This is a genomic window from Nocardia sp. CC213A (assembly GCF_030766805.1).
Classification (GTDB): Bacteria; Actinomycetota; Actinomycetes; order Mycobacteriales; family Mycobacteriaceae; genus Nocardia; species Nocardia otitidiscaviarum.
In genome coordinates, this window is the sequence record NZ_JASFXA010000011.1 from 1 (window position 1) to 55,784 (window position 55,784).

Annotated in this window: 57 protein-coding genes (1 of these 57 running past the window's edge); 34 read left to right on the forward strand and 23 right to left on the reverse strand. The window is 70.2% G+C overall.

Going from position 1 to position 55,784, the window contains the following annotated elements; genetic code table 11:
- On the forward strand, window positions 1–1,491 hold a 1,491-nt coding region (locus QJS31_RS20630), incomplete at its 5' end, for an HNH endonuclease signature motif containing protein (RefSeq protein ID WP_306357455.1).
- 310 nt (window positions 1,492–1,801) lie between these two features.
- Here the strand turns inward: QJS31_RS20630 and QJS31_RS20635 are convergent.
- Window positions 1,802–2,020, reverse strand: coding sequence for a hypothetical protein (locus QJS31_RS20635; protein ID WP_029928002.1), 219 nt, complete (start codon window positions 2,018–2,020; stop codon window positions 1,802–1,804).
- 505 nt (window positions 2,021–2,525) lie between these two features.
- Between QJS31_RS20635 and QJS31_RS20640 the strand changes: the two genes are divergently transcribed.
- Both QJS31_RS20640 and QJS31_RS20645 read left to right on the forward strand, forming a co-directional pair.
- Window positions 2,526–4,970: a hypothetical protein gene (locus QJS31_RS20640; protein ID WP_306357456.1), complete on the forward strand. Its 2,445-nt coding sequence runs from the start codon at window positions 2,526–2,528 to the stop codon at window positions 4,968–4,970.
- A 22-nt stretch (window positions 4,971–4,992) separates the two neighbouring features.
- A complete protein-coding gene (locus tag QJS31_RS20645; RefSeq protein WP_282778852.1) occupies window positions 4,993–5,361 on the forward strand; it encodes an arsenate reductase family protein in 369 nt (122 codons plus the stop codon).
- Between the two features lie 163 nt (window positions 5,362–5,524).
- Here QJS31_RS20645 and QJS31_RS20650 read toward each other — a convergent pair whose 3' ends face one another.
- The 4 genes from QJS31_RS20650 to QJS31_RS20665 all read right to left on the reverse strand — a co-directional run bounded on the left by QJS31_RS20650 (window position 5,525) and on the right by QJS31_RS20665 (window position 9,579).
- Window positions 5,525–7,294, reverse strand: coding sequence for an FAD-dependent oxidoreductase (locus QJS31_RS20650; protein WP_306357457.1), 1,770 nt, complete (start codon window positions 7,292–7,294; stop codon window positions 5,525–5,527).
- Complete coding sequence (locus tag QJS31_RS20655) at window positions 7,291–8,190, reverse strand: diiron oxygenase (protein ID WP_282778848.1); 900 nt, start codon at window positions 8,188–8,190, stop codon at window positions 7,291–7,293. Before QJS31_RS20655 ends, QJS31_RS20650 begins: the two co-directional genes overlap by 4 nt.
- A gap of 87 nt (window positions 8,191–8,277) precedes the next feature.
- Window positions 8,278–9,012, reverse strand: coding sequence for a helix-turn-helix domain-containing protein (locus QJS31_RS20660; RefSeq protein WP_282778846.1), 735 nt, complete (start codon window positions 9,010–9,012; stop codon window positions 8,278–8,280).
- A 111-nt stretch (window positions 9,013–9,123) separates the two neighbouring features.
- Window positions 9,124–9,579, reverse strand: coding sequence for a nitroreductase/quinone reductase family protein (locus tag QJS31_RS20665; protein WP_282778844.1), 456 nt, complete (start codon window positions 9,577–9,579; stop codon window positions 9,124–9,126).
- A 144-nt stretch (window positions 9,580–9,723) separates the two neighbouring features.
- Here QJS31_RS20665 and QJS31_RS20670 point away from each other — a divergent pair, with 144 nt between their 5' ends.
- Complete coding sequence (locus QJS31_RS20670) at window positions 9,724–10,416, forward strand: TetR/AcrR family transcriptional regulator (protein ID WP_282778842.1); 693 nt, start codon at window positions 9,724–9,726, stop codon at window positions 10,414–10,416.
- 44 nt (window positions 10,417–10,460) lie between these two features.
- Window positions 10,461–11,177: a TetR/AcrR family transcriptional regulator gene (locus QJS31_RS20675; protein WP_306357458.1), complete on the forward strand. Its 717-nt coding sequence runs from the start codon at window positions 10,461–10,463 to the stop codon at window positions 11,175–11,177.
- 28 nt (window positions 11,178–11,205) lie between these two features.
- On the opposite strand, the gene QJS31_RS20680 is transcribed toward QJS31_RS20675, so the two are convergent.
- Together QJS31_RS20680 and QJS31_RS20685 are read right to left on the reverse strand one after the other, a co-directional pair.
- Window positions 11,206–12,417 carry a cation:proton antiporter gene (locus tag QJS31_RS20680; RefSeq protein WP_282778839.1) on the reverse strand — a complete coding sequence of 404 codons (1,212 nt, stop codon included), beginning with the start codon at window positions 12,415–12,417 and terminating at the stop codon, window positions 11,206–11,208.
- 56 nt (window positions 12,418–12,473) lie between these two features.
- Window positions 12,474–13,709: a DUF418 domain-containing protein gene (locus tag QJS31_RS20685; protein ID WP_282778838.1), complete on the reverse strand. Its 1,236-nt coding sequence runs from the start codon at window positions 13,707–13,709 to the stop codon at window positions 12,474–12,476.
- Between the two features lie 192 nt (window positions 13,710–13,901).
- Between QJS31_RS20685 and dop the strand changes: the two genes are divergently transcribed.
- The 15 genes from dop (at window position 13,902) to QJS31_RS20760 (ending at window position 27,576) form a co-directional block, all read left to right on the forward strand.
- Entirely contained in the window at window positions 13,902–15,401 is a 1,500-nt protein-coding gene (gene dop / locus QJS31_RS20690; protein WP_039814479.1) for a depupylase/deamidase Dop, read from the forward strand.
- 161 nt (window positions 15,402–15,562) lie between these two features.
- On the forward strand, window positions 15,563–15,754 hold the full coding sequence (locus tag QJS31_RS20695; protein WP_029927979.1) for a ubiquitin-like protein Pup: 192 nt from the start codon (window positions 15,563–15,565) through the stop codon (window positions 15,752–15,754).
- Window positions 15,751–16,611 (forward strand): proteasome subunit beta, encoded by an 861-nt coding sequence (prcB, locus tag QJS31_RS20700; protein ID WP_282778837.1) that lies wholly within the window; start codon window positions 15,751–15,753, stop codon window positions 16,609–16,611. Before QJS31_RS20695 ends, prcB begins: the two co-directional genes overlap by 4 nt.
- Window positions 16,608–17,381 (forward strand): proteasome subunit alpha, encoded by a 774-nt coding sequence (gene prcA, locus QJS31_RS20705; RefSeq protein WP_282778835.1) that lies wholly within the window; start codon window positions 16,608–16,610, stop codon window positions 17,379–17,381. Before prcB ends, prcA begins: the two co-directional genes overlap by 4 nt.
- Before the next feature lie 190 nt (window positions 17,382–17,571).
- Window positions 17,572–18,930 (forward strand): Pup--protein ligase, encoded by a 1,359-nt coding sequence (pafA, locus tag QJS31_RS20710; RefSeq protein ID WP_029927975.1) that lies wholly within the window; start codon window positions 17,572–17,574, stop codon window positions 18,928–18,930.
- A gap of 43 nt (window positions 18,931–18,973) precedes the next feature.
- A complete protein-coding gene (locus tag QJS31_RS20715; protein ID WP_282778833.1) occupies window positions 18,974–19,213 on the forward strand; it encodes an antitoxin in 240 nt (79 codons plus the stop codon).
- A complete protein-coding gene (locus QJS31_RS20720; protein WP_282778832.1) occupies window positions 19,206–19,397 on the forward strand; it encodes a hypothetical protein in 192 nt (63 codons plus the stop codon). Before QJS31_RS20715 ends, QJS31_RS20720 begins: the two co-directional genes overlap by 8 nt.
- Window positions 19,398–19,408: 11 nt before the next feature.
- Window positions 19,409–19,609, forward strand: a complete 201-nt coding sequence (locus QJS31_RS20725; protein WP_306357459.1) for a hypothetical protein — start codon at window positions 19,409–19,411, stop codon at window positions 19,607–19,609.
- A gap of 59 nt (window positions 19,610–19,668) precedes the next feature.
- Window positions 19,669–20,661, forward strand: coding sequence for a YafY family protein (locus QJS31_RS20730; protein WP_143980819.1), 993 nt, complete (start codon window positions 19,669–19,671; stop codon window positions 20,659–20,661).
- 56 nt (window positions 20,662–20,717) lie between these two features.
- Window positions 20,718–21,635, forward strand: a complete 918-nt coding sequence (locus tag QJS31_RS20735) for a YafY family protein (RefSeq protein WP_195145934.1) — start codon at window positions 20,718–20,720, stop codon at window positions 21,633–21,635.
- Window positions 21,636–21,669: 34 nt separating this feature from the next.
- On the forward strand, window positions 21,670–22,743 hold the full coding sequence (locus QJS31_RS20740) for a 2-dehydropantoate 2-reductase (RefSeq protein ID WP_282778827.1): 1,074 nt from the start codon (window positions 21,670–21,672) through the stop codon (window positions 22,741–22,743).
- Window positions 22,744–22,805: 62 nt separating this feature from the next.
- Entirely contained in the window at window positions 22,806–23,063 is a 258-nt protein-coding gene (tatA, locus tag QJS31_RS20745; protein WP_029927968.1) for a Sec-independent protein translocase subunit TatA, read from the forward strand.
- A 91-nt stretch (window positions 23,064–23,154) separates the two neighbouring features.
- A complete protein-coding gene (gene tatC / locus QJS31_RS20750; RefSeq protein WP_282778826.1) occupies window positions 23,155–24,123 on the forward strand; it encodes a twin-arginine translocase subunit TatC in 969 nt (322 codons plus the stop codon).
- Window positions 24,124–24,126: 3 nt separating this feature from the next.
- Window positions 24,127–26,820 carry an RNA helicase gene (locus QJS31_RS20755; protein WP_282778824.1) on the forward strand — a complete coding sequence of 898 codons (2,694 nt, stop codon included), beginning with the start codon at window positions 24,127–24,129 and terminating at the stop codon, window positions 26,818–26,820.
- A 57-nt stretch (window positions 26,821–26,877) separates the two neighbouring features.
- Window positions 26,878–27,576: a DUF4333 domain-containing protein gene (locus QJS31_RS20760; RefSeq protein ID WP_282778822.1), complete on the forward strand. Its 699-nt coding sequence runs from the start codon at window positions 26,878–26,880 to the stop codon at window positions 27,574–27,576.
- A 241-nt stretch (window positions 27,577–27,817) separates the two neighbouring features.
- Here QJS31_RS20760 and QJS31_RS20765 read toward each other — a convergent pair whose 3' ends face one another.
- The gene (locus QJS31_RS20765) at window positions 27,818–28,771 is read right to left on the reverse strand and encodes a 5'-3' exonuclease (protein WP_306357460.1); all 954 of its coding nucleotides are present in this window, start codon (window positions 28,769–28,771) and stop codon (window positions 27,818–27,820) included.
- A 75-nt stretch (window positions 28,772–28,846) separates the two neighbouring features.
- Here QJS31_RS20765 and QJS31_RS20770 point away from each other — a divergent pair, with 75 nt between their 5' ends.
- Entirely contained in the window at window positions 28,847–29,974 is a 1,128-nt protein-coding gene (locus QJS31_RS20770) for a Xaa-Pro peptidase family protein (protein ID WP_306357461.1), read from the forward strand.
- A 22-nt stretch (window positions 29,975–29,996) separates the two neighbouring features.
- Here QJS31_RS20770 and QJS31_RS20775 read toward each other — a convergent pair whose 3' ends face one another.
- Together QJS31_RS20775 and QJS31_RS20780 are read right to left on the reverse strand one after the other, a co-directional pair.
- The gene (locus tag QJS31_RS20775) at window positions 29,997–30,656 is read right to left on the reverse strand and encodes a PhoU domain-containing protein (RefSeq protein ID WP_282786609.1); all 660 of its coding nucleotides are present in this window, start codon (window positions 30,654–30,656) and stop codon (window positions 29,997–29,999) included.
- A gap of 94 nt (window positions 30,657–30,750) precedes the next feature.
- Window positions 30,751–31,170: a TIGR03618 family F420-dependent PPOX class oxidoreductase gene (locus tag QJS31_RS20780; protein ID WP_306357462.1), complete on the reverse strand. Its 420-nt coding sequence runs from the start codon at window positions 31,168–31,170 to the stop codon at window positions 30,751–30,753.
- Window positions 31,171–31,235: 65 nt separating this feature from the next.
- Between QJS31_RS20780 and QJS31_RS20785 the strand changes: the two genes are divergently transcribed.
- The 3 genes from QJS31_RS20785 to QJS31_RS20795 all read left to right on the forward strand — a co-directional run bounded on the left by QJS31_RS20785 (window position 31,236) and on the right by QJS31_RS20795 (window position 33,628).
- Entirely contained in the window at window positions 31,236–31,985 is a 750-nt protein-coding gene (locus QJS31_RS20785; protein ID WP_306357463.1) for an SDR family NAD(P)-dependent oxidoreductase, read from the forward strand.
- Complete coding sequence (gene cbiE / locus QJS31_RS20790; RefSeq protein ID WP_306357464.1) at window positions 31,982–33,223, forward strand: precorrin-6y C5,15-methyltransferase (decarboxylating) subunit CbiE; 1,242 nt, start codon at window positions 31,982–31,984, stop codon at window positions 33,221–33,223. Before QJS31_RS20785 ends, cbiE begins: the two co-directional genes overlap by 4 nt.
- 75 nt (window positions 33,224–33,298) lie before the next feature.
- Entirely contained in the window at window positions 33,299–33,628 is a 330-nt protein-coding gene (locus QJS31_RS20795; RefSeq protein ID WP_228809709.1) for a hypothetical protein, read from the forward strand.
- Window positions 33,629–33,671: 43 nt separating this feature from the next.
- On the opposite strand, the gene QJS31_RS20800 is transcribed toward QJS31_RS20795, so the two are convergent.
- The gene (locus QJS31_RS20800) at window positions 33,672–34,013 is read right to left on the reverse strand and encodes a putative quinol monooxygenase (protein WP_282786345.1); all 342 of its coding nucleotides are present in this window, start codon (window positions 34,011–34,013) and stop codon (window positions 33,672–33,674) included.
- A gap of 62 nt (window positions 34,014–34,075) precedes the next feature.
- Here QJS31_RS20800 and QJS31_RS20805 point away from each other — a divergent pair, with 62 nt between their 5' ends.
- From QJS31_RS20805 to QJS31_RS20815, 3 genes are all read left to right on the forward strand, one after another.
- Window positions 34,076–34,408 carry a helix-turn-helix transcriptional regulator gene (locus QJS31_RS20805; RefSeq protein WP_085996432.1) on the forward strand — a complete coding sequence of 111 codons (333 nt, stop codon included), beginning with the start codon at window positions 34,076–34,078 and terminating at the stop codon, window positions 34,406–34,408.
- An 81-nt stretch (window positions 34,409–34,489) separates the two neighbouring features.
- Window positions 34,490–35,092 carry a hypothetical protein gene (locus QJS31_RS20810; protein WP_306357465.1) on the forward strand — a complete coding sequence of 201 codons (603 nt, stop codon included), beginning with the start codon at window positions 34,490–34,492 and terminating at the stop codon, window positions 35,090–35,092.
- Window positions 35,089–35,835 (forward strand): cobalt-precorrin-6A reductase, encoded by a 747-nt coding sequence (locus QJS31_RS20815; RefSeq protein ID WP_306357571.1) that lies wholly within the window; start codon window positions 35,089–35,091, stop codon window positions 35,833–35,835. Before QJS31_RS20810 ends, QJS31_RS20815 begins: the two co-directional genes overlap by 4 nt.
- Here QJS31_RS20815 and QJS31_RS20820 read toward each other — a convergent pair.
- The 5 genes from QJS31_RS20820 to QJS31_RS20840 all read right to left on the reverse strand — a co-directional run bounded on the left by QJS31_RS20820 (window position 35,828) and on the right by QJS31_RS20840 (window position 40,688).
- Window positions 35,828–36,370: a PadR family transcriptional regulator gene (locus tag QJS31_RS20820; protein WP_372341618.1), complete on the reverse strand. Its 543-nt coding sequence runs from the start codon at window positions 36,368–36,370 to the stop codon at window positions 35,828–35,830. The two genes, QJS31_RS20815 and QJS31_RS20820, sit on opposite strands and share 8 nt — an antisense overlap.
- Before the next feature lie 40 nt (window positions 36,371–36,410).
- Complete coding sequence (locus tag QJS31_RS20825) at window positions 36,411–38,153, reverse strand: precorrin-2 C(20)-methyltransferase (RefSeq protein ID WP_282786127.1); 1,743 nt, start codon at window positions 38,151–38,153, stop codon at window positions 36,411–36,413.
- Window positions 38,150–38,785, reverse strand: coding sequence for a precorrin-8X methylmutase (locus tag QJS31_RS20830; RefSeq protein ID WP_306357466.1), 636 nt, complete (start codon window positions 38,783–38,785; stop codon window positions 38,150–38,152). Before QJS31_RS20830 ends, QJS31_RS20825 begins: the two co-directional genes overlap by 4 nt.
- Window positions 38,786–38,919: 134 nt before the next feature.
- A complete protein-coding gene (cobG, locus tag QJS31_RS20835; RefSeq protein ID WP_306357467.1) occupies window positions 38,920–40,128 on the reverse strand; it encodes a precorrin-3B synthase in 1,209 nt (402 codons plus the stop codon).
- Between the two features lie 242 nt (window positions 40,129–40,370).
- Complete coding sequence (locus QJS31_RS20840; protein ID WP_306357468.1) at window positions 40,371–40,688, reverse strand: hypothetical protein; 318 nt, start codon at window positions 40,686–40,688, stop codon at window positions 40,371–40,373.
- 206 nt (window positions 40,689–40,894) lie between these two features.
- Between QJS31_RS20840 and cobN the strand changes: the two genes are divergently transcribed.
- The 3 genes from cobN to QJS31_RS20855 all read left to right on the forward strand — a co-directional run bounded on the left by cobN (window position 40,895) and on the right by QJS31_RS20855 (window position 46,024).
- Window positions 40,895–44,719 (forward strand): cobaltochelatase subunit CobN, encoded by a 3,825-nt coding sequence (cobN, locus tag QJS31_RS20845; protein WP_306357572.1) that lies wholly within the window; start codon window positions 40,895–40,897, stop codon window positions 44,717–44,719.
- 248 nt (window positions 44,720–44,967) lie between these two features.
- Complete coding sequence (locus QJS31_RS20850) at window positions 44,968–45,498, forward strand: hypothetical protein (protein ID WP_306357469.1); 531 nt, start codon at window positions 44,968–44,970, stop codon at window positions 45,496–45,498.
- 142 nt (window positions 45,499–45,640) lie between these two features.
- Window positions 45,641–46,024, forward strand: coding sequence for a PPOX class F420-dependent oxidoreductase (locus tag QJS31_RS20855; RefSeq protein ID WP_306357470.1), 384 nt, complete (start codon window positions 45,641–45,643; stop codon window positions 46,022–46,024).
- A gap of 172 nt (window positions 46,025–46,196) precedes the next feature.
- On the opposite strand, the gene QJS31_RS20860 is transcribed toward QJS31_RS20855, so the two are convergent.
- Window positions 46,197–46,580: a PPOX class F420-dependent oxidoreductase gene (locus QJS31_RS20860; RefSeq protein ID WP_306357471.1), complete on the reverse strand. Its 384-nt coding sequence runs from the start codon at window positions 46,578–46,580 to the stop codon at window positions 46,197–46,199.
- A gap of 9 nt (window positions 46,581–46,589) precedes the next feature.
- Entirely contained in the window at window positions 46,590–47,174 is a 585-nt protein-coding gene (locus QJS31_RS20865; RefSeq protein WP_306357472.1) for a PadR family transcriptional regulator, read from the reverse strand.
- 117 nt (window positions 47,175–47,291) lie between these two features.
- Between QJS31_RS20865 and QJS31_RS20870 the strand changes: the two genes are divergently transcribed.
- Window positions 47,292–48,011 carry a glyoxalase gene (locus QJS31_RS20870; protein ID WP_306357473.1) on the forward strand — a complete coding sequence of 240 codons (720 nt, stop codon included), beginning with the start codon at window positions 47,292–47,294 and terminating at the stop codon, window positions 48,009–48,011.
- A gap of 78 nt (window positions 48,012–48,089) precedes the next feature.
- Here QJS31_RS20870 and map read toward each other — a convergent pair whose 3' ends face one another.
- A complete protein-coding gene (map, locus tag QJS31_RS20875) occupies window positions 48,090–48,857 on the reverse strand; it encodes a type I methionyl aminopeptidase (RefSeq protein WP_306357474.1) in 768 nt (255 codons plus the stop codon).
- A 78-nt stretch (window positions 48,858–48,935) separates the two neighbouring features.
- Between map and QJS31_RS20880 the strand changes: the two genes are divergently transcribed.
- The gene (locus tag QJS31_RS20880; RefSeq protein WP_143980838.1) at window positions 48,936–49,205 is read left to right on the forward strand and encodes a helix-turn-helix transcriptional regulator; all 270 of its coding nucleotides are present in this window, start codon (window positions 48,936–48,938) and stop codon (window positions 49,203–49,205) included.
- 7 nt (window positions 49,206–49,212) lie between these two features.
- Here the strand turns inward: QJS31_RS20880 and QJS31_RS20885 are convergent, their stop codons facing one another.
- From QJS31_RS20885 to QJS31_RS20895, 3 genes are read right to left on the reverse strand one after another with little or no spacing between them, the layout of a single operon-like run.
- Window positions 49,213–49,416 (reverse strand): hypothetical protein, encoded by a 204-nt coding sequence (locus tag QJS31_RS20885; protein WP_306357475.1) that lies wholly within the window; start codon window positions 49,414–49,416, stop codon window positions 49,213–49,215.
- Between the two features lie 12 nt (window positions 49,417–49,428).
- On the reverse strand, window positions 49,429–50,826 hold the full coding sequence (locus QJS31_RS20890; RefSeq protein ID WP_306357573.1) for a metallopeptidase TldD-related protein: 1,398 nt from the start codon (window positions 50,824–50,826) through the stop codon (window positions 49,429–49,431).
- 5 nt (window positions 50,827–50,831) lie between these two features.
- On the reverse strand, window positions 50,832–52,358 hold the full coding sequence (locus QJS31_RS20895; RefSeq protein WP_282786212.1) for a TldD/PmbA family protein: 1,527 nt from the start codon (window positions 52,356–52,358) through the stop codon (window positions 50,832–50,834).
- 188 nt (window positions 52,359–52,546) lie between these two features.
- Between QJS31_RS20895 and QJS31_RS20900 the strand changes: the two genes are divergently transcribed.
- A complete protein-coding gene (locus tag QJS31_RS20900) occupies window positions 52,547–53,800 on the forward strand; it encodes a TetR/AcrR family transcriptional regulator (RefSeq protein ID WP_306357476.1) in 1,254 nt (417 codons plus the stop codon).
- 65 nt (window positions 53,801–53,865) lie between these two features.
- Here the strand turns inward: QJS31_RS20900 and QJS31_RS20905 are convergent, their stop codons facing one another.
- Window positions 53,866–54,633 carry a TSUP family transporter gene (locus QJS31_RS20905; RefSeq protein ID WP_143980840.1) on the reverse strand — a complete coding sequence of 256 codons (768 nt, stop codon included), beginning with the start codon at window positions 54,631–54,633 and terminating at the stop codon, window positions 53,866–53,868.
- A 124-nt stretch (window positions 54,634–54,757) separates the two neighbouring features.
- Here QJS31_RS20905 and QJS31_RS20910 point away from each other — a divergent pair, with 124 nt between their 5' ends.
- Window positions 54,758–55,784, forward strand: the 5' portion of a protein-coding gene (locus QJS31_RS20910) for a sensor histidine kinase (RefSeq protein ID WP_282786087.1). 212 nt of this gene lie beyond the right edge of the window; the window shows 1,027 of its 1,239 coding nt (coding positions 1–1,027); it begins with the start codon at window positions 54,758–54,760; its stop codon lies off the right edge, out of view.

Here is a 55,784-nt window from a genome sequence, read left to right on the forward strand (position 1 = left end):
GTGGAATCGGTGCGGTGTCGGATGGCGGCACTGTCGCACCGCATGATCGCCGAAGTCGAATCCCGGCATCTGTGGGAGCGTGCCGGGGCCAAGGGGATGCGCGGCTATCTGATCGACGTGCTGCGCCTGTCGGCCGCCGAGGCCGGGGCACGGGTACGGGCCTCGATCCCGTTGCGGCCGCGCGCGTTCTGTGGAGAACCGGGTCCGGCGTTGTTGCCGACCACGGCGGCGTTGCAGGCCGAGGGCACGATCTCGCCTGAGCACGCGCGGGTGATCATGCGGGTGATGGACCGCATCCCCAACGCGGTGCCCGTCGAGACGCAGGCCGAGGCCGAACAGCAGCTCGCCCGCGCGGCGAGCCAGATGCCGCCGGAGTACGTGACCAAGGTCGGGCACGTGCTGCTGTCGTGCCTGGACCCGGACGGGGTCCTCACCAGCGACGACGACCGCGCCCGCCGCCGCGAGCTCTGGGTGGGCAAACAACGCGTGGACGGTATGAGTGAGGTCAAGGGCGTGCTGGATCCGCAACTGCGGGCGTTGTTGGATGTGGTGTTGGCGAAGTGGGCGCGTCCGGGGATGTGTAATCCCGAGGATCCCGACAGCCCCCGGATGGGGCCGGGTGCGGTCGACAAGGATCTCATGGAGGTGGCGGCGCGGCGGGACCGGCGTAGTGCCGGGCAGCGTAACCACGACGCGGTGAAAGCGTTCCTGGCGGCCGGGGGCGGTCCGGAGAACCTGGGGAGTCATCGGGGTGTGCCGGTGTCGGTGGTGTTGACGATGAGTCTCACCGACTTGCAGGCCGGAACCGGGTACGCCCACACCGCATCGGGGTCGGTGATGTCGATCCCCGATGCGTTGCGGATGGCCGAGGGCAGCTACCCGTTGTTGATGCTGTTCGACGGCAAAGGACTCCCGTTGCATTTGGGGCGGGGGAAGTATCGCCTGGCGTCGTCGTGGCAGCGGTTGGCGTGTATCGCCGCCGACCGAGGCTGTACCCGCCCCGGGTGTGAGGCTCCCGCGACGATGTGCGCGGTGCATCACATGATCCCGTGGTTGCGGGGTGGTCGTACCGATATCGAGAACCTGACGTTGGTGTGCGACCGCTGCCACGCCCAGATCCCCGAGGATGCTGAGGATCCGACCGGGTGGGCCACCCTCGGACGCGGCAACAGCATCGGCGGCGGCAGCGGTGGCGGCAACCGCAGCAACGGCGGTGTCGGTAGCGGCCGGTATCCGGGTCGTGTCGCGTGGGCACCCCCGACCCGCATCGATCCGGCACGGGCACCCCGGGTGAATCTGCATCACCATCCCGAGCAGTGGCTCACCGATGCCCCGACCCGGCACGGTGCCGACCATCTCGACCGGTCCGGTCACCGTCACCGCGACCACCGAACAGCCGATCGACGACCCACCGGCCATCACGACCGGTCGTCGACAGACCACCGCACCCACCGCCCGGACCCGACCCGAGGCGATCACTTACGCCAATAACCACACCCCGCAAAGGCCCGTCTCGAGAACGCAACCCCAGCCAGTCCGTGGGCTGGGATAGACGCGCGCGGCACCCGACCCGGCGTCAGCGAAAGCCAGGTAAGGCACCCAACGCAACCACACTCATCCTTGAAATCTCTACGGCAACACCCAACTACTCACGCTGGCCTCGAATGCCGAAGTGACATACGTGCGGAACATATCGGTCCACGCATGTTCCACGCCGCCAGTCCCACGCATTGGCCGGACCCGACGCAACGCCTCGACATCCCGCCCCGACCAGGACGAAGACCCGTCCGTGACACGGAAATCAGATGTCCTCCACCGACTCCGGCTCGACATCCACAATCTCACCCATATGACCGAGCAGCTCACGGGTGTCCCGTCCATCGCTGTCGAGTTCGGCGACCTGCTCGACGGTCAGCGGCCAGCCGTCGTCGCCGACCGGCCAGATGCCGTCGTCACGGTGCTGAAAGGAGATCGGCCCGCCGTCGCGGCCATTGCGGCGTTCCGCCTCGTCTCCGATCATGCGTCGCTCCCGGCGCGTCGGGTGCACCAGCACGCCCGGCGGATCCCCGCGCCTACCCCACTCATACCCTCACGCTACGGTCGCGCGGGTGTTCTCGTAGCGAATCCGCGAAGCGAAATCGTCGTTTTCGAGAGATTGGAACCACGGTTCGCGGGCAACCCCGCGGTTCCCCTCCCTTTCGCTCGGATCCCTCCACCGCCTGCGGCTATGGCGCGCAGCGAAATGCGGCGGGTTCGGCGGAGCCGTGGTCCGCGCCAGATCGCGCGTCGGCCACTCGGATCGATCTTTTACGCAGCGGAAACAGGTCTGGGGCGAGGTGTGCCGTGGTGGTGTCGGTGGGGATGCGGATACTGGATTCGTAGACCCAGCGAGTGTGGTTACGGCACAGGCGGGGACGGTGGGAGTGATGCCAATGGTGTTGGCACTGTGGGATTCCCCTCACCGGCCACGCCGATCCGGGGCCGCGGCATACGATCCAGTGTTTGGATCATTCGGGAAGGCGATCATGGATCGAGAGGCGTTCGTCGCAGTGATGAACGAGGCGAGCGGCATGTTGGACCAGGGACAGGCGGTGGAGGCGCTGGAGCGGCTCACCGCGTTCGACGACTCGCTGCTGGACCAACCCGACCCGAAGGACTACGGCTGGATCGTGTCCTACCGCTTTCGAGCCGCCTTCGCCGCCGCGGATTTCGCGCAGGCGCTACGCATCGCGGAGAGCGGTCCGGCGCGATTCGCGGCCGATATCCCGGCCGGGAGCATGGCGACCATGTACTCCATGGCCGTGGAGGCGGCCACACAGCTGGACCGGGCCGATGTGGCGGTGTCCATGGCGGACAAGTGCATCGCGATTCGCCGCCAGCTCGGGGCGGAGAACGAGGTGCTGATGGCGGCCATGACCGCCTGCACCCTGCTCGGGGACATCGAAAGGCACGATCTCGCCACTCCGTACGCGGTGCTGCTGGTACGCGAGGGGGAGGGGTTCGACGACTACCGCTCCTACGGGTACTACGCACTGTGCGCCGCCGTGGAACACCAGGTCGGCGGGGACGTGTTCGACATTCTGTGGGCCGGTCGCGACTGGCTGACCGGCGTGGACAACGAATTCGCCCGGGAGGCACGCGAATACCTCGACAGCGCGCCCGCCATCAAGGACCGCATCGCCGGAGTGCACGGCACCGGTGCGCAGCTGCCGGCCGACCCGCCGTTCCCGGACGGCGCGGCAGCGGACGCGGCATCCGGCCCGGACCTGCTCACACCCGGCAAGGCCCCCTTCGCCGCCGCCGACCCGGCCGCCCCGGACCTCGACCCGCTGGGTCTGCCGACCGTGAGCAGCGGCGCGGCCGACGAACATCCCGCACCGCCGAACCGTCGTGCCGCGGAGCCGCTTCCACCGGAACGGGACGGCGGCGGGATGACCACGCCGTCGGGCCGACACGCCGAGACCTCGACGCCACCGCCCGAATCGGACGCCGACGCTGCGCTGTCACTGCCGGACCAGGAGGTCGGGAGCCTGCCGCCGCTGCCGGGCCGCCACGCCGGGGACCGACCGCTGCGGCCGGACGGGGAGACCGGGGACCTGCCGCCGCTGCCTGGCCGACATACCGGGGATCGGCCCCCGCTGCCGGACCGGGAGACCGGGGGCCTGCCGCCGCTGCCGGGCCGCCACGCCGGGGGCCCGCCGCCAGTGCTGGACCGGGAGGCTCGGATTCCGTCCCCGTCGGCGGAACGCGCCGCCGGTGACCTGCCGCCGACGCCGGACGAGGAACCGGGCGGCTTGCCGCCATTGCCGGGGCGCGGTGGGGGACTGCCATCGTTACCTGATCGGGAGGCCGGGGGGCTACCGCCACTGTCGGGGCGGGACAGCGGGGGGTTTTCGCTTGTGCCCGATACGGACCCGGCTCCCGAAGCGGACCGTGGCGGGCCGCCGCCACCGGCGGGAGCGGATGGCGGGGGATTCCCCAGCGGGGATACCGCGGAGCCGGATATCTCCGGACTGCCGCCGCTGCCCGGACGGCGCAGGTCCGGGCGATCATCGCTGGACGCCGAGTCGCCCATACCGGACGTCGGCGCACCGCCGGGACTGCCGCCGCTGCCCACCCGCGGCGAGCGCGCCGACGCCCCGTTCGCCGATCCCGGCTCGTCGAACGTGATTCCACCGTTCGGCCAGTTGGCCGGTTCCGCCGCGGACGTGTCGTTCGACGAATTCGCCGCGCCGGAGAACGCATTCGGGGAACCGGTCCCGGCTCGGCCGTTCTCGGCGGCTCTTCCGCCGCCCACCGACCCCTCCACCATGCTGCTCGACATGCATTCGGTCGCGGCCCCGGCCCCGCAGGACGCGGCGCTCCCGGCGGACGGACCCAAGCAGCCCCCCGCCGATCAGTGCGCGGGCGGGGAGACCGCCGACGCGCTGCTGGCGGCGGGCCGGGCGCAATTGGCAGCCTCCGCGTTCCGCGCACTGATCGACGACGCGCTGGAGGCCGGACAGCCCGATCCGCTCATCATGGCGAAATCGGTGCTGGGCCTGCTGACCGCGCTCATCTTCGACGACCGGGTGGCGGAGGCGCACGCGGTGTGGACCGACAACAGCGGCCCGACCTATTTGGGCATCTGGGCGCTGGAGAACGGTCAGACCTCCGTCCACGACGCCGTCGCCTACGCGCTCATCGAGGCGTTCCTGCATTCGCTGGGCACCGGCGACCCGATCACCTCCGCGAATGCCGTCGACGCCCTGATGTCGCGCTGCCTCGATTTCGCCTTCGCGCAGGACCTCGACGCGATCGGCCCCATGCTCAATACCTGGCGTCGCCACATTCACGAGATCTTCGAGGGCACCCCGCCACCGCCGGCGCTGGCCGCCGTGCAGCACGCCGAGCAGCGCTGGGGCCACCCGGTCCCGCCCGGCCCGCTGTACTGGATGCGCCCCTACCGCTGGGTGGTGGACTGGCTGTGAGCACCGGTTAGGCTCGGGACCCATGGCAGCCGAACAGACCGAGATCTGGCACAACCCGCAGTGCTCGAAGAGCCGGGCGGCGAAGGCGGTGCTCGATGCCGCCGGCGGCGATTACGTGGAACGCCGGTACCTCGACAATCCGCCCACCGCGGCGGAGCTGCGCGCGGTGCTGGCGAAACTCGGCCTGGAACCGTGGGACATCACCCGCACCGCCGAGGCGCAGGCGAAGGAACTCGGCGTCTCGAGCTGGGGCCGCACCCCCGCCGACCGTGACCGCTGGATCACCGCCCTGGCCGAGCATCCGCGGCTGATCCAGCGCCCGATCGTGCTGACCGCCGACGGTCGCGCCGTCGTCGCCCGCGACCAGGACTCGCTCACCACGCTGCTCTGACAACGGGTCGGGGCACACGCGACGAGAATCCGCGCCGTGCCACCATCCGCGGATTCTCGAAGCCGGGTGGCCCGCACAGTTCGGCACCCGCGCCTACGTCGTCCGCGCGTCCGCTGCCCGGTATCGCGGTCCGGGCCGCATGCCGTTGCCAGGCGGGTGCCGGTCAGATGTGCTCGGCCGCCACCGGTTCCAGCGGAAATGGCGGTTCGCCAGTCCCGGCGATGCGTAGATTTCCCCAGGGATCCCGTTCCTCGAGTCGGGCGGGCACCGGCTCCCGCCCTGGCAGCGCCAGATATACCCGGGCCCGGCCGGGGTCGGGCAATTCCGTCCCCGGGGTGGCGCTGATCCGCCCGTACCAGTGATACCGCCCGTCGATCGGATCGGGATAGCCGCCGAGCGTGACGGTCACCGGCAGCTCCATTCCGGGCGCGTCCAGTAGGGCCGGACCCGAATACTCGTGCGCCGGTTCGCGATCGGCGGGCACGGTGAGATCGAAATGCCCGAGATTCGGGCGGCGCAGCGTGCGCCAGTAGGAGACGCTGGATCCCGGCCACGCCGCCCGGTTCACCCCGTGCTCGTCGAGATACCAGCTGTCGCAGCCGCCCGAATTCCAGACGGTGCCCGCCAGTTTCGCCTGGATCCTGCGGTTGAACTCGTGCTGGGTCCCGGCCCGCGCCTCCACCCGCGTGCTGCCATTGCGCCGCGCCGACTCCAGGCACTGCCGGATATAGCGGGCCTGCGCCTCGATCATGAACACGATGGACTGATTGCCGCCGCCGGAATTCGGTCCCATGATGAGGAACAGATTGGGGAAGCCGTGCACGGCGACCCCGAGGAACGCTTCCATTCCGCTCTGCCATGCGTCGCGCAGGGAACGACCGTTCGCGCCCACCACATGCTGCTCGGCGAACCGGTCGGCGACCTGGAACCCGGTGCCGTAGACGATGGCGTCGAACTCCCGGTGCACCCCGTCGGCCGTGGTGATACCGGTCGGGTCGATCCGGTCGATCTGGTCGGTCACCAATTCGACGTTCTCCCGCTGTAGCGCGGGGTAGTAGTCGTCGGACACCAGAATCCGCTTGCAGCCCAAGCGGTACGCGGGGGTGAGCCGCCGCCGCAGCTCGGGATCGCGCACCTGGCGGCGCAGGTGCCCGCGCGCCAGGAACTCGAACCGCCGCATGACCTCCGGCCGCAGGAAGCCCACGATCGACGACTCGTAACCCCAGTAGGTGACCCACCGGTACAGCCGCTGGGTCCCCGGCACCAGCCGGAACATCCGCCGCTCCCACGTCGACAGCGCCCGATCCGGTTTCGGGATCACCCAGTGCGGGGTGCGCTGGAACACCGACACCCGCGCGGCGTCGCGTGCGATCTCCGGCACGAACTGCACCGCACTGGCACCGGTGCCGATCACCGCGATGCGCTGCCCGGCGGGATCGAAGTCACGATCCCAGCGCGCGGAGTGAAAACTCGTGCCGCCGAACGTGTCCCGCCCCGGAAAGTCGGGGACGGCGGGTATGTGCAGCGGCCCGGCCGCCAGCACCACGAACCGCGGCCGGAACCGTGTCCCATCGGCGAGGCGCACCTCCCAGCGGTCGGCGTCGTCGTCGAAATCCAGGGCCGTCACCTCGGCGCGCAGCCACAGCCGCTCGCGCAGCCCGAACCGGTCCACGGTGCGTTTCAGGTAGTCGAGGATCTCGTCCTGGCGGGCGAACAGCCGCGTCCACTCCCGATTGGGCGCGTAGGAGAACGAGTAGAGCAGTGACATGACATCGCAGGCGCAGCCGGGATAGGTGTTCTCCCACCAGGTTCCGCCGACCTCGGCCGACTTCTCCAGGATGACGAAATCCTCGAATCCGGCCCGCCGCAGTTCGATGGCGGTGCCGATACCCCCGAAACCCGCACCGACGATGACGATTTCGGGTTCGCTCATGCCATCAGCCCCCGGCGTCGCCAGATCGCCTTGCCGATCGGGCCGATGAGCCCGTGCTTGTCCAGGAATCCGGCGAGGTTCGCCGCGCCCGCGCCGAGCGTGCGCTTGGCGTACGGGTTCTCGCGGGCGATCCGACGGGCGGCGCGCCCGTCCAGTCCGGCCCGCTCGTACATGTGTCGATTGGTCAGCAGATGGACGAACAGCGGCGCGGCCACCGCGACACACAGCCGGGTGTAGGCGAGTTCGGCCTTCGACATGGAGCCGACCCGCCGCGCCAGGGCGTCGCGGGCGAATCCGATATGCCGCGCCTCCTCGGTGACGTGTACCCGCATGGCCCGCGCCACCAGTGGTTGCAGTTCGGGATCGTCGAGGGTGCGGCGCTGCACGGCGTCGAAGATCTCCTCGCCCACCAGCGCACCCACCCACACCATGGACCCGCGCAGGAACAGCTGCAAGCCGGAGATCGCCACCCGCCCACCGGCATTGGGCCAGTACGGGCGGGCCTCGATGCGGTCGACGAGTTTGCCGAACATCATCATGTGGCGGCATTCGTCACCCATCTCGGTGAGGGTGTAGTGCGACTGCCGGGAGGTGGGGTCGCCGTTCATGAGTTCGCGCAGCAGCAGGCGGTTGAGCAGGTTCTCGAACCAGATCCCGACCGACAGCACATTGGCCAACTCCTGGCGGGACAGTTCGCGGCGCTGCGCCGGGCTCAGCGCCGCCCAGAGTTCGGTGCCGTAGAGCGATACGACCTCGGGTGGCAGGAAGAATTTCTCGGGGTCGAGCGGGGCGTCCCAATCCAGGTCCACCACCGGGTCGTAGGACTTCTTCGCCGATCCGCTCAGCAGGCGCTGCGCGAACGAATCGCGGGGGAGAAGGGTGGCCTCATTGCCCATGACAGCTCTCCGAACTCGAAGTTTCCGATACAAGCCGTTACATACACAGGTTAGTGAGACATGGTGTACCGGTCAACGTGCCCGTGGCTATCGTGACGCCTCCGCGATAGGGACCATCGAATACAGCCACCACCCCCGGCGCGGCAGATCGCAGCGCAATACCTGCACGTGCATGGGCGTCCAGTCGCCGCCCTCGGGCGGGCGGATGCGGACCGGTCGCCAGTTCATCGCGGCGGGCGGAATATCGGTCGACCACAGCCGCTCCCAGTCCGGGGACCCCTCGCACTGCCGGGTGACCTGCGCGATGCGTTCCGGCGGCGTGAGTCCCGGGGCCATGTGCCGGAAGGACTGGACCATGATGTGCGCCTCCCGCTCCCAGTCCTCGAGGACCAGGCGGGCGCGCGGGTCCAGCAGCATCCAGGTCATGATGTTGGTGCCCGGCTCCTGCCCCGGAAACGCCCGCGTATACGCGTCGTTCGCGGCGATCAGGTCCAGCGTGGGTGCGAGGTGGTAGCAGGCCGGATGCGGCAGGCTGTGCAGGAAGTCGAGTTCCACCGGGGTGGGCCGGGGCGCCGGGCCGGTCGGGACGGCCGCGGTGGGTTGCAGCACCTCGACGGCGTACGCCCGATACACCTCCGGTACCTGTAGCACGTCGAACAGCGCGCCGAGCGCCGTGGACGTGGGTGGTCGGGTGCCCTGTTCGAGCTTCTGGATGAGCGCGGCGGACACCCCGGCGCGGCGGGCCAGTTCGGCGCGGGTGAGACCCGATGCCTCGCGGCGCTCTCGGAGGTACCCCGCAATGGCCACCTGTGGTTCGACCACCGCGCACAACCTCCGACACCCACCGCTCACGACAATCCCGACTCAGCGGATGAAACTACCGTTCGGCGCGAACCCGTCGGACAGCCCACCCGGCGCGTGGACGGCGCCGGATCAGGATTCGATCCGGAAGACCGGGAAACCCGGTGCGATGGCGGCCAATTCGGCATCGGTGGCGTCCTTGGTGACACCCTCGAAGAACCGGCCGACCTCCCAGCCCCACTTCCGCAGGTACAGCCGCAACACCGGGATCTTGTCGGCATCGGCGACCTCGGCGGCGGTGAACACCTCCGTCCGGCGTCCGAGCCGCAGTTCCCCGCCGCCCGCGACGCGCAGGTTGCGCACCCACTGGGTGTGGCCGCGCGGGGCGACCAGGTAGCGCGAACCGTCGGGGGTGGTCAGCGGGTTGACGGTGGCGGTGCGCCATTCGCCGCTGGTGCGGCCGCGCACGGCCAGCAGGCGGGACCCGGCCACGCTGATGCCGAGTTTGCTCAGCCGGGTGGCGAGTCGGTTCACGAGCGGGTCGAGTCCGGAGGGGCCGATGTGGCGGTTGGCGGCGGTGTCGTTCATGACGTGTCCCTGTCTGCTGCACGAGCGTCAACTCTTGAGAGCGGTGCTCTCTGATGTGATCAGTGTGCACGCGGGGTTGCCGCACTGTCAAGAGCAGTGCTCTCGAAATGTTGCAGCGCTCCGAACCGTGGCACACTGTTGCGTATGAGTGCACCCAGGACCGCCCGCGCCCGGGCCCGCGCCGAGATCACCCGCGAGATCACCGATGCCGCCCGCCGCCAACTCGCCGAATCCGGTGCCGCCGCGTTGTCGCTGCGCGCCATCGCGCGCGAACTCGGCATGGTGTCCTCGGCGCTGTACCGGTACTTCCCGAGCCGCGACGATCTGCTCACCGCGCTGCTCATCGAGGCGTACGACACCATCGGCGCGAGCGTCGAAACCGCGGTGGCGCGGGCGGACGACCCGCGCGCGCAATGGCGGGCGGCGGCGCACGCGGTGCGCGAGTGGGGGCGTGCGCATCCGCACGAATACGCACTGCTCTACGGTTCCCCGGTACCCGGTTACGCGGCCCCGCAGACCACCGTCGACCCGGCCGCGCGGGTACCCCTCGCGGTGCTCGGCATTGTCGAACGGGCGTGGGCGGCGGGCACTCTCGCGGTTCCCGACGAGCACCTCGACCCGCTACTGGCCGAACAGATCGGTGCCCTCGCCGACCGGTTCACCCCGGGGGTGCCCGCGCCCGCGCTGGCCCGGACGGTGGTGGCCTGGACCCAGCTGTTCGGCGCGGTGAGCTTCGAACTCAACGGTCAACTGGTCGGGAGTATGGACCCGGCGGCGGCGTTCTTCGACTACGCGGTGGAGACCATGGCCGATCTGCTCGGACTCCGTGATGTGTGAGACAGGCCGTCTCGGGCAGCGCGGCGGCGCGCTAAGGTGAATTGATGACCAAGACCGGCGCGAACGATACCTCCCGCGCGGCGGACGGCCGCAGCACCCGCTGGAACGGTCACAAGGCCCGCCGCCGCGCGGATATGCTCGACGCCGCCCTCGCGGTGATCTCCGAGCACGGCGTGGAGATCTCGGTGCAGCAGATCGCCGACCGGCTGCGGGTACCGCGCCCGGTGGTGTACCGGCACTTCGACGGCCGCGCCGACCTGGACGAGCAGATCCGCCGCCACATCCTGGAATCGCTGCTCGCCGAACTGCTTCCGCGCCTGCGCCCGGACGGCACCCTGCGCGACGCCGTGCGCGGTGCGATCGGCACCTACGTGGGCTGGGTCGAGCGGCACCGGAACCTGCACCGCTTCCTCATCGCCGCCGATACCGCCGGGGACGCCTCCCGGGCCATGGCCGGCGCCCGCGACCGCATCGGCGGACAACTCGCCGACCTGTTCGCCACCACCCTCACCCGCTGGGGGATCGACGCGAATCGCGCGCGCCCCACGGCGTTCGGGATCATCGGCTTCGTGGACGGCGTGGTGAACAGCTGGCGCGCCGACCCCGCCTCCACCCTGACCTCCGAACAGGTCGAGGGCATTCTCACCGAATCGGTGCTGGCCCTGCTGGAGGGCAACGCCCGCAGCCTGGACGTGCCGCTGACCCGCGACAGCCTGGTCGCCGACCTGATCTCGCGGGCCGAAGCGCAGCACGCGAGCTGACACGCGGTCGCCGTCGACAGCGGTCGGCTCAGTCGGCCGCCACCGGTCGCCGATCCACCATCCGGGCCGCCAGCGGGAACAGCAGCACCGTCGCCGCGCCCGCCGCCACCAGCAGCGACGCCAGTTCGTCGGTCATGAGGTCGGCCGCGGTCGCGACCTCGGTGACGGCGACGATGATGGGCAGACCGGTCGCCGAGTACAGGGCCAGCTGTGCGCGCTCCCGGCCGGAGGTCAGGTTGCCGCCGTGGTCGAACCAGCGTTCGGCCAACCACACCGGCCCGCCGCGCGCCACCGCGATGGACACCACGAACAGCGCCCAGTGCAGCGGGTTCCCGGCGATGGCGGCCGGATCGATGCCCATCCCGGACACCACGAAGAACACCGGGATCAGGAAACCGAAACCCAAGGTGTTCAACTGGTTTTCGAGCCGGGGATCGGCCTCGCGCACCAGCGTGCGCAGGATCATACCCGCCGCGAACGCGCCCAGCACCACATCCAGATCGAACACCTCGGCAATGGCCATCAGCGTGAACAGCAGCAACAGCACCGTGCGCACCGGCAGCTGCACGGTGCCGCCGCCGAGTTCGACCAGCAGCCCGCGCAGATCCGGAATGCGGGCCAGCAGCCGCCGTGGCACCGCCGCCACCAGCGCGGCCGCGATGGCGAACAGCACCAGCACCACCACCGCCGCGAGCGGGTTGCGGCTGGACAGCAGCAGCGACATGGCCAGGATCGGCCCCAGTTCGCCGACCGCGCCGTGTCGCAGCACGGCCCGGCCCAGCGCGGAGTCGAGCATGCCGGCCTGTTTCAGGATCGGCAGCAGCGTGCCCAGCGCGGTGGAGGTCATGGCGATGGCGACCGCCACATGCGCGGTGAAACCGACCTCGGGGGCCGCCAGGGTCACCACCAGGGTGGCCAGCACCAGGCTCGCCACCCAGGTGAGCCAGGCCGCGGGACCGGATCGGCCGCGCAGCACCTGCGGATCGAGTTCGTAGCCCGCCAGCAGGAACAGCATGCCCAGCCCGAGCTGGGCGACCAGGTCGACCCCGCCCGCGGTCCCGGCCCAATCCAGGACGTGCGGCCCGATCAGCACGCCGAAACCCAGCAGCAGCACCACATCCGGCACGTAGCCGCGGGCCAGCCGGGCCAGCACCGTGGCGAGCACGGTGACCAGCGCGATCTGCAACAGCGACAGAATGGCCGACCGGGTGGGGTCCGCGGCCGCGGCGAGTACGGACATGCCGTCATCCTGCCCGCCCCCGACGGCCGGTCAGGACAAGGACACGGTGGTATTCGCTACCTGGTTGCCGATGCGCTGCCGCGTTCGGCGATCGCGCGGTAGCAGGCGTTCCACAGCCACTCCACCGGTCCGCGGTCGAACCGGCGCAGCCACAGGTGCGCGAACACCAGCATGGCCGCGGCGACCCCCAGGTAGACCGCGATGGTGAACGGCACCCGGGCGTCGGCGGAGACCCGGGCGGCCAGCCCCAGCCCCCAGCCGTAGCAGATGGTCGACGCCACCACATTCTGGAGGATGTAGCAGCTCAGCGCCATCCGGCCGACCTCACCGAACCGCCGCCCGACCCAGCCGGGGCGCGGCCGGTTCCGGTAGAACCAGGCCACCAGCCCCAGGATGCCGAGCGCCACGAACGGCGCGATCCCATAGCGGGTGATCAGGATCAGATCTCCGCCGCCGAAGACGCCCAGGCCCATGTCCAGTGGTGCGGCCACCGCGCCGATGATCATGAGCCACTTGCGGATTCGCCCGCCCTCGGGTGTGAACAGACCGGCCTGGAACAGCCGCGCGCCCACCAGGAACAGGGCGATGGACATGGGGAAGATGATGATGGTCTCCAGCCGGAACAGCAGCAGATGCTCCCAGCGGAACACCACCAGATCCCAGAACGACCCGTCCGCGTAGGGATTCGGATCCAGTGGCTCGGTGGGCCCGGAGTCCGACCGCGGCGCGAACAGCAGCGCCAGTGCGGCGAGGGCCAGGAAGGTCAGGTGGACGGCCGCCGTGGACAGCAGCCAGCGGCGCTGTGCGCGCGGGCTGGTGGCCAGGATGTAGGCCACCACCAGGCCGGTGACGGCATAGCCCATGAGCACGTCGAACTCGGTGAACAAAAGGAAGTGCAGCAGACCGTCGACGAACAGCAGCAGGGCCCGCCACGGATACTTGCCGGGCCAGGGCCGACCGGCCCGCGCCGCCGATCGCTGCTGGATAGCCAGCCCGATGCCGAACATGATGGTGAGCAGCCCCAGGAATTTGCCCTGCGCCACCTGCTGGAGCACACGTTCGGTCCACATCCAGGCGGTGTTCGCGGCCTCGGTGCCCTGGAGATAGCCGAGCAGGCCCGCCGGGTCGGTGAAGATCCAGATATTGGTGCCGAGGGTGCCGAGGATGGCGATTCCGCGCAGCACGTCCAGCGCGGCCACCCGGCTGGACGGCTGCGGTGCGGTGGGTCGGTCGGCGGGTCGCGCGCTGGTCGCGGACGCCGCGGTACTCGGAGCGGAAACCGGTTCGGGCATGCGGGAATTCTCCCGAACACCCCGGTCGCGGCGCGTCGCCCACAGGGATGACCACGGCTACGACTCGAGTCGTGGACCACCCCGAGCCGGGTCCGTCGTGCGGTGGTCGCGCCCGCCGCGCTCCGGCCCGCGTGACACCGCACTCGCCCCGGGCGCACCCGATTCCGCCCGGTGTCGCCTAGGCTCGTTCCCATGCAGCGCATCATCGGAATCGAGGTCGAGTACGGCATTTCCACGCCTACGGAGCCGTCGGCCAACCCGATTCTCACCTCCACCCAGGCGGTGCTCGCCTACGCCGCGGCCGAGGGCGTGCCGCGCGCCAAGCGCACCCGCTGGGATTACGAGGTGGAATCCCCGTTGCGCGACGCTCGTGGCTTCGACCTGGGCAGGCTCAACGGGCCCGCGCCGGTGATCGACGCCGACGAGGTGGGCGCGGCCAATATGATCCTCACCAACGGGGCTCGCCTCTACGTCGACCACGCCCACCCGGAATACTCCGCCCCCGAGGTGACCGATCCGCTGGACGCGGTCATCTGGGACAAGGCCGGCGAGCGCGTCATGGAGGCCGCCGCCCGCTACGCCTCCAGCGTGCCCGGCGCACCCCGCATGCAGCTCTACAAGAACAATGTGGACGGCAAGGGGGCCTCCTACGGCACCCACGAGAACTACCTGATGAACCGGGACACGCCGTTCAATCAGATCATCCTGGGTCTCACCCCGTTCTTCGCCTCCCGTCAGGTGGTGTGCGGCTCCGGGCGGGTGGGTATCGGCCAGTCCGGTGACCAGCCCGGATTCCAGCTGTCCCAGCGTGCCGACTACATCGAGGTGGAGGTCGGGCTGGAGACCACCCTCAAGCGCGGCATCATCAACACCCGCGACGAACCGCACGCCGACGCCGACAAATACCGCCGTCTGCACGTCATCATCGGCGACGCCAACCTCTCGGAGTGGTCCACCTACCTCAAGGTCGGCTCGACCGCGCTGGTGCTGGACCTCATCGAGGCGGGGGAGGACCTGTCCGATCTGCAACTGGCCCGCCCGGTCACCGCGGTGCACACCATCAGCCATGACCCCAGCCTGCGCGCCACCGTCGCCCTCGCCGACGGCCGCGAGCTGACCGGCCTTGCGCTGCAACGGATCTACCTGGACCGGGTGGAGAAGTACAACGACCGCATCGGCAACGACGATCCGCGCGTCACAGATGTCATCGACAAGTGGGCGCACGTGCTGGACCTGCTCGAGCGCGACCCCATGGAAACCGCCGACCTGCTCGACTGGACCGCGAAACTGCGCCTGCTGGAAGGGATTCGCAATCGCGAGGGGCTGGGCTGGGCGGCGCCGAAACTGCACCTGGTGGACCTGCAGTACTCGGATGTGCGGCTGGACAAGGGGCTCTACAACCGCCTGGTGGCGCGCGGCTCCATGCGGCGGCTGGTGACCGAACAGCAGGTCACCGACGCCATGACCAATCCGCCCACCGATACCCGGGCCTACTTCCGGGGCGAGTGCCTGCGCCGCTTCGGGGCCGATATCGCCGCCGCCAGCTGGGATTCGGTGATTTTCGACCTCGGCGGGGATTCGCTGGTGCGCATTCCCACCCTGGAACCGCGCCGGGGGACGAAATCGCATGTCGGCACGCTGCTCGACAGCGCGCACACCGCCGCCGAGCTGGTGGATCAGCTCACCCACTGAGTTTCGCCGGGAGCGAAATCAGGTATTGCGCGGGTGTTGCGGCCGGGGCACATTGCGGGCGAATCCCGCATGATGTCGTCTCGGCTGGGTAGTGTTGTGGGACGAGATCGGTTTCGAACGTCCGTTCTCGCCGATGATCAGTACAGAGGAGGTCGGCTGCTATGGCACAAGAGCAGACCAAGCGCGCCGGTGGCGGCGACGAGGACGAGGGCCCCGTCGACGGGGGAGCGGGACAGGAGCGCCGCGAGAAGCTGGCGGAGGACACCGACGACCTGCTCGACGAGATCGATGACGTCCTCGAGGAGAACGCGGAAGACTTCGTGCGCGCCTACGTTCAGAAGGGCGGCCAGTGACAGCGGGTGACCCCTTGCGTCTCCACACGGGGTACGCCCTCTCCTCCTTCTCCGAATATCTGCGAGTGAACGCGCCGGAACTGTTGCCCGCCAACAAGTTCCGGTCCGACGGCGGGCACACCAGCGGTGTCGCGCCGTCGGATTTCGCACCGCACGGCACCACCATCGTCGCGGTCTCCTACCGCGGCGGGGTGGTGATCGCCGGTGACCGGCGCGCCACCCAGGGCAATCTGCTGGCCAGCCGGGATATCGAGAAGGTATACATCACCGACTCGTACTCGGCGGCCGGGATCGCGGGCACCGCGGGTATGGCGATCGAGATGATCCGGCTCTTCGCCGTGGAGCTCGAGTACTACGAGAAGATCGAGGGCGTCCCGCTCACCTTCGACGGCAAATCCAACAAGCTGTCGAAGATGGTGCGCGACAATCTGCCCGCGGCGTTGCAGGGCCTGGCGGTCGTGCCGCTGCTGGTGGGCTTCGATCCGTCCGCGCTGGACCCCGATCGGGCCGGGCGCATCGTGTCCTACGACGTGGTGGGCGGACGCAGCGAGGAGCGGTTCGGGTACACCGCCGTGGGCTCGGGTTCGCTGTTCGCCAAATCGTCGCTGAAGAAGACCTACAGCCGCGGCCTCGACCAGGAACGAGCGCTGCGCATCGCGGTCGAGTCGCTGTTCGACGCGGCCGATGACGACACCGCCACCGGCGGCCCGGACACCATGCGCGGGATCTACCCCACGGCCATCACCATCGATGCCGAGGGCGCGGCGGAAGTGACCGAGGACCGGCTGGCAGAGATTACGCGGGCCATCGTGGACGATCGCGTCGCGGCGGCCGCTGAAGGGAGCGGCGAAGCATGACACTGCCGTACTACGCGTCGGCCGAACAGATCATGCGCGACAAGACCGAGCTTGCGCGCAAGGGCATCGCTCGCGGCCGCAGTGTCGTGGTGTTGGTGTACGACAAGGGCGTGCTGTTCGTCGCCGAGAACCCCTCGGCGACCCTGCACAAGGTGAGTGAGCTGTACGACCGGGTCGGGTTCGCCGCGGTCGGCAAGTACAACGAGTTCGAGAATCTGCGCCGGGGCGGCATTCTGCAGGCCGACCTGCGCGGCTACCAGTACGACCGGCGGGATGTGACCGGCCGGGCGCTGGCCAATATGTACGCCTCCACGCTGGGGTCCATCTTCACCGATCAGCTCAAGCCGTTCGAGGTGGAGATCTGCATCGGCGAGGTCGGCTATCCGGAGCAGGATCCGGATGCGGTGCTGTACCGGATCAACTTCGACGGTTCGATAGTCGACGAGCGGGAATTCGTGGTCATGGGCGGCAATACCGAACCCATCCAGACCGCTCTCAAGGCGTCCTATCGACCCGGCCTGGATCTGCACTCGGCAATGGGTGTGGCATTGCAGGCACTGCAGAAGGGCGCGCCCGAGGCCGAAAAGGATCGCAAGCCGCTCGGCGTCGGATCCCTGGAGGTGGCAACCCTGGAGCAAGCCCGGCCCCGGCGGGCGTTCCGCCGCATTCCGGCGGCGACTCTCCAGGATGTGATCACCGGTAGAACCAGCGAGTCGACCTCGGCCGACGCGGCCGAGAAACCGTCGGCGGGAGATCCGTCGAACCCGTAGCAATTCGATTCGACCAGAGACGAAAACGGCCCCCTTTGCACGCTGCGCAGCAGAGTGCGACGGGGGCTTGTTTTATGGCTGCTCGCAGGGGATGCGGCGTTGCATTCCGTGCTGAATCGTTGTCAAGACGTATGCATCGGGATCGTTCGACCGCCCTTGCGCGGCTGTCTCTCGCTGTAATGTCGATGGTGTGCAGCGACGAATTATGGGGATCGAGACCGAATTCGGGGTGACGTGTACGTTCCACGGTCACCGTCGGTTGAGCCCTGACGAGGTGGCCCGGTATCTGTTCCGCCGGGTGGTTTCCTGGGGCCGTAGCTCGAACGTGTTCCTCCGCAACGGTGCCCGGCTCTACCTCGATGTCGGCTCCCACCCGGAGTACGCGACGGCCGAATGCGACAGCCTGGTGCAGCTGGTCACCCACGACCGGGCCGGCGAGCGGGTCCTCGAGGATCTGCTCATCGACGCCGAGCAGCGCTTGGCGGAGGAAGGGATCGGCGGGGACATCTACCTGTTCAAGAACAACACCGACTCGGCGGGCAACTCCTACGGCTGCCACGAGAACTTCCTGGTGGTGCGGGCCGGTGAATTCTCCCGCATCTCCGATGTGCTGCTGCCGTTCCTGGTGACCCGCCAGCTCATCTGCGGTGCGGGCAAGGTGCTGCAGACGCCCAAGGCGGCCACGTTCTGCCTGTCGCAGCGCGCCGAGCACATCTGGGAGGGCGTCTCCTCGGCCACCACCCGCTCCCGGCCCATCATCAACACCCGCGACGAGCCGCACGCCGACGCGGAGAAGTACCGGCGGCTGCACGTCATCGTCGGCGACTCCAATATGGCGGAGCCGACCACCATGCTGAAGGTGGGCACGGCCTCGCTGGTGCTGGAGATGATCGAGGCGGGGGTGTCGTTCCGAGACTTCGCGCTGGACAATCCGATTCGCGCCATCCGCGAGGTGAGCCACGATCTGACCGGTCGCCGCCCGGTGCGGCTGGCGGGCGGGCGGCAGGCGTCCGCGCTGGACATCCAGCGCGAGTACTACGCCCGCGCGGTCGAACATCTACGCAACCGCGAACGCGATCCGCAGGTGGACGCCGTGGTGGATCTGTGGGGCCGCACCCTCGACGCCGTCGAGGCGCAGGACTTCGCCAAGGTCGACACCGAGATCGACTGGGTGATCAAGCGCAAGCTGTTCCAGCGCTACCAGGACCGCTACAGCATGGAGCTGTCCGACCCCAAGATCGCCCAGCTGGACCTGGCCTACCACGACATCAAGCGCGGTCGCGGTGTGTTCGACCTGTTGCAGCGCAAGGGCCTGGCCAAGCGGGTGACCGAGGACGACGCCGTGGACGCGGCGGTCACCACGCCCCCGCAGACCACCCGCGCCAAACTGCGCGGCGATTTCATCACCGCCGCCCAGGAGGCGGGCCGCGATTTCACCGTCGACTGGGTCCACCTCAAGCTCAACGACCAGGCGCAGCGCACCGTGCTGTGCAAGGACCCGTTCCGTTCGGTCGACGAGCGCGTGGACCGGCTCATCGCCTCGATGTAGCGATCACACCGTCCGGTGGTGGCCGTAGCGCTACTATCGCGCTGTGGCCACCCTTCAGATTCGGGATCTCCCCGACGAGGACGCGGAGGTTTTTCGCCGCCGCGCCGCGGCAGCCGGGATGTCGCTGCAGGCATACATGCGGCGAGAATTGATCACCTTGGCGCGGCGGCCTACCAAATCCGAGGCGCTCGCGGCCATCAGAGAGTCCTTGGAACGTGATCCCGGCCCCGGTGCCGACGGTGATTCCATTCTCGAGGCGCTGCGGGAGTTGCGGGGTGACTGACGAGTATGTTGTGGACGCGTCGGCCATGGTCGACGCGTTCCTGCGCAACGATGCCGCCGGAGTGGCGACGGCTCGGATGATCGCTGAATCGATGTGCCAGGCGCCGCGTCTAATCGATGCCGAGGTGGGCAGCGACCTGCGTAGAGCGAACGAACGGGCCTTATCGGCAAGCGGACCGCACTGACCGGGATGCGTATGTCGACGATGCTGGTGGACGAGCGCTACGCGCACCGAGGGTGGTTGTCTGTCGAAGCGTGGAAGCTGCGCCATACCGTGACGTTCTATGACGCGCTCTACGCCGCGTTGGCGGCACGTCTGGACCTCCCACTGCTCGCCTCCGACGCCGAACGCAGCAAGGCGCCCGGCCTGCCGAGCCGGGTGGAGTTGATCGCGTGACCGCGCCGTACCGTGGTCCCGCGCGCGCGATCACGGTAGGGCCGATTACCCTCTAACCCGTGGCGATATCCAAGGTCGAGCGGTTGATGAATCTGGTTATCGCGCTGCTGTCGACGCGCCAGTTCCTGACCGCCGAGCGGATTCGGGAATCGGTGGCGGGGTACGAGGAGTCCGCGAGTGACGAGGCGTTCAGCCGGATGTTCGAGCGGGACAAGAACGAGCTGCGCGATCTGGGCATACCCCTCGAGATCGGTCCGGTCAGCCGGTTCTCCAGCGTGGAGGGCTACCGCATCAACCGGGATGCCTACGAACTACCCGATATCGATCTGACCCGCGAGGAAGCCGCGGCCGTCGCGGTGGCCGTGCAGTTGTGGGAATCCCCCGAACTGGCGACCGCCGTGGAGGGCGCGCTGTTGAAGCTGCGCGCGGCCGGGGTGCACGTCGAACCCGAGAACGGGGTGGCGTCGGTGCCCGCGGTGCCGGCGCGCACCCGCGGCGCGGAACCGGTGCTGGGCAGGCTGCTGGCCGCCATCGACGCCGGACAGGCGGTGCGGTTCCCGCATCGCACCAGCGGCGACGAGTACATCGAGCGCGATGTGCTGCCCTGGGGTGTGGTGACCCAGCACGGCCGCTGGTACCTGGTCGGCCACGACAACGCCCGCGACGATGTGCGCACCTTCCGGATCTCCCGGATCGGCGAGCAGGTCACCCCCTACGGGCCGGTCAACGCGGTGCACAAGCCCGAGAACGTCGATCTGCGCGAGATCGTGACGCGGGTGACCAGCCAGGCCCCGATCACCGGTTCCGCCACCGTGTGGGTGGCCAAGGGGCGCGGTCAGGAGATCCGCCGCCTCGGCGCGACCATGGAGGAGCGCGAGATCGGCGGCCGCCCCGGCTCGGTGGTGGAGGTGCCGGTCCGCTCCCGCGACTGGCTGGCCCGCCTGCTCACCGGCCTCGGCCCCGACGCCCTGGTCCTGGCCCCGGAAGAGTTGCGCGACACGGTGATCGGCCGCCTCCGGTCGGTGCTGGAACAGACGGAGGTCACGGCGTGAGCAGTCCCAAAGTCACCGGGAGCCGACTGTCGGTGCGGCTGTCGCGGCTGTTGAACATGGTGCCGTACTTCCTGGCGAATCCGGGGATCAGCGCCGCCGAGGCCGCCGCCGAGCTGGGGGTCACCACCAAGCAGCTGATGAGCGATCTGAATCAGCTCTGGATGTGCGGTCTGCCCGGGTACGGTCCGGGTGACCTCATCGACCTGTCCTTCTCCGAGGAGAGCATCGAGGTCACCTTCTCCGCGGGCATCGACCGCCCGCTGCGCCTGACCTCCACCGAGGCGACGGCCCTGCTGGTGGCGTTGCGCTCGATCGCGGACCTGCCGGGCATGGTCGATCCGAGCGCCGCGCACTCCGCCACCGCCAAGATCGAGTCCGCGATCTCCGGGCGGGAGGCCGAGATTCGCGCCGCCGCGCCGGTGGAGGCCCCCGCGGTGGCCACCGTCCGCTCGGCGCTGGCCCGCAATCGCGCGCTGCGCCTGGTCTACTACTCGGCCAGCCGCGACGTGGTCTCCGAGCGGGTGGTCGACCCCATTCGAATCGTTTTGGTGGACAACAACTCCTATCTGCAGGCCTGGTGCCGCCAGGCCGAGGGCGTGCGCCTGTTCCGCCTGGACCGCATCGAGGAGGCGACCGAACTCGACGAGCCCGCCCACCCGCCGGTGGACGCCACCGACGAATCCGCGGGGCTGAACCTGTTCGTGGACGATCCCGCGGTTCCGTTGGCGCGCCTGCGGATTCACGCCGACTACGCGTGGGTGCTGGATCAGTATCCGATGCACCGGGTGACGACGCACCCGGACGGCAGTGTCGAGGCCACCATGCGTTTCGCCACCCTGGACTGGATGGCCCGGCTGCTGCTCGGTTTCGGTTCCGGCGTCACCGTGCTGGGGCCGCCGGATCTGGTGAGCGCGGTGCGGGACCGGTCGAGTGCGGCGCTGGCCGCCTACGCCGCACTGGCCGACGCCGGATAGCGTGGCCAGGACAGGTGTGAGGAGGTCGGTCCCGGTGACATGTCGTGTGCTGGTGCTCGGCGCGGGCAGTATCGGTAGCTATGTGGGCGGCGCGCTGGCCGCCGCCGGGGCCGATGTCACCTTCGTCGGCCGCCCCCGCATGCTCGACGAGCTGCGGGCCTCCGGCCTGCGGCTCACCGATCTGGACGGACGCGACGAGCGGGTCGCGCCGGACGCCTTCCGCACCGCCGCCTCCACCGCCGGCGTCGATGCCGTGGATCTGGTGCTGATCTGTGTGAAGTCGCGAGATACCGCCTCGGCCGCAAGCGAATTGGTGGGACGGCTGGCCCCCGGCACGGTGGTGGTGAGCCTGCAGAACGGTATCGGCAACGACACGGTCATCCGCGAGCTGCTGCCCACCTGCGTGGTGCTGCCGGGCATGGTCATGTTCAATGTGGTGCACCACGGCGGCGGCCGCTTCCATCGCGGCACGGCGGGCGGTATCGCCGTCGCCGACGATCCGGCCCTGGACCGCCTCCGGCCGGTGCTGGACCGCTCCCGGCTGGGGGTGCGCCGCTATCCGGACCTGCTGCCGGTGCAGTGGGCGAAGCTGCTGCTCAACCTGAACAACCCGATCAACGCGCTGTCCGGCCGTCCGCTGCGCGAGCAGCTGGCCCAGCGGGACTACCGGCGCTGTCTGGCGCTGGCGCAGCGGGAGGCGTTGCGCGCCATGGCCCGCGCCCGCATTCGCCCGGCCCGGCTCACCGCGCTGCCGCCGGAGCTGATGGCGCGGCTGCTGACCGTCCCCGATGCCGTTTTCACCCGGGTGGCGGGCACGGTGCTGGCGGTGGACCCGGTGGCGCGCTCCTCCATGGCCGATGATCTGGCCGCCGGGCGCAGCACCGAAATCGCCTGGCTGAGCGGTGAAATCGTGAGCCTGGGCACGATCGTCGGGATGCCGACGCCGGTGAACCAGCGCCTCGTCGAGCTCATCACGGCCGCCGAGAAGGGCGACCGTCGCACCTGGTCGGGTGCGGAACTGCTGGCCGAACTCGGTGCGGCGGCGGGTCGGATCGCCGCGGGTAACATCCGGGCAAATCCGGGTGACCAGCGGTCGAACCAGGGTTGACAAATGGTTCGCCATATGCCGGTCGGGTAGCATCAGGTGACTACGAGTTTGGAGGAAGTCGAATGGGTTCATTGAGCGCGACGCACTGGATCATCATCGCGTTGGTGTTCCTGGTTCTGTTCGGGGCCAAGCGGCTTCCGGACGCGGCCCGGGGTCTCGGACGGTCGCTGCGCATCTTCAAGAGCGAGATGAGCGAGATGCAGTCCGAGGGTGACAAGGACAAGACCACGCAGGCCCAGGCTCCCGCGCCGGAACTGCCCGCCGCCCAGCAGCCCGGCACGCCGGTCCAGCAGCCCAAGTCCGATCTGAACAAGGCGTAATCGCCCTGTCGTAACGCCCGGGATGAGGAACTCGTCCCGGGGCGAGTTCTGTCCAGGTCCGGCGCCAGGCGATCAGCGAGGCATCACATCCATGCGCATTCCGTTCGACCCCCGGCGCAGTCGGCGTAGAACGAATCCCGACGGCACCATGTCGTTGGTCGAGCATCTGCACGAGCTGCGGTCCCGACTGCTGAAGTCCATCCTCGCGGTGGTGCTGACCTCGGTGCTCGGTTTCCTGTGGTACTCGCACTCCTTCCTCTGGATGGACAGCCTCGGCGATATCCTGCGCGGCCCCTACTGTGCGCTGGACCCGGCCAAACGCGCCGCGCTCACCGCCGACGGCGAATGCCGCCTGCTCGCCACGGGACCGTTCGAGCAGTTCATGCTGCGCCTGAAGGTCGGCCTCACCGCGGGTATCGTGCTGGCCAGTCCGGTCTGGCTGTACCAGCTGTGGGCCTTCATCACCCCGGGCCTGTACGCCAAGGAGCGCAAGTACGCGGTCTCCTTCGTGGCGTCGGGCGCGACGCTGTTCACCGCGGGCGCGGTGCTCGCCTACTGGGTGGTCGCGCACGCGCTGGAATTCCTCATGGGAATCGGCGACAACGTGCAGATCACGGCGTTGAGCGGTACGGAGTACTTCAGCTTCATCATCCAGCTGCTGATCATCTTCGGTGTCAGCTTCGAGACACCGCTCATCATCGTCGGGCTCAATGTCATCGGCGTGCTCACCTACGAGAAGCTGGTGAAGTGGCGGCGCGGCATGATCTTCGGTCTGTTCGTGTTCGCGGCCATCGTGACCCCGCAGGACCCGTTCTCCATGCTGGCGCTGGCCTTCGCGCTGACCGTGCTGTTCGAACTGGCGGTCCAGATCGCGCGGCTCAACGACAGGCGCAAGGCGCGACAGGCCGAGAGCTGGGGCGCGCTCTCCGATGATCAGGCGTCCCCGTTGAGCGGCGGACCAGGCGCGATCGAGCGCCCGGAACCGGTCGGCGCACCCGATCCGGTCGCCGCGCCGGAGAAAACCATACGTTCGACGTCGGATTACTCCGATACCCTCTGACGAGTGGCAGATCGGTCGCTCACTGGCGAACTGGCGGCATTCGCCGCCGAACTGAAATTCAGCCTGGATCCGTTCCAGGAGGACGCGTGCAAGGCCCTGGAGGGCGGGCACAGCGTCCTCGTCTGCGCGCCCACCGGCGCGGGCAAAACCGTGGTGGGCGAATTCGCGGTACACCTGGCGCTGGCCTCCGGGGGCAAATGCTTCTACACCACGCCCATCAAGGCGCTGTCGAACCAGAAGTTCGCCGACCTCACCGAGCGGCACGGCCGCGACGCGGTCGGCCTGCTCACCGGTGACCAGTCCATCAATCCGGACGCGCCCGTGGTGGTCATGACCACCGAGGTGCTGCGCAATATGCTCTACGCCGGTTCGGACGCACTGCACGGCCTGTCCTACGTGGTGATGGACGAGGTGCACTACCTTGCCGACCGGTTCCGCGGCGCGGTGTGGGAGGAGGTCATCCTGCACCTGCCGCCCGAGGTGCGCCTGGTCTCGCTGTCGGCGACGGTCTCCAATGCCGAGGAGTTCGGCGCGTGGATGGAGACCGTGCGCGGCGACACCGCGGTGATCGTGGACGAGACCCGGCCGGTGCCGCTGTGGCAGCACGTCATGGTGGGGCGGCGCATGTTCGACCTGTTCGACACCAAGTCCAGCGATCAGAAGGTGCTCGTGGACGAGGATCTGGTGCGCTACATCCGGCACCGGGAGGCGGTGGACCGGATGGAGGGCTGGGCGGTGCCCGGCGGCCGCGGGCGCGGCGGGGGCCGCCGCATGTTCCGGCCGCTGCCGCGCCCGGAGCTGCTGGCGCGGCTCGACGAGGAGGGGTTGCTGCCCGCCATCACCTTCATCTTCAGCAGGGCGGGGTGCGACGGCGCGTTGGCGCAGTGCCTGCGTTCCCGGCTGGACCTGTCCCGGGACGGGGACGCCGACGAGGTGACGGCCATCATCGAGAAGCACACCGGGGATCTGCCCAAGTCGGATCTGGAGGTGCTCGGCTACTGGGAGTGGCGCGAGGCACTGCACCGTGGCCTGGCCGCCCACCATGCCGGCATGCTGCCCGCCTTCCGGCACACCGTCGAGGAACTGTTCGTGAAGGGCCTCGTCCGGGCCGTATTCGCCACGGAGACACTGGCTCTGGGCATCAATATGCCCGCGCGCACGGTGGTGCTGGAGCGGCTGGTGAAATTCAACGGCGAGAGCCACGCGGAGCTGACACCGGGGGAATACACCCAGCTCACTGGGCGTGCCGGGCGGCGCGGCATCGACGTGGAGGGCCACGCGGTGGTGATGTGGACCCCCGACGTGGACACCAGTGCGGTGGCCGGTCTGGCCTCCACCCGCACCTATCCGCTGCGCAGCTCCTTCCGGCCCGGCTACAACATGTCGATCAACCTCATCGACCGGATGGGCGCGGCGGATTCGCGTGCGCTGCTGGAGCGGTCCTTCGCCCAGTTCCAGGCCGACCGGTCGGTGGTCGGTCTGGTGCGTGGCATCGAACGCAATGAGGGCACGCTGCGCAAACTGCGCTCCCAGCTCGGCGACGACGACTTCCTGGAGTATTTTCAACTGCGCGAACGCATTCGGGAACGCGAGCGCAGCATCGAACGGCAGGGCCGCACCGACCGCCGCTCGGCGGCGGTGTCCGCGCTGAGCTCGCTGCGGCGCGGCGACGTGGTGGCCATTCCCACCGGGCGGCGCTCCGGCCTCGCGGTGATCCTGGAACCCGATGCGTCACCGGGCGATCCGCGCCCGCTGGTGCTCACCGCCGACAAATGGGCGGGCCGGATCTCGGCCGCCGATTTCCCGACCCCCGCCGAACCGCTGGGCCGCCTGCGGCTGCCCCGCCACGTCGACCACCGCACCGCGCGGGTGCGCCGCGATCTGGCGTCGGCGCTGCGCAGCACCGGAATCACCGTGCCGCGGCACAAGGGCGGCAAGAAGTCCCGCGCCGCCGACGATGCGCAATTGCAGTCGCTGCGGCGGGCGCTGCGCGCGCATCCCGCGCACACCCGCCCGGATCGGGAACAGCTGGCGCGCATCGGCGAACGCTACAACCGGGTGCAGCGCGAGACCGACTCCATGCGCCAGCAGGTCGCCGCCACCACCAACTCCCTGGCCCGCACCTTCGACCGCATCGTCGGCCTGCTCGAGGAACGCGGCTACGTCGACGACGGCGAGGTCACCGCGGATGGGCGGCGGCTGGCGCGCATCTACGCCGAGGCCGATCTGGTGGTGGCCGAATGTCTGCGCCAGGGGCTGTGGCGCGGGCTGGGACCGGCCGAACTGGCGGCCGTGGTGTCCATCCTGGTGTACGAATCCCGCCAGGAGGGCGGCTATCTCGGGGCGTCCGGTCCGACCGCGCCCAGCCGCCGCGCCGTGGAGGCCACCATCGGGGTGTGGTCGCGGCTGCGGTCCGACGAGGCCCGGCACAAGCTGTCGCCGACGCGGGAACCCGACCTCGGGTTCATGTCGGGCATCCACACCTGGGCGCGCGGCGACGACCTGGTGGACGCGCTGCTGGCCAGTGGCGATCGCGGGAATCCGCTCTCGGCGGGCGATTTCGTGCGCTGGTGCCGCCAGGTGATCGACCTGCTGGACCAGATCCGCAATACGGCCGATGATGAGGAGGTGGCGGCCACGGCGGCCAAGGCGGTGCGCGCCATCCGGCGGGGTGTCGTGGCGGTGGACGCGGCGTGATGACAACGGTTGTGCTTTGATTCCTCGAGTACGACGATCGCGAGTGGAGGCAAGCAGATGAGCGGCCCGTACGGACCGAACGACGCCCCGGGCGGAGGACAGGGTAGTCACGACCCGACTCAGCAGTGGACCGGCGGCGTACCCGGACAGCAGTGGGGCGGCCAGCAGCAGCCCGCGCCGCCCACTCAGCAGTGGGGCGATCAGCAGCAGCCCCCGGGACAGTGGGGCCAGCCGCCGCAGCAGCCCGGTGGGCAGCAGTGGGGGCAGAGCCAGCCGCAGTGGCCGCAGCAGGGCCAGTCCGGCACCGACTGGAACCAGCAGCAGCCCGGTGGGCAGCAGTGGGGCCAGAGCCAGCCGCAGTGGCCGCAGCAGGGCCAGCCGGGCTGGGAACAGCAGCAGCCGGGTCAGCCGGGTCAGCCGTGGCCGGGCGGACAGCCGCCGCAGCAGAAGAAGACCGGCGTCATCATCGCCGCGGTGGTCGGCGCGGTCGTGGTGGTGGCCGCGGTCATCGGCGGCGTGTTCTTCCTGACCGCCAAGGATCAGCTGGACAACAACGCCGTGCAGAACGGCGTGCAGAAGGTGCTGAAGGATTCCTACGGCATCGAGGACGTCAAGGACGTCAGCTGCCCGTCCGGTCAGAACGTGGAGATCGACAACACCTTCGACTGCACCCTGAAGGTGGGCGGCGAGGACAAGAAGGTGACCATCAAGGTCACCAAGGAGGACGGCACCTACGAGGTCGGCCGCCCCAGCTGAGGCGATGCGGCTGCGGCGATCGCGGCTGCGTCGAATCGAGCACGGTATCGAATCGAGCACGGTCGGTCCCCGCGGCGGCGATCGCGGCTACCGTGATCGCGAAGACGCCGGTACGAGAGCCGGTTTCGCGCGCTATCCGGTGCGGGAGACCGGCTCTCACCGTGCCGGAACCAGCTCCCCGCGACGGGATCGCGCGGGCGATCCGCGCCGACGAGCCCCCGCTCGAGTCGGCACCCGGTCCTCAGGCGTTGGCGCGCATGGCGGTCACCAGGCGTTTGATCGGGCTCTCGGCGTTGTAGGCGGCGGCGAGCCCGTCCAGCGCGGCGGCATCGACCGGTGCCGCGGGCAGCGCGTCCGGCCGGGAGAACTCCACCTCGGCGTCGCGCACCACCCGCACCACCGGGGCCGCGGCCCGCAGATAGTCGTCGGCCGCGGCGAGTTTGGCGCGCACCCCCTTGGCCAGGTCGGCGGCCGGATCGGCCACCGCCGCGCGCAGCGCCTCGAGTGAGCCGAATCGGGAGATGAGGGTGGCGGCGGACTTGTCGCCGATGCCCGCCACGCCGGGCAGCCCGTCCGAGGCGTCACCGCGCAGGGTCGCCATATCCGCGTAGGCCGGACCCGCGTTCTGCTGGGGCACACCGTATTTCGCCGCCACCTCGGCCGGACCCCACAGCTGTGCCTTGGCCAGCCCCTGACCCACGTAGAACAGCCGCACCGGCGGCGCCGGATCGTCGCGCACCAGCTGCATGAGGTCGCGGTCACCGCTCACCACGATCACCTCGCTGTCGCGCTCCCGGGTGGCGAGGGTGCCGATCACGTCGTCGGCCTCCAGCCCGGCCGCGCCCGCGGTGGCGATCCCGGCGGCCTCCAGCATCCGCAGGATCATGTCGACCTGCGGGGTGAGGGTGTCGGGCACCTCCTCGACATTCGGATCGGCGGCGTCGGCGAGCCGGTGCGCCTTGTAGGAGGGCACCAGATCCACCCGGAAGGTCGGCCGCCAGTCCAGATCCAGGCAGACCGTCAGCCGACTCGGCCGATGCTGTTTGATCAGCGCGGCGACCATATCGGTGAACCCGCGCAGCGCGTTCACCGGCTGCCCGTCGGGTGCGGTGATCTTCTCCGGGATGGCGTAGAACGCGCGGAACCAGAGACTGGCTCCGTCGAGCAGCAGCAGCGGACCGGTGGGGTTGCTCATGGTCTCCAGACGCTACCGCCCGCCGCCGACAGACGGTGTCGAGGTCGCGTCGCGACACGGGTAACGTCGAACCCTATGAGCTCTCACGACGAGTCACGGTTCACAGCGGACGTCTACGGAGCGCGACTGGAGCGGGCGGCGGAGTTGACCCGCGCCGCCCATCTGGACGCGCTGCTCATCACCCCCGGCCCCGACCTGCAATATCTGATCGGTTCCCGGGCGCAGTCGTTCGAACGGCTCACCTGCCTGGTGATTCCGGCGTCCGGGGAGACGCCGTCGGTGATCATCCCCAAGCTGGAACTGGCCGCGCTGGGCGGTTCGGCGGCGGGCGAACTGGGCCTGCAGGTGGTCGACTGGACCGACGGGGTCGATCCGTACGCGCTGGTGAAATCGGTGCTGAACGCCGGCGCGCGCACCGCCGTGGACGACCACATGCCCGCCCTGCACCTGCTGCCCGTCGCCGACACCTTGGGCCAGCTGCCCGTCTCGGCCACCCCGATCCTGCGGCAGCTGCGAATGATCAAGGACGCCACCGAGATCGACGCGCTGCGCCGCGCGGGCGCCGCCATCGACCGGGTGCACGCGCGGATGGGCGAGTTCCTGCGCGTCGGCCGCACCGAGCGCGAGGTGGCCGCCGACATCACCGCCGCCATCGTCGAGGAGGGCCACACCGGCGCCGCCTTCGTGATCGTGGGCAGCGGCCCGCACGGCGCGGATCCGCACCACGAGGTGTCCGATCGGGTGATCTCCGACGGGGACGTGGTGGTCGTCGATATCGGCGGCCCGGTCGAACCCGGCTACTTCTCCGACTGCACCCGCACCTACGTGCTCGGCGAACCGCCCGAGGAGATCGCGGCCCAGTTCACCGAACTGGAGCGCGCCCAGGCGGCCGCGGTGGCCGCCGTCCGGCCCGGCGTGACCGCGCACGCCGTCGACGCCGCCGCCCGCGATCGCCTGGTCGCCGCCGGGTTGGGCCGCAGCTTCGTGCACCGCACCGGGCACGGCATCGGCCTGTCGGTGCACGAGGAGCCCTACATCGTGGCGGGCAACGACATTCCGCTCGCGGCGGGGATGGCCTTCAGCGTCGAACCGGGCATCTATTTCGCCGGTGAGTGGGGCGCCCGCATCGAGGACATCGTCGTGGTGACCGAGGACGGCTGTGAATCGGTCAATACCCGCCCGCACGGCCTGACCCGGCTCTAGCGGGCCGCGGACGCGCTCGGCGTCAGGGTTCCACCTGCGCCGAGAGCGGAATCCCGGTGTGCAGGAAGCGGATCAGGCGTCCGATGCGGACGCAGTGGGCGGCGCAGCGGTCGTAGTGCTGCGCCAGCAGGGCCACGTCCACCGCCATGGCGGCGCCGTGCGTCCAACTGGTGTCGCCGACCACCCGCAGCACTTGGCGATGCAGCCGGTCGAGGGTGTCGTCGGCGGGAATCGGCGCCAGATCCGGGGAGGGCGGTCGGGCGACGATGGCCGCCACCGCGGCGGCGGCCAGATGCGTGGTGGCCGTGGCCATTCCGGTCAGCAGGGTGACCACGTGCGGCGGCGCCACGGGCAGCGGGTGGCGGCGCACCACGCTGTCGGCCACCCGGCTGAGTGCGCCGCCGATGCCGTTGAGGTCGTCGGCGATCTGGATGGCGGTCACCACATGGCGCAGATCGCGTGCGACGGGCGCCTCCAGTGCCAGCAGGATGACGGATCTGTCCTCGCAGGTGGCGTGCTTGGCCTGGAGCTGCTCCTCGAGGGCGAAGACCTCGTAGGCGGCGCCCAGATCGGTATCGGTCAGCGCGGCCGTGGCCCGCTCGGTGGCCTCGTGCGCGAGTCGCGCCATGTGGGCGAGCTCATGGGTCAGCGTGGTGAGCTCGTAGGAGAATTTCGTCCGCACGGAGTTATCTTCGCTGCCGAGTGGACGGGACGCACAAATTAGCGAAATGGACCGGCGGGTATGCGAATTCGGAGTGACAGGACCCCGATGCGATTCAGTGCGCGGCCGCGCCGCCGTTCTTCAGCGTGCCGCTCGACAGCACCCGCTGCACCTTGATGGCGATGACCACCCGGTTCGGATTCTCCCGCGGCACCCGGTAGCGCCGCGCGTACCGCCGCTCCGCGTCGGCCACGCTCACCGCGTCGTCGAGCACCTCGGCCGGACCCTCCAGGGTGAGCCACCGGGGGCCGTCCACCTGACTCACCGCCGCGTACCCCGACCGGCGCACATTGCGCACCTTCACCTTGTCGTCGCTGGTGATCACCCGCGCGACCCCGGCCTCCGGATCCCAGGTGAAGCTCACCGCCACCACATGCGGGGTGCCGTCGGCGCGCAGCGTGCTCAGCGTCGCCAGATGGCGTTCGGCGACGAATTCGAGGGCGGCGGCGGAGAGCTCGGGGCGCGGAGTCGGCATGGTCCGACGCTACCAACTCCGGGCGGCGGCCGGACGGCACCGGTCCCTTTGGCAGACTGAACGCCATGGCCGAGATCGACGATGGCGTGGTGCTGGTGCTGGGTGGGCGCAGTGAGATCGGGGTGGCCGTGGCACGGCGGCTCGCACCCGGGCGGGTCGTGGTGCTGGCCGCGCGCCGCAGCGGCGATCTCGACGAACAGCGGCGCGCGCTCACCGCCGCGGGCGCCGCCGCCGTGCACGCGGTGGAATTCGATGCCGACGATACGGCGGGCCATCAGGCGCTGCTGGAGAAGGTCGCGGCCGAGTACGGCCGGATCGGCGTCGCGGTGGTGGCCTTCGGCGTACTGGGCGATCAGGCGCGCGCCGAGCGGGATCCGGCGCACGCGGTGGCGGTGGTGCACACCGACTATGTGGCCCAGGTGAGCGTGCTGACCGTGCTCGCGAATCTGCTGCGGGCCCAGGGCGGAGGGCAGATCGTGGCCTTCAGCTCCATCGCCGGGGTACGGGTGCGCCGCGCCAACTATGTGTACGGCTCGGCCAAGGCCGGACTGGACGGATTCGCCAGCGGGCTCGCCGACGCCCTGCACGGCAGCGGGGTACACCTGCTGCTGGTGCGGTCGGGCTTCGTGGTCGGGCGGATGACCGCGGGCATGGATCCGGCCCCGCTGTCCAGCACTCCCGACCAGGTGGCCGACGGCGTGGTGGCGGGGCTGCGGCGGCGCTCGCGGGTCGCGGTGGTGCCCGGCGCGCTGCGGTTGATGTTCCTCGCCATGCGGCTGGTGCCGCGGTCGGTCTGGCGGCGGATGCCGCGATGAGCGCCGCGGCGCTGGAATGGCCGGTCGCCCAGCCGATCACGGTGATCGGCATCGGTGCGGACGGTTGGGATGGCCTGGGCGGGGTGGCGCGGCGGGCGCTGACCGACGCGGAGGTGGTGCTCGGGTCGGCGCGGCAGCTGGCACTGCTGCCCGACGACGGCCGCGCCGCCCGGGTGAGCTGGCCCGCGCCGCTGCTGCCCGCCCTCACCGGGCTGCTGAAACGCTATGCGGGGGAACGAGTCTGCGTCCTCGCCAGCGGCGATCCGATGTTCTACGGCATCGGCGTGACCCTGGCCCGGCTGGTCGGCGCGCACGCCCTGCGGGTGCTGCCGCAGCCGTCCTCGGCATCGCTGGCCTGCGCCCGGCTCGGGTGGGCGCTGGCCGAGACGCCGGTGGTGAGCGCGGTGGGGCGGCGGCTGGAGACGGTGCTGCCCGAACTCGCCGACGGCCGTCGCGTGCTGCTGCTGAGCACCGACGAGCACACCCCGGCGCTGCTGGCGGAACTGCTGGCGCGCAACGGTTTCGGTGAATCGACGGTGACGGTGCTGGAGCAGTTGGGCGGTCCGGGGGAGCGGATCGTCGCGGGTACGGCCGCGACCTGGGCGCATCCGCCCGGGGACGCCCTCAATATCGTGGCCGTGGACTGTGTGGCCGATCCGGCGGCGGTGCGCCTGAGCCGCCTGCCCGGCCTGCCGGACCCGGTGTACGGCGGCGACGGCCAGCTCACCAAATCGGAGGTGCGCGCGCTCACCATCGCCGCGCTGGCCCCCGCGCCGGGCGAGCTGCTCTGGGATGTCGGCGGCGGCTCCGGCACCATCGCCATCGAGTGGTGCCGTACGCATCCCAGCTGCCGCGCCGTCACCTTCGAACGGTGGCAGGCGCGACGGGAGCAGATCGGCGCGAACGCCACCGCCCTCGGCGTTCCCGGCGTCGAGGTGCGTGGGACGGCCCCGGGATCCTTCGCCGACCTGCCCGCACCGGATGCCGTCTTCCTCGGCGGCGGCCTGACCCAGGACGGCCTGGTCGACGCCTGCTGGGACGCGCTGCGTCCCGGCGGCCGCCTGGTCGCCAATGCCGTCACCGCCGAATCGGAGGCACTGCTGCTCACCCTGTCCGCCACCCACGGCGGCACGCTGCGCCGCATCCAGATCCACCGCGGCGAGCCCCTCGGCGGATTCACCACGTGGCGACCGCAGTTGCCGGTGGCCCAATGGTCGGTGCGCAAACCTGGCGACTGAGGTTCGCCCGCCGTACGCTGGGTAGATCCCAGCTATCGGGCGGACGTTTCGCCACCGCCCCGATGGAGGTGTCTCATGACTCGGATTCGACATCGATGGACAGGATCGGAGGCGCTGCCGGTCTTCGCCCGCACCGAACTCGGGCGGCGGTCGCGAAGAGTTCGCCACCATGCCGGTGAGGGTATCGAGGACGGTTACAACGTGCCGGGAATCGTGCTGTGCGGACTGGGTGTCGTGGCCTTGGCCCTGGCGCTCACGGCGGCGGGTTACGGATTCACCGGATGGGCGACGATCGCGGCGTTCAGCTGCGCGGCACTGCTGCTGTGCGGTGCCCTGTGGCTCTACGTCGAGTGGCGTCGCGACCGTCGCCATCATCCCGATCCGACCGCGCGACAGGGCCATTGACCCGCGCCCATCGTCGACCCTCGCGCGGGCGGGGGCCGGGAACCTATGCGGCCATCGGGCGGGGGTAGGGGCTGCGCATGGTGAGGTAGTGGATCTCGAGATCGCGTTCCAGGTAGTCCATGCGGTGTTCCCAGAAGTCCCGCATATGCGGCAGGGCCAGGTGCCGGTCCAGATCGGCGGCTGAGCGCCACACCTCGTAGAAGACGAAGGTGGTCGGGTCGTCGGCGAGTTCGTGGAAGTGGTACTCGAGCGCGCCGTCCTCCTCACGGGTGGGGGTGACGAAGGACAGCAGCAGTTCGCGCAGCTCCTCGACCTTGTCCGGCTTGGGGTGGGCGAAGCCGACCAGTGTGAACGGAATCCCCTCGGAAGGTACGGTGTTTGTCATACCTCGGACGCTAGCGGTGTCGGAGGTACGATGCAAACCGTACCTACGGAAGGTGGGTGGACGTGGTCGCCGACGAACCGAGCACGGCGGAACTCGACCTGGGCGCGGTACTGGCCGCCCTGGCCGACAAGCACCGCCTCGCGGTGGTGCTGGCGCTGTTGGCCGATGCCGAGGATGCCGAGCGGCATTGCAGCTCCTTCGGCCTGCCGGTCTCGAAAGCCACTCGGACCCACCACTTTCGGATACTGCGGCAGGCGGGGTTGATCCGGCAGGTCGATCGGGGCAACAGCAATATGGCGCGATTGCGCCGCGCCGATCTGGCCGAGCGCTTTCCCGGCCTGCTCGAGCTGCTGGCCGACGAGGTCGCGCGGCGGACCGCGGCCGCCCCGAACTGAAACATCGATAGGTCAACGGTATGGTGACGTGCCGTGACTCGATTGTCATCGGGTCCGGTATCAGCCATATCGGGAGACTTGATGAAGTACACGAAGTTCGCCGCCACCGCCCTGTTCGCCGCCGCCGCCACCGGAATCGCCACCGGGACCGGATACGCCGCACCGGTGGAAGCGCCCACCGCACCGCAGCCGGTCGCCGCGCAGGTGCACGGGCAGGATCAGGGTGTCGGCTACACCATCGCGCTGGCCGAGGCGGGCGACGCCATCGTCACCAGCGTGACCGGCGGGCGGTTCAGCGTCGACGCCGACGGGCAGGCCGTGAGCCTGACCAACGAATCCGGTGCGGTCGTGGCGCAGGTGCCGCTGACCGGTCAGGCCGGTGGGGAGGACGTGCGGATCGTCGCGGCCGTCGCTGACAACGGCCAGGAACTGTCGCTGACCCCCGAGGTCGGGCCGCACGCGCACGCGCGGGCCATCTCCGCACAGCAGTGGTTCTTCGCCGAATTGCAGCGCGCCGCACTCGGCGCGGCCGTGGGCGCGGTGATCGGCGGCGCCATCGGCCTGCTCGGGCTGGTCGTCTCCGCGATTCCCGGCGCCATCATCGGCGCGCTCATCGGCCTGCTGGTCGCCGGTGGTCAGCCGCTGATCGACTCGGGCTCCGCCTACTTCAGCGGGCAGCCCTGAGGACCCTGATTCTCGGCGGCACCCGCGAAGCTCGGGTGCTCGCCGAAACTGCTTCCGGCGAGCGGGGATTCGAGATCGTCTCCTCGCTCGCCGGACGCGTCCGCGACCCGCTGCTGCCGGTGGGGCAGGTGCGGATCGGCGGCTTCGGCGGCGTGGACGGACTGCGGACCTGGTTGTCGGACAATCGCATCGAGGTCGTGGTCGACGCCACCCATCCGTTCGCGGCCGGTATCACCGACCATGCCGCCGCGGCCGCCGCGAGTCTGGGGCTGCCGATCCTGCACGTGCGCCGACCGGGCTGGACGCAGCGCCCGGGGGACCGCTGGATCCGGGTGCCGGATCTGTCCGCCGCCGCGACAGCCGTTGCCGGACTGGGGGACCGGATCTTCCTCACCATCGGCCGCCAGGGCGTGAGCGCCTTCGCCGCGCTGCGCGCGCACTGGTTCCTCATCCGGGCCATCGATCCGCCCGAGGACGCGCTGCCGCCCCGGCACGAACTGCTGCTGGCACGCGGCCCGTTCACCGTCGCCGACGAAACGGCGCTACTCGCGGCGCATCGGATCACCGCCCTGGTCACCAAGGACAGCGGCGGCGCGCAGACCGAGGCCAAACTCGACGCCGCGCGCGCCCGCGGGCTGCCCGTGGTCGTGGTGGACCGCCCGCCGCTGCCGGCGGGGGCGCGGTCGGTGGAAACCGTGGCTGCCGCCTGGGATTGGCTGCGCGCGGCGCACCGGCTCAGGTGAGCCGACTGGTCTCGCTGAGCAGTTCGGGCAGCCGGTCGAACCATTCCAGCACCGCGCGTTCGTAGCGGATGCCGAAATCCAGGGTGGCCCGCTCGAACGGGGACTGCCGCTGCTCGTCGTGACCGGTGAGGTATCCGGCCAGGCGCTGTTCGTGGATCTCCCGGTTGGCGTCGATGATGCGGCGCAGCCGGTCGGGTTCCACGAAGTCGCCGAAGGACAGGGTGAGCAGCAGCGGCACCCGGATGGTCTCCGCGCCCGGATCGCGGGCGATCCACTGGGCGAACGCCTCGCGGCCCGCCTCGGTGATCCGGTAGGGGGTGCGGTCGCGCGCGCCGGCCTCGCCCTTGTCCACCAGGCCGTGCTGATGCATGGTGGCGAGTTCGCGATACACCTGGCTCTGGGTGATGGTCCAGAAGTCACCGATCTTGTCCTGGGCCAGGGCGACCAGATCCCAGCCGGACATGGGGCCCTGGTGCAGGAATCCCAATAGCGACGCGGCCGTCGAATTGAGCGGGCGTTGCGATGCGTCTGCCACCTGCACTCCCTTCCTCCGGGCCATCTTCCACTATGGAATATTAATCGGTGTAGCGGCGGGAGGTGAAGACGCGTGGCCCACCCGGCGCCTCGAACACCGTGGTGCTCGACGCGCCCACGATGAGCAGGGTACGCATATCCACCTCGGCCGGATCCAGCTCCGCCAGGGCCACCACCCGCACTGATTCGGTCGGGCCGCCCACATCGCGGCCGAGCACCACCGGGGTATCGGGTTTGCGGTGTTCGAGCACCAGCTCCCGCATGGCCGCCACCTGCCAGGTGCGCTGCGAGGAGGCCGGGTTGTAGACGGCGAAGGCCATATCGGCGGCGGCCACGGCGGCGATCCGACGCGCCACCACCTCCCACGGCTTGAGGCGGTCCGACAGCGAGATCATGGCGAAGTCGTGACCCAGCGGTGCGCCGACCCGGCTCGCGACCGCACTGGCCGCGGTCATCCCGGGCAGCACCCGCACCGGAACATCGCGCCACTGCGGATCTGCCGACTCCTCGATCACGGCCGCCGCCATGGCGAAGACGCCGGGATCGCCGGAGGACACCACCGCCACCCTGCCCCCGCGCTTGGCCAGATCCAGGGCCATGGCCGCGCGCTCGGACTCCACGCGGTTGTCACTGGCGTGGCGGCGCTGCCCCGGACGCTCGGGGACACGATTCACATAGGTGCTGTAGCCGACGATGTCGGTGGCCTCGGCCAGTGCCCGCATGACCTCGGGGGTGGTCCATTCGGCCGCGCCGGGACCGAGGCCGACCACGACCACCTCGCCGTGCGCCGCGTGCCCGTCGGTCACGGGTTCTGGCGTGGCGCTCGTCGAGTGCGCGGAGCCGGTCGCCTGTGCTCGCGCCGCAGGGCGTGCGGGGGCCCCGAAAAGCGGGGCGTCGGTGTCGGACGGGCCGTCCGACGTCGCGGGCCGTATCGGGGTCACGCCGCGGGGTGCGTTCTCCGTCGCGGGTTCCGGGCGGGGGGAGGCCGGGGCCGGAGCGGTGGTGGGCGCGTCGCCATGTTCGGCGCGCCGCTCGACGGTCGCGGTGATGACCGGGATCGGGGTCGCCGGTTCAGGGCCGGGCAGGACGGTGATCGCGAAATACGGCACGCTGGCGTCGTCCACGTCGGCGGCGCGCAGCACGCGCTGGCGGGTGCTGCTGGCACGTTCCACGTAGTAGGCGTCGTCGAGTCGCCCGGCATCGGAGAGGGCTTGGCGCACACCGGGATAGGTGCGGCCCAGTTTCATGATGGCGGCGGCGTCGGTTTCCCGGAGGCGGCGGGTGAGCTCGTCCACCGGCAGGGTGCCGGGCAGCACCGTCAGCACCTGGTCGCCCTCGACCAGCGGGGTGCCCAGCGCCGCCGAGGCCGCGCTCACCGAGGTGACGCCCGGAATGATCTCGGTGTCGAAGCGGTCGGCGAGGCGGCGGTGCATATGCATGAAGGAGCTGTAGAACAGCGGGTCACCGGCGGCGAGCAGGGCCACCGACCGGCCGGCGGCCAGATGGTCCGCCAGCAGGGCGGCGGCGGATTCGTAGAACTCGTCGATCGCGCCCTGATAGCCGCCGGGATGGTCGGTGGTCTCGGTGGTCACCGGATAGACCAGATGCTCCTCGAGCTGGCCCGCGCGCATATACGGTGCCGCGATGCCGCGGGAGATGCTGCGGCCGTGGCGGGCACTGTGGAAGGCGATCACATCGGCCGCGCCGATCACCCGCGCCGCCTTGACCGTCACCAGTTCCGGATCGCCCGGTCCCAGTCCGACACCCCAGAGCTTGCCGCTCATTCCTGTTCGCTCGCAATCGCATTGAGGGCGGCGGCGGTGATGGCACTGCCACCCCGGCGGCCGCGCACCGTCAGAAATTCCACGCCGCCGTATTCCGCCAGGGCCTGCTTGGATTCGGCCGCGCCGATGAAGCCGACCGGAATCCCGAGCACCGCGGCCGGGCGCGGCGCACCCGCGTTCAGCATGTCCAGCAGATGGAACAGCGCGGTCGGCGCGTTCCCGATGGCCACCACTGCCCCGTCGAGCCGGTCCCGCCACAGCTCCAGCGCTGCCGCCGAGCGTGTATTGCCCAGCGCCGCCGCCAATTCCGGCACCCTCGGATCATCCAGCAGGCACAGCACCTCGTTGTCGGCGGGCAGCCGCTTGCGCGTCACCCCCGACGCCACCATCTTGGCGTCGCACAGAATCGGCGCACCGCCCCGCAGCGCCGCCCGCGCCTTCGCCACCACATCGGTGCTGAATTCCACGTCGGCGGCCAGATCCACCTGCCCGCAGGCGTGGATCATCCGCACCACCACCTGCGACACGTCCGCCGGAAACCGCGCCAGCTCCGCCTCCGCGCGAATGGTGGCGAACGAGCGCCGATAGATCTCGGCCCCGTCGGTGAGGTAGCTGGCACGCACGTCGGACATGGCGTCCAGACTAAGAGGAGCGCGCGCGACCCCCGCGCGCCGGGTACGGGCTGTGAACCCGAACCGAGTGCGAACTTCCTGCCGTACGCACCCACCTGGGCTGGTGCCGCCTCCCGCACGGCGCGGAACCGCGGTCAGGATGCCGTTGCGGCGGGCGGTACCACTCGGTAGCCGGTCGGCGTGGCCGTGACCTCGGTGGCGGGGCCGCGGGGGTGGCCGCAGCGGCGGTCGCAGCCGGACCAGTGCTGGCGGCCGGTGGCGACCACCTCGTCGGCCGCCAGCTCGGCGGCGGCGGGTTGCGGTGGGCCGGAAGGCAGTACGCGGCCCGCCTCGACGGCGGCCGTGGCGTCGGCGCGGACGTCGGTCAGGGATTTGGCGCAGCCGGGCTGGCCCGCGCAGGCGGTGACCTGGAGCCAGGGGGAGGTGGCGTCGAAGATGAGACCCATGGGGGCCAGCACGCGCACCACCTGTTCGGCGGCCCACTCGTCGAGGTCGGTGATCACCAGACCCCGCCACGGGGTGATGACGACCGGGCGGTCGACGGCGGCGATGAATTCGGCGGTGCGGGCGGGCAGCGAGCCCAGGCGCACGCCCGCGCCCAGCGCCACCCGGTCGTCGGCCTGGGTGAGCCAGCCGATCGGAGGTTCCTGGTGTGGCGGCAGCTCCACGGTCTCGGCGGTGGTGAGATGCGGATGCGCGGCGCGCAGGCGGTCCGCCAGCGCCGCCGGGCCGTCCGGGATCTCGTGCAGCCGCCACTGGTCCTCGCGCAGTTCCAGGAAACCGTGCGCGGCGTGCAGCACGGTATCCACGGCATGTTCGGCGGTGACGCGCAGACCGGAGTCGCGCCCCGCCAGCACCACGGCGTAGGTGTCCTCGTCGATGGCGTGCACCCCGATATCCGCGCCCAGCCCACTCACATCGCCGCGACCGTCGTCCAGGGTGAACAGCACCCGGCCGGGCAGCTCGGCCAGTCGCGGCGCGGCGCGCACACCGGCATCGAGTGCCGGAACCAGCGCGTGCACATCGGTCCAGCCGCCGACCCGGCCCGACAGCGGGGACGCGACGATATTGCGCACCCGTTCGTGCGTCCCGCTGGGCAGCAGCCCGGCCGCCCGCAGCCGCCGCTCCAACTCGGCGGCGTCACGCACCCCGCGCAGCTGCGCATTGGCGCGGGAGGTGAGTTCGATGCCACCGTTGGCGAGTTCCCGCGCCGCCTCGGCCAGCGCCTGCACCTGGGCCGGTGCCAGCCGACCACCGGGCACGCGGATGCGGGCGAGCGGCCCGTCGGCGGCCTCGTGCAGGCGCAGCACGCCCGGGCAGGAATCGGGATCTGTTCGAGTCATGACCCGATCCAGCCTACGGACACCCGGGTGGACCCGTCGCGGGGCACCGAGTCGCGGCGGGCCTGCGATGCCCGCCGCCTTCGGGTGTAGCACTCCGTGCACCTGCGGCGAACTCGTCCGGTACCGGCCCGCTCGGATCCCCTGCGCCGACACCGGTGGCGTGCGCGCCGATTCCGGCATCCTGCGATCGCGCAGTCGCCGCCCGCGGCACTCGCGCCGGTCGGAGTGAGCGGATACGGGCCTCAGCGCAGGTGATGCGGTTCGATTCCCGGCGTCGTGCGCCCGCTCGCCCAGCTCGGACTGGTGGCGTAGGTGTCGTTGAGCAGGCTCGGGCTGTCGTGGTGTTCGAGGTGGTCGCGGTGCACGGTCGTGGTCATCAGCATCAGCGCGAACAGGAGTGTGGCCGCGCAGATCCCGCCGGCGACGATCGCCCACTGCGAATGTCCGGTGCCGGCAGCGGTCAATGCCATTGCCAGCGTTGCGAAAGCAACCAATGCGCACAAGTACCCTGACCAGGCGGCGAACCGATTCCGCCTGACCCAACCCGGAGTGTTCGGCATACGCGCAGCGTACGCCCGCGCAGGGGTCGTGGCACCGGGCCGGGCGGAGAGGTTGCAGCACTGTGATCCCCGCGCGATAGAGTCGCGAGGCTCGTCGGACGGAAGAAACCGGTGCAATTCCGGTGCGGTCGCGCCACTGTGACAGTCAGACCTTCCCCATGAGCGCCGAACCGTGCCGGGCGCGTCACCCCAAGGAAGGCCGAACCGTGATTCTGCTGCTGTCCACCTCCGATACCGATCTGCTCAGTGCCCGCGCCAGCGGGGCCGAGTACCGGCTCGCCAATCCGGCGCGGCTGCTGCCGGAGGATCTGCCCGCCCTGCTCGTGGGCGCCGATCTGGTGATCGTGCGCATCCTCGGCGGCGTCCGCGCCTGGGAGGAGGGACTGGAGACGCTGCGCGCCAGCGGCGTTCCGCTGGTCGCACTGGGCGGTGAGATCGCGCCCGACGCCGAACTCATGGAACGGTCCACCGTGCCCGGCGGCGTGGCCGCCGACGCGCACAACTACCTCGCCGCCGGCGGGCCGCTGAACCTGCGGCAACTGCACAACTTCCTGTCCGACACGGTGCTGCTCACCGGGCACGGCTTCGAACCGCCGGTGGACATGCCGCGCTGGGGTGAACTCGAGCGCACCGCGCGGCCGGTCGCCGCGGACGCGCCCACCGTCGCGGTCGTCTACTACCGTGCCCAGCAACTGGCCGGGAACACCGCCTATGTCGACGCGCTGTGCACCGCCATCGAAGCGGCCGGGGCGCGGCCGCTGCCGCTGTATTGCGCCTCGCTGCGCGCCGCCGAGCCGGAACTGCTGGCCCGGCTGCGCGAGGCCGACGCACTGGTGGTGACCGTGCTGGCCGCGGGCGGCACCAAACCCGCCACCGCCTCGGCCGGTGGCGAGGACGAAGCGTGGGATGTGGGTGCGCTCGCCGACCTGGATGTGCCCATCCTGCAGGGCCTGTGCCTGACCAGCAGCCGCGCCCAGTGGGAGGACAATGACGACGGGCTGTCGCCGTTGGATGTGGCGACCCAGGTGGCGGTGCCGGAATTCGACGGCCGCATCATCACGGTGCCGTTCTCCTTCAAGGAGTTCGACGCCGACGGCCTGTCGGCCTACGTGCCCGATCCGGAGCGGGCGGCGCGTGTGGCCGGGATCGCGGTGCGCTACGCCCGGCTGCGGCGCATCCCCAATGCCGACAAGCGGGTGGTGCTCATGCTGTCGGCGTATCCGACCAAGCACGCCCGCATCGGCAATGCCGTCGGCCTGGACACCCCGGCCAGTGCCATCCGGCTGCTCACCGAGATGCGGGCCGCCGGATACGATCTCGGCGCGCCGGGGGAGATCCCGGGCCTCGAACAGGGCGACGGCGACGCGCTCATCCACGCCCTGATCGCCGCGGGCGGCCAGGATCCGGACTGGCTCACCGCCGAACAGCTCGAGGGCAACCCGATCCGCATCGGCGCGGACACCTACGCCGCCTGGTTCGAGACGCTCCCGGACGACCTGCGCGAGAACGTGATCGAGGCGTGGGGGCCGCCGCCGGGTGAGCTGTACGTGGACCGCTCCGCCGATCCGAAGGGCGAGATCGTCATCGCCGCACTGCGGTTCGGCAATGTGGTGCTCATCGTGCAGCCGCCGCGCGGCTTCGGCGAGAATCCGGTGGCCATCTACCACGATCCGGATCTGCCGCCCAGCCATCACTACCTGGCCGCCTACCGCTGGCTGGCCGCTCCCGAGGGCTTCGCCGCCGACGCCATGGTGCACCTGGGCAAGCACGGCAATCTGGAGTGGCTGCCCGGTAAGACCCTCGGCATGTCCGCCTCCTGCGGCACCGACGCCGCACTGGGCGATCTGCCGCTGATCTATCCGTTCCTGGTGAACGATCCGGGCGAGGGCACCCAGGCCAAGCGCCGCGCCCACGCCACCCTGGTGGACCACCTCATCCCGCCGATGGCGCGCGCCGAAACCTACGGTGACATCTCGCGGCTGGAGCAGCTGCTCGACGAGCACGCCAATATCTCCGCGCTCGACCCGGCCAAGCTGCCCGCCATCCGGCAGCAGATCTGGACCCTCATGCGGGCCGCCAAGATGGACCACGACCTGGGGCTCGCGGAGCGCCCGGACGAGGACGTCTTCGACGATATGCTGCTGCACGTCGACGGCTGGCTGTGCGAGATCAAGGATGTGCAGATCCGCGACGGCCTGCACGTGCTCGGGCAGGCTCCGGCGGGGGAGACCGAGGTCGACCTGGTGCTGGCCATGCTGCGCGCCCGCCAGCTGTGGGGCGGCGAGGTGTCCGTGCCCGGTCTGCGAGAAGCGTTGGGGCTCAGCGAGTCCGGCGACGAATCCCGCAACCGGGTGGACAGCTTCGAGGCGCGCGCCCGCGCTCTCGTCGCCGCCCTGCAGGCCGCGGACTGGTCGGTCGACGCCATCGACGCGATCGTCGACGCGCAGATCACGGCGGGCGGCACGGGTGAGAACGCCGGGGCCACACCGGCACTCGCGGACGCCGCCGCCTCCGGGGACGCGGCGGCACCGGGCGCGGCCCTGGCGGGGGACACGGGGAAGAGCGAGGATTCGGTGGTGGCTGAGGCAGGCCGTTCGGCCGCGGGCGGGGCGACGGCCGTGCCCGGAAACGCTGTCGCACCCGGCGGTGCGGCCACATCCACCGGTTCGACCGCGCCCGCCGTCGGTCCGGACGCCGTGCGGGCGGTGCTGCGGTTCGCCGCCACCGAGGTGGTGCCGCGGCTGCGGCAGACCGAGGTGGAGATCCAGCGGGTGCTGCATGCCCTGTCCGGTGGTTTCATTCCGGCCGGGCCGAGCGGCTCGCCGCTGCGCGGCCTGATCAATGTGCTGCCCACCGGCCGCAACTTCTACTCCGTCGACCCCAAGGCGGTGCCCTCGCGGCTGGCCTGGGAAACCGGTCAGGCCATGGCGGATTCGCTGCTCGAGCGCTATCTCGCCGACCATGGCGAGTACCCGAAGTCGGTGGGCCTGTCGGTGTGGGGCACGTCCGCCATGCGCACCGCGGGCGACGATATCGCCGAGGTGCTCGCACTGCTCGGGGTACGGCCGGTGTGGGACGAGGCCAGCCGCCGCGTCACCACCCTCGAACCGATCGCGCTCGACGAACTGGGCCGACCGCGCATCGACGTGACCGTGCGCATCTCCGGCTTCTTCCGCGACGCCTTCCCGCACGTGCTCGCCCTGCTCGACGACGCGGTGCGGCTGGTGGCCGGGCTCGACGAACCCACCGAGTCGAATTACGTGCGCGCCCACGCCCAGTCGGATCTGGCCGCGCACGGTGACGAGCGTCGCGCCACCACCCGCATCTTCGGCTCCAAGCCCGGCACCTACGGCGCGGGCCTGCTCCAGCTCATCGACTCCAAGAGCTGGCGCACCGACGACGATCTCGCGCAGGTGTACACCACCTGGGGCGGCTACGCCTACGGCCGCGACCTGGACGGCGCGCCCGCCGCCGACGACATGCGCTCGGCGTATCGACGAATCGCGGTGGCGGCCAAGAACACCGACACCCGCGAGCACGATATCGCCGACTCCGACGACTACTTCCAGTACCACGGCGGCATGGTGGCGGCGGTGCGCGCGCTCACCGGCAAGAATCCGGAAGCCTATATCGGCGACAGCACCCGCCCGGATTCGGTGCGCACCCGCACCCTCTCGGAGGAGACCACCCGCGTGTTCCGGGCGCGCGTGGTGAATCCGCGCTGGCTCGACGCCATGCGGCGGCACGGCTACAAGGGCGCGTTCGAAATGGCCGCCACCGTCGACTACCTCTTCGGCTACGACGCCACCACCAATGTGGTCGCCGACTGGATGTACGAGAAACTTGCCGACAGCTACGTTTTCGACGATGTGAACCGCAAGTTCATGGAACAGTCGAATCCCTGGGCGCTGCACGGTATCGCGGAGCGTTTGCTGGAGGCTGCGGAGCGGAACCTGTGGGAGCGGCCGGAGGATGAGACGCTCGCGCGGTTGAAGCAGATCTACCTCGAAACCGAGGGCGAACTCGAATAATTCGGCCTGTGGTGCGCCCGCGGCGGCGCGGGCGCACCACCGCGGGCGCGGCGGCGTGTCCTGCGGACATCGGCGGACAACCCCGGTTCAGGGGGCTTCCGCACCGCCAACTCTGAGAGCATCATAAGAATCGTTCGATGTCATTTCGGGGAGGCATCGGATATAACTGATCCCCCGATTCGCCGCATTGATCGAATTCACCGAACTCGGGCCTGCGGTGAATCGGCTCTCGATTGCGAGTAATGATCATGAGTATCGCCAAATTCGCCGCTACCGCATTCATTTCCGCCGCCGCGCTGGGCATTGCCACGGCGACGGCACAGGGCGCTCCGGCCGCGCCGGGCATCAGTGGTGTCGATCGAGGGGTCGAGTACACCACCACGCTCGCTCCCGACCGCAGCGCCGTCACCACCACCCTGGCCGCCGGCCGGTTCGAACTGGGCAACGACGCGGTGGCCGTGATCGCGCCCGGCGGGGCCACCATCGCGGCCATTCCGCTCACCTACCAGGTGGCGGACCGCTCCATCAGCGTTGTGCCGCAACTGGATGCCAGCGGCACCGTGTTGACCGTCCACCCGGCCAGCGCCGCGGACCTCGCGCCCGCCACGGCCGAAACCGTTGCGCTGCAACATGTCGCCGATGCCGGATCGATCGTGGCCGGTGCGCTCATCGGCTGTGTGGTCGGCGCGGTGATCGGCGTGTTCTTCTTCGTGGTCGGCGCGGTCGTCGGCTGTGGGGTAGGCGGCCTGCTCGGTGCCATCATCGCGAGCCAGCGCTGACATCGAGGCGGGAGGCAGCCGCCGGACGGCACCGCCGGAGTCCGACTCCGGCGGTGCCGCGTCCCGACTCCGTCCACGGTCGTAGGCGGCACTGCGCTCCGGGACGGATGTGGTCGGCCGCGCCCCGTCCTACCGTGGGGATATGACGTGGAACGATGTGGCCGAGGCCAAATACGCCCTGCTCACCACCTATAAGAAGGATGGCACGCCGGTCGGCACGCCGGTGTGGGTCGCCCCCGACGGCGACCGCATCCTGGTGTGGACCAATGCCGACGCCTGGAAGGTCAAGCGGATTCGCCGCGACCCTCGGGTGACATTGCAGATCAGCGACAATCGCGGTAAGCCGCGCGGCCACGCGGTGGTCGAGGGCATCGCGAGCGTGCTCGACGCCGACGGCACCGAGCGGACGCGCACTGTGCTGGCGGACAAGTACGGCCTGCTCGGCAGCCTCGCGATCAAGGGGCACAAGCTGATTCGCGGGGCGGACAGCTCGGTGGGGCTGGTCGTCACCCCGCGGGCGTCGTAACCGTTCCGCGGGCCGGAAGAACCGCGAGCACAGCAGTACTCCGCCGGCACCGGAGCGCGTGCGCCGGGTTCACGGTGCCGCCGCGGGTCCGGCGATCGGACGCGCACCCTGTCCGGGTCGCGCGGTGCGAGCCGGCCGGGGGGCATGCGGTCGGATGCTCCGCCCGGCCCGCTCAGCTGTCGGCGGTGATCTCCAAGCCGATGGTGCCGCCCCGGCCGCGGCGCAGCAGACTGCCCTGCACGCCGAGCCAGCCCATGATGCCGTACTTGCGTTTGATGAGGGCGCGGGCGCGATCGGTGCCCGCGGCATCGAGCACGACGCCGGTTCCGGAGACCACCGGACCGCGCGGTTTGCCCATGGCGTCGCAGGGTTGCAGGGTGACCCGGGGGTCGCGGCGCAGCCGCTTGACCTTCCAGCTGTCGGTCACGGTCCAGACATAGAGGCGACCGGCGTCGAGCACCGCCCAGACCGCGGTGCCGACCGGCGTGCCGTCCTTCTTGTAGGTGGTCAGCAGCACGTATTTGGAGTCGCCCACCGGGCCGAACGGATTGTCCACGCCCGCAGCCTAACCCGCGTCCCCATCGACCGCCGTGTCCGGATCGTCCGCCATGCGGTATTCGCCCGCTTCCAGTCGGGTCAGCAGTCCGGCGGTCCAGCCGGTGAGATTGCCGAAGACGCCGCTCCACAGCTCCAGCAGATCCGTCGAGTACGGGGCCTCGTGGCGGCTCGGGAACTCCGGAATCATCTCGAGCAGCCCGACCCGGATCTCCTCGCTGCGGGCGCGCTGCTCGCGCAGCAATTCGATCACCCGGGCCCGGGGGAGGGCGTCCATGAAGGCGATACCCGCGCCCAGCTCCTCCATATCCACGCTGACGAGCGCGATTTCGAGCAGGTGCAGGAACTCGCGTTCACCGGTCGGGGTGAGCTCATAGAGGGTGCGGCCCGGACCCTGGCTGCTGCCCTCGGTGCCGAGCGTCCGCAGGCAGCCCTCCTGTGCCAGCTGTTTGAGCGCGTGGTGGATCGAACCGGGTTTCACATTCGTCCAGGTCTCGGCCCGCCAGGACAGCAGTTCCCGGCGCACCGCGTAGCCGTAGGTCGGCTGGGCGTGCAGGCGCACCACGCCGAGGACGAGCAGGCGCACGGTGGACATGGCGATCTCCTTCGGCGGCGGTGACGGTGCCGCTCATGGTAGTCAAACTTGACTTCCACTTCGAAACCGGCCTAGCCTGAGGTAGTCAAATTTGATTACCAAGATTGAGGTGATGGGATGGCGAACCTCTCGGTGCCGGTGCTGTGGGGCGGGAACCTGCCCGAAACCCTGGACTTCTACCGCACGCTCGGCTATGAGGTCACCAGTGAGCAGACCCGCCCGTACACCTATGGAACGGTCGAACGCGACGGCTGGCACGTGCACTTCGGGCCGACCCCGCACGGCGGCGTCGACGCGCAGACCGCACACGTCGGCTGCCTGGTCTTCGTCGAGGACGTGGAGAAGTTGCACGCGGAGTTCACCGCCGCCCTGCGCGCCCGCTACGGCAGGGTGCCCGCGCGCGGCAATCCGCGCATCACCCGCTTCCGGCCCGGGCAGACGCGCTTCACGGTGGTCGACCCGGTCGGCAACGCGATCATCTACATCCGCCCCGACGAGCCGGATCCCGAGTACGGCGGCGCGCGCAATCTCGAGGGATTGGCGCGCGTCCTCGACAATGCTCGCATCCTGCGGGATTCCAAAATGGACGACAAGGCCGCGGCCCGCGCCATCGTGACCGGGCTCAAACGGTTCGGTGCCACCGCGCCGGCCGTCGACAAGGGGCGGGCGCTGGCGCAGCTGCTGGAGATCGCGGTCGCCACCGAGGACACCGCGCGGGCCGCCGACGTGCGTTCGGAATTGGCGGAACTCGAACTGTCCGAGGCCGACCGCGCGGTGATCGCGGCGGAGCTGCGCGTGGTCGGTGAGCTGGAGGAGTGGCTCGAAACGGAGGACTGATCGCCGTCGCCGCGCCATGATGCGGTGCCGTGCGCGGCAGCCGGACGCCGGCGTGGGGTGTCCGAGCCGCGACGGAACTCAGGCCGCGACGGTCAGCACCTCCGGTCCGTCGGCGGTGATCGCCACCGTGTGCTCGGAGTGCGCGGTGCGCGAGCCGTCGGCCGAACGGATGGTCCAGCCGTCCGGGTCGGTGACCACGCGAGCGGTGGTGTGGGCGAACCAGGGCTCGATGGCGATGGTGAGGCCGGGGCGCAGCCGGTAGCCGCGTCCCGGCTGGCCCGCATTGGCGATATGCGGGTCCTCGTGCATGGTCCGGCCCAGGCCGTGCCCGCCGAACTCGGTGTTCACCCGGTAGCCGTAGCCGCGCGCCACGGCCGCGATGGCGGCCGAGATGTCGCCGACCCGATTGCCCGGACGGGCGACGTCGATGGCGGCGGCCAGGGCGTCCTCGGTGGCGCGAACCAGGTGCTGATCCTCGGCGGCGGGGGTGCCCACGATGACGGTGGTGGCGGCGTCGGCCACCCAGCCGTCGATGCCGACCGCCAGATCCATGCTGAGCACATCGCCGTCGCGCAGGGCGTAGTCGAAGGGCAGGCCGTGCAGGACGGCGTCGTTCACCGACAGGCAGACGGTATTGCGGAACGGGCCGCGACCGAAGGAGGGCGCGTAGTCCCAGTAGCAGGACTGTGCGCCGCGCTCGCGAATCCGCTCCCGCACATGGTGTTCCAGGTCCAGCAGATTCACGCCGACCTGGGCCCGCGCCCGCAGTTCGCCGAGCACCTCGGCCACGAACCGGCCGGTGACCCGCATGTGATCGATCTCCGCGGGCGATTTCAGTTCTACCATCACAACCTCCGATTGGTATTTTAATACCACCGTAGCCCGCGTCGGTATTCAAATACCAATCCGAGTAGAGTGACCCGCATGGTCCGACTTCCGCTGACCCCCGCCCAGATCGAGGCCGGACGCCGCCTGGGGCACGCCCTGCGCACCGCCCGCGCCGGCCGCGATCTCGCCGAGGTCGCCGCCGCGGCGGGCATCTCCCCGGAAACTCTGCGCAAGATCGAATCGGGGCGGCTGCCCACCCCCGCCTTCGGCACCATCGTGGCGCTCAGCCGCACCCTGGACATCCCGCTGGACGATCTCGCCGAAAGCTGTCAGCCCACCGCGTCGCCGCAGCGCTCGGCGTCCTGACCGCCGCTCAGTCCACCGACAGTTCGACGGGAACCGCGATGACATCCACCATCGCGCCGTTGCACAGCACCGTGACCGGCAGCGGGCGGCCGATCGCCTCGTCGAACAGCTGGCGCTGAATGCCCTGGGCGTCACGCACTTCCGCCCGCGCCACGCTCAGCACCAGATCACCCTTGCGCGGCCCCGCCCGGTCGGCGGGGCCGCCGCGCACCACCGGAGCGGATCAGGTCGCCTGACTCACCGACGACATGTGGAAGTCCGGAATGCGTAGCGCGGGCATGGCGGTGCGGGTGAACCAGTCCTTCCATTCGCGGGGGAGGGCGATCTCGGTGCGGCCCGCCTCGCCGACCCGGCGCAGCAGATCCAGCGGGCTCTCGTTGAAGCGGAAGTTGTTGACCGCCGCGGTCACCGCACCGTCTTCCACCAGGTAGACGCCGTCCCGGGTGAGGCCGGTGAGCAGCAGGGTGGCCGGGTCCACCTCGCGGATGTACCACAGGCAGGTGAGCAGCAGTCCGCGTTCGGTGCGTGCCACCATCTCCGCGAGCGAGGCGTCGGTGCCGCCGGTCATGAGCAGGTTCTCACCGGGCGGCGTGACGGCGGCCTCGAATTCGGCGGCGGTGGCGCGCGGATACACCAGGTTGGCGATCGCGCCGTCGCGCAGCCAGTCCACCCGACGCGCGGAGAGTCCGTTGTCGAAGACCGACAGCGACTCCGAGGACGACGGGGTGGCCACGAACGGCCGGTACTCCAGACCGGCGGCGCTCGGATCCGAATACAGGGTGAGCGGAATATCCGTGAGCCGCTCCCCGATCCGGGTGCCGCCCGAACGGGAGAAGGCGGTGTGACCCTCCTGCGCGCCGCGGCCCTCCATACTCCACGCCATGTAGATCATCAGGTCGGCCACCGCGGACGGCGGCAGCAGAGTCTCGTAGCGTCCGGCGGGCAGCTCCACCCGTCGCGCCGACCAGTCCAGGCGGCGGGTCAGTTCGCCCAGCAGGGCGGGGGTGTCGACATCGGTGAAATCGAGGGTGCCCGCGCCGACCCAGGCGCTGGCCAGTTCCGCGCCCGCACCGCGCTTACCGTTGATCTCCACCGACCCGGTGGGCTGCACCCAGCGGCGGCGGATCCCGGTGGAGGTGCCCAGCCAGCTGGAATGCATCTGGTGGTGGGCGAATCCGTAGAGGCGGTCCGCGCCGTCGAAGCCGGCCGCGAGATCGCGGGCCAGGCCCTCGAAGACGGTGATGTCGGTACCGGCGGGGGAGCCGTCCCACGACAGCTCGCCGTCCGGGCCGACGGGGCCGGCCGTCTCCGGGGTCAGCAGCGGCATGGCGTCACGGGCCGGTTCGGCGTCGCGGGCCGCGGCCTCGCTGGCGCGCACCACGGATTCGATCTCGGCCGGATCGACACTGGTGGAACCGACGCTGCCGACCCGGGCGACCCGCGGGCCGTCCCGGAAGATCGAGACGACCGCCCAGTCACGCGACATCGAGGAACCATTGGTGGTCATGGAGTTTCCGGCCCAGCGCAGCGAGGCATCGTGGGCATCGGTGACGATGACGACGGCCTCGTCCGCACGCGAGTGCCGCAGCGCGGTCTCCACCACCTCGGGTGCTGCGATCATGCTGTTCACTGCCCGGCCTCCGTGCGCGTATTGAGGACATTGATCCCGCGGACCAGCACCGACGGGCAACCGTGGCTGACCGCCGCCACCTGACCGGGCTGTGCCTTCCCGCAGTTGAACGCACCGCCCAGCACCCACGTGGACGGGCCGCCGACGGCCTCCATGGCGCCCCAGAAGTCGGTGGTGGTGGCCTGATAGGCGACGTCGCGCACCTGTCCGGCCAACTCGCCGTCGCGAATGCGGAAGAAACGCTGGCCGGTGAACTGGAAGTTGTAGCGCTGCATGTCGATCGACCAGCTCTTGTCGCCGACGATGTAGAGGCCGTCGGCCACCCGGGAGATCAGCTCGGCGGTGGTGGTGTCGCGCTCGGGATCCGGTCGCAGCGACACATTCGCCATGCGCTGGATCGGCACGTGGTGCGGGGAGTCGGCGTAGGAGCAGCCGTTGGACCGATCCAGGCCCAACCGCGGGGCGAAGACGCGGTCGAGCTGATAGCCCACCAGAACGCCGTCCCGCACCAGATCCCAGCGCTGCCCGGCCACCCCGTCGTCGTCGTATCCGACCGAGGCCAGCCCGTGTGGCTCGGTGCGGTCGCCGGTGACATGCATGATCGGGGTGCCGTACCGCAGGGTGCCGAGGGTGTCCGGGGTGGCGAAGGAGGTGCCCGCGTAGGCGGATTCGTAACCGATGGCGCGGTCGTACTCGGTGGCGTGGCCGATGGACTCGTGAATGGTCAGCCACAGGTTGCTGGGATCGATCACCAGATCGGTGCGGCCGGGGACGACGGTCGGGGCGGCCACCTTCTCGGCCAGCCACTCCGGGATGCGCGCGAGTTCGCCGTCCCAATCCCAGACGCCGTCCGCGCCGGTCACGTACTCCCAGCCGCGACCAGCCGGGGCGGCGAGAGTGCGCATGGTGTCGAAGACACCGGCCGCGGTGTCGACGGCGATGGCCTCGAGTTGCGGTTGCAGCCGCACCCGCTGCTGGGTGATGCGGGAGCCGAAGGTGTCGGCGTAGTAGGTCTGCTCCTTGACCTGGTACAGCGACGCCGTCACGTGATCCACGCCGGCGGCGGTGTGCAGCCGCCGCGAATAGTCCAGCAGCAGCGCGGTTTTCTCGGGGGTGGGCACGGTGAAGGGGTCGATGTCGTAGTCCGACACCCACTCCACGCCGTCGTACACCGGCTCGGCGGCGAGTTCGACGCGCTCGCGATTCAATGCCCGCAATGTCGTGGCAACGGTGACCGCGCGGCGCGCCACCTCCGCCGCCGACTCCGGATTCAGCACGGCGTGCGAGGCGAAGCCCCAGGTGCCGTCCACGATCACCCGGACCGCGAAGCCGAGATCGGTACTGTCGCCCACCGACTCGACCCGGCCGTCCCGCAGCCGGATGGACTGCGACACCAGCCGGTGCACCCGCAGATCGGCATAGCTCGCGCCCGCCGACCGCGCCGCCGACAGGGCGGCATCGGCGAGCGCGGCCAGGGGCAGTGCGCGGAACTCGTCGTCCACGGCCTTGGTTGCGATGCTCACCCGGTCCACGCTAAGCCGGAGATCCGACACGCGCCAACCACATCCGCGCGCGAGCCGGAATACACAGCGTGCGAAGGTGCACACGCTGCAACAATGCACGGGCTGCGAAGTCGCACAGCAGGAAACGCGCGCGACAAACCCGTGGACATGCCACGTTTTGCTGCTCGGATGCCGTAGCGTCTGCCCGCGTGCCGCCATCCGCACTTCGTGACCGCAAACGTGAACGCACCCGCCGAGCCCTGCTCGAGGCTGCCGTCGAATTGTTCGAGACCCGAGGCTATGAGGCGACCACGGTCGCCGATATCGCCGCCACCGCCGAGGTCGGCACCAGAACGTTCTTCAACTACTTCGCGAGCAAGGAAGAACTGCTCTTCCCGGAACCCGACGAACGGGTCCAGGCCGCCGTCCGGGCCATCGCCACGCGCCGGGCCGGCGAACGTCCCGTGGAGGTGCTGCTGCGCGCCCTGCGCGCGGCGGGCGACAATCCCGGCGACCACCTCGGCGACACCCTGGCATCGCGCATCTCGGTGCTGCGCGCCCGGATCTCGCGCACCGTGCCCGCCGTGAGCGGCCGCGCGGCCTACGCCCAACTGGCCTCGCAACAGGAGATCGCCGGACAGTTGCGGACGGCCTTCCCGGACGAACTCGACGACGTCGGCGCCGCCGCCCTGGTGGGCGCGGTGGTCGGCGCGGTCTCCGGCGCCCTCACCGTCCTGTTCCAGCAACCGGGCCTCGAGGACGGCGAGCAACTGCACCGCAAGATCCAGGAGACCACCTCGAAGGTGCTGGCCCCCTGGCTGAACGAGCGCCCCGCCGACGTGCGTCCGGCCGCCGACGACCGGCCGCGACCCGCCACCCGCGCGAACGACGCCGGGGATACCGTGCCGGACGGTGCCGACACACCGGGACACACCGCCGCATCGGTCGACCGCGATACCGCTTCGGACACAGCGCCACTCGACCGTCGGGAACACGGCATCGGGGCTGGAGGCCGTGCGGTGGAGTGCAGGGACGGCATGTCCGGGCCGGGCGACGGTGTGGCGGCATCGGGCGAGGCCGGAACCGAGGGAGCGGAGCGTCCGGCGGCAGCCAGGGCGGATGCCGCCGAACGTTCGGAATCCGCGATGGACTCGCGGGAGTCGACGGGTACCGCGCGAGAAACTGTCGCGGCGGGACACCGGTCGGCCGCCGCCGCGCGTCCGGACGCGGCAGTACCCCGCCACGCGGTGCGCCGCCTGACGTCGGAACCTCTGCGGCGCGCGCTCGAAGCGGCCCGGCCGCTGCCCACCGAGCGGTTCACCGTGTACCGGGCGGAGGACGGCACCACCCGCCTCGAGACCCCGGACACCGACCCGCCACGGTCGGAATCTGCCTGGCACGCGCCCGATTCGGCCCGCGACAGCACCGACGATCTCCCGCTACCCGAGGACGCGCTGGTCTGAGCCGGTACCGGCCACCGCCTGGGCTCGGCCGCGGACTCGCCGCGGCGGCCGGATATGTCCGCGGCTCAGGCGAACTGCTGCCAGCCCAGGCGGATCACCATGGCCACCACCACGATCAGCAGTACCGCGCGGACGAAGCCGGCGCCGCGGGCCAGGGCCATGCGGGAGCCGATGACCGCGCCGAGCACATTGCCGACGGCCATGGCCAGGCCGAGGGCCCACAGCACGTGGCCGGTCGCGCCGAGGAAGAGCAGGGAGCCGAGGTTGGAGCCGCAGTTGATCACCTTCGCCATGGCGGCGGCGCGCACGAATTCGGTGCCGAGCAGGGTGGCGAAGGTGATGATGAGGAAGGTGCCGGTGCCGGGGCCGAGCAAACCGTCGTAGAGGCCGATGAGCCCGGCGGCCAGGGCGATCACCAGGATGGTCTTGCGGCGGGTCGGGGGATGGGTGGCCATGGTGACGCCGATCGACGGCCGTAGTGTGACGAAAACCGCCACACCCACCAGCACCACCATGACGATGGGGATGAACAGTTCCCGGTCGATGAGCGCGACCGCCGCGGAGCCGCAGGCCGCCGCGAGTCCAGCGAGGAGGGCGGCGGGCAGCAGGCTGCGCCATCGCATGGGTACCTTGCGGGCGAAGGTGAGCACCGCCGCGCTGGTGCCGGAGAAGGCCGCGAGTTTATTGGTGCCCAGCGCGGTTTGCGGGGCGATGCCCGGTGCCACCACGAACAGCGTCGGCAGGATGATCAGTCCGCCGCCGCCGACCACCGCATCCACCCATCCGGCCGCGGTCGCCGCCGTCAGCAGTACCGCCCAGTCCGCAACATTCACTCACCGACCCAACCAGAACGCGCACACTTCGGGCAAATCACCAAAAAGCTCAAACCGGTCGGTTCTCGAGCCGCCGGTGGGCGTGCTGGAACGACCGGTGCCCGGCACGACTTAGGGTGGACGCATGCGCCGGTTCAGTCTGTGGTTGCGCGGCAGGCCCCAAGTAGCCGATTCGATGCTGGCGCTCGGTCTGCTGCTCATCGACCTCCTCGCCATCGGCGAGAGCGATCACAAGGCCGTCTACCTCGCCATCAGCGTGCTGCTGCCGCTGCCGATCATCTTCCGGCGCACCCACCCGGTGGGGTCGGCCGTCGCACTGGTCGGGCTGTCCTACTTCAGCTCCCTCAGCCACTGGAGCATCCAGGACGACCGCGGCGCGCTGCATCCGGCACTGCTCGGACTCGGCATCATGCTCTACACGCTGGTCGCCTATGTCGGCCGCCGCCAGGGGCTGCTGTACGTGGGCGCGCTCATCGTCGACAGCGCGCTGGCCCACTTCCTGGTCGGCACGCCCGACGGTACCGACGCCGCCTTCACCGCCGTCTACTACGCCCTGTGCTGGACCCTCGCGGAATTCATCGGCGCGCGTCACGCCTACGACGCCGAGGTGGAAGCGCGGCTGGCCGTCGCCGACTACGACCGCGAACGGCGTGCCCACGATGCCGTCGCCGCCGAACGCACCCGCATCGCCCGCGAACTCCACGATGTGGTTGCGCACGCGGTCAGCGTCATCATCGTGCAGGCCGACGGCGCGCGCTACGCCCTGCGTCACGACCCCGACACCGCCGAACAGGCGCTCACCACCATCGCCGGCACCGGACGCGAAGCCCTGCGCGAACTGCGCCGCACCGTGGAACTGCTGCGCACCGAGCATGCGCCCGAACAACTTCCGCAGCACGGCACCGCCGGCATCGCCAAGGTGGTCGCCATGATGCGCAGTGCGGGGTTGGCGGTGGAACTCGAACTCAGCGGCGAACTCGACCATGTCAGCCCCGAGATCAGCCTCGGCGTGCACCGCATCGTGCAGGAGTCGCTCACCAACACCCTGCGCCACGCCGGACCCGACCCGCGCGCCAAGGTGCGGGTGGCGCGGCGCGACAGCGACATCCTGATCGAGATCGTCGACTCCGGTGGCGCGCCCGGCGACACCA

What these genes read in the sequence shown, in the direction of transcription:
- QJS31_RS20635 (WP_029928002.1), bottom strand. Translation starts at nt 2,020, where the DNA reads ATGATCGGAGACGAGGCGGAACGCCGCAATGGCCGCGACGGCGGGCCG.
- QJS31_RS20640 (WP_306357456.1), top strand. Translation starts at nt 2,526, where the DNA reads ATGGATCGAGAGGCGTTCGTCGCAGTGATGAACGAGGCGAGCGGCATG.
- QJS31_RS20645 (WP_282778852.1), top strand. Translation starts at nt 4,993, where the DNA reads ATGGCAGCCGAACAGACCGAGATCTGGCACAACCCGCAGTGCTCGAAG.
- QJS31_RS20650 (WP_306357457.1), bottom strand. Translation starts at nt 7,294, where the DNA reads ATGAGCGAACCCGAAATCGTCATCGTCGGTGCGGGTTTCGGGGGTATC.
- QJS31_RS20655 (WP_282778848.1), bottom strand. Translation starts at nt 8,190, where the DNA reads ATGGGCAATGAGGCCACCCTTCTCCCCCGCGATTCGTTCGCGCAGCGC.
- QJS31_RS20665 (WP_282778844.1), bottom strand. Translation starts at nt 9,579, where the DNA reads ATGAACGACACCGCCGCCAACCGCCACATCGGCCCCTCCGGACTCGAC.
- QJS31_RS20670 (WP_282778842.1), top strand. Translation starts at nt 9,724, where the DNA reads ATGAGTGCACCCAGGACCGCCCGCGCCCGGGCCCGCGCCGAGATCACC.
- QJS31_RS20675 (WP_306357458.1), top strand. Translation starts at nt 10,461, where the DNA reads ATGACCAAGACCGGCGCGAACGATACCTCCCGCGCGGCGGACGGCCGC.
- QJS31_RS20680 (WP_282778839.1), bottom strand. Translation starts at nt 12,417, where the DNA reads ATGTCCGTACTCGCCGCGGCCGCGGACCCCACCCGGTCGGCCATTCTG.
- QJS31_RS20685 (WP_282778838.1), bottom strand. Translation starts at nt 13,709, where the DNA reads ATGCCCGAACCGGTTTCCGCTCCGAGTACCGCGGCGTCCGCGACCAGC.
- dop (WP_039814479.1), top strand. Translation starts at nt 13,902, where the DNA reads ATGCAGCGCATCATCGGAATCGAGGTCGAGTACGGCATTTCCACGCCT.
- QJS31_RS20695 (WP_029927979.1), top strand. Translation starts at nt 15,563, where the DNA reads ATGGCACAAGAGCAGACCAAGCGCGCCGGTGGCGGCGACGAGGACGAG.
- prcA (WP_282778835.1), top strand. Translation starts at nt 16,608, where the DNA reads ATGACACTGCCGTACTACGCGTCGGCCGAACAGATCATGCGCGACAAG.
- QJS31_RS20725 (WP_306357459.1), top strand. Translation starts at nt 19,409, where the DNA reads ATGTCGACGATGCTGGTGGACGAGCGCTACGCGCACCGAGGGTGGTTG.
- QJS31_RS20735 (WP_195145934.1), top strand. Translation starts at nt 20,718, where the DNA reads ATGGTGCCGTACTTCCTGGCGAATCCGGGGATCAGCGCCGCCGAGGCC.
- tatA (WP_029927968.1), top strand. Translation starts at nt 22,806, where the DNA reads ATGGGTTCATTGAGCGCGACGCACTGGATCATCATCGCGTTGGTGTTC.
- tatC (WP_282778826.1), top strand. Translation starts at nt 23,155, where the DNA reads ATGCGCATTCCGTTCGACCCCCGGCGCAGTCGGCGTAGAACGAATCCC.
- QJS31_RS20760 (WP_282778822.1), top strand. Translation starts at nt 26,878, where the DNA reads ATGAGCGGCCCGTACGGACCGAACGACGCCCCGGGCGGAGGACAGGGT.
- QJS31_RS20765 (WP_306357460.1), bottom strand. Translation starts at nt 28,771, where the DNA reads ATGAGCAACCCCACCGGTCCGCTGCTGCTGCTCGACGGAGCCAGTCTC.
- QJS31_RS20770 (WP_306357461.1), top strand. Translation starts at nt 28,847, where the DNA reads ATGAGCTCTCACGACGAGTCACGGTTCACAGCGGACGTCTACGGAGCG.
- QJS31_RS20780 (WP_306357462.1), bottom strand. Translation starts at nt 31,170, where the DNA reads ATGCCGACTCCGCGCCCCGAGCTCTCCGCCGCCGCCCTCGAATTCGTC.
- QJS31_RS20785 (WP_306357463.1), top strand. Translation starts at nt 31,236, where the DNA reads ATGGCCGAGATCGACGATGGCGTGGTGCTGGTGCTGGGTGGGCGCAGT.
- cbiE (WP_306357464.1), top strand. Translation starts at nt 31,982, where the DNA reads ATGAGCGCCGCGGCGCTGGAATGGCCGGTCGCCCAGCCGATCACGGTG.
- QJS31_RS20795 (WP_228809709.1), top strand. Translation starts at nt 33,299, where the DNA reads ATGACTCGGATTCGACATCGATGGACAGGATCGGAGGCGCTGCCGGTC.
- QJS31_RS20800 (WP_282786345.1), bottom strand. Translation starts at nt 34,013, where the DNA reads ATGACAAACACCGTACCTTCCGAGGGGATTCCGTTCACACTGGTCGGC.
- QJS31_RS20810 (WP_306357465.1), top strand. Translation starts at nt 34,490, where the DNA reads ATGAAGTACACGAAGTTCGCCGCCACCGCCCTGTTCGCCGCCGCCGCC.
- QJS31_RS20825 (WP_282786127.1), bottom strand. Translation starts at nt 38,153, where the DNA reads ATGAGCGGCAAGCTCTGGGGTGTCGGACTGGGACCGGGCGATCCGGAA.
- QJS31_RS20830 (WP_306357466.1), bottom strand. Translation starts at nt 38,785, where the DNA reads ATGTCCGACGTGCGTGCCAGCTACCTCACCGACGGGGCCGAGATCTAT.
- cobG (WP_306357467.1), bottom strand. Translation starts at nt 40,128, where the DNA reads ATGACTCGAACAGATCCCGATTCCTGCCCGGGCGTGCTGCGCCTGCAC.
- QJS31_RS20840 (WP_306357468.1), bottom strand. Translation starts at nt 40,688, where the DNA reads ATGCCGAACACTCCGGGTTGGGTCAGGCGGAATCGGTTCGCCGCCTGG.
- QJS31_RS20850 (WP_306357469.1), top strand. Translation starts at nt 44,968, where the DNA reads ATGAGTATCGCCAAATTCGCCGCTACCGCATTCATTTCCGCCGCCGCG.
- QJS31_RS20855 (WP_306357470.1), top strand. Translation starts at nt 45,641, where the DNA reads ATGACGTGGAACGATGTGGCCGAGGCCAAATACGCCCTGCTCACCACC.
- QJS31_RS20865 (WP_306357472.1), bottom strand. Translation starts at nt 47,174, where the DNA reads ATGTCCACCGTGCGCCTGCTCGTCCTCGGCGTGGTGCGCCTGCACGCC.
- QJS31_RS20870 (WP_306357473.1), top strand. Translation starts at nt 47,292, where the DNA reads ATGGCGAACCTCTCGGTGCCGGTGCTGTGGGGCGGGAACCTGCCCGAA.
- map (WP_306357474.1), bottom strand. Translation starts at nt 48,857, where the DNA reads ATGGTAGAACTGAAATCGCCCGCGGAGATCGATCACATGCGGGTCACC.
- QJS31_RS20880 (WP_143980838.1), top strand. Translation starts at nt 48,936, where the DNA reads ATGGTCCGACTTCCGCTGACCCCCGCCCAGATCGAGGCCGGACGCCGC.
- QJS31_RS20890 (WP_306357573.1), bottom strand. Translation starts at nt 50,826, where the DNA reads ATGATCGCAGCACCCGAGGTGGTGGAGACCGCGCTGCGGCACTCGCGT.